General features: G+C 65.9%; 49 protein-coding genes, 2 tRNA genes and 1 riboswitch (1 of these 52 cut by a window edge). Of the genes, 7 read left to right on the plus strand and 44 right to left on the minus strand.

The genetic code is table 11. The annotated features are described in order from the left end of the window. From NIBR502772_RS14990 to NIBR502772_RS15020, 7 genes are all read right to left on the minus strand, one after another. Positions 1-1,240 carry the 5' portion of a 2-oxo acid dehydrogenase subunit E2 gene (locus tag NIBR502772_RS14990; protein WP_141140801.1) on the minus strand. 170 nt of this gene lie to the left of the window's left edge, so the window shows 1,240 of its 1,410 coding nt (coding positions 1-1,240); it begins with the start codon at positions 1,238-1,240; its stop codon lies off the left edge, out of view. Continuing rightward, complete coding sequence (locus tag NIBR502772_RS14995) at positions 1,233-2,213, minus strand: alpha-ketoacid dehydrogenase subunit beta (protein ID WP_141140802.1); 981 nt, start codon at positions 2,211-2,213, stop codon at positions 1,233-1,235. Before NIBR502772_RS14995 ends, NIBR502772_RS14990 begins: the two co-directional genes overlap by 8 nt. Beyond that, positions 2,210-3,259 carry a pyruvate dehydrogenase (acetyl-transferring) E1 component subunit alpha gene (gene pdhA, locus NIBR502772_RS15000; RefSeq protein WP_141140803.1) on the minus strand — a complete coding sequence of 350 codons (1,050 nt, stop codon included), beginning with the start codon at positions 3,257-3,259 and terminating at the stop codon, positions 2,210-2,212. The genes NIBR502772_RS14995 and pdhA overlap by 4 nt, the downstream gene beginning before the upstream one ends. Next, positions 3,256-5,073 (minus strand): acetate--CoA ligase, encoded by a 1,818-nt coding sequence (gene acsA, locus NIBR502772_RS15005; RefSeq protein WP_141140804.1) that lies wholly within the window; start codon positions 5,071-5,073, stop codon positions 3,256-3,258. Before acsA ends, pdhA begins: the two co-directional genes overlap by 4 nt. Before the next feature lie 89 nt (positions 5,074-5,162). Next, on the minus strand, positions 5,163-6,491 hold the full coding sequence (locus NIBR502772_RS15010) for an erythromycin esterase family protein (protein ID WP_210412306.1): 1,329 nt from the start codon (positions 6,489-6,491) through the stop codon (positions 5,163-5,165). Next, positions 6,488-7,831 carry a phosphoribosyltransferase gene (locus NIBR502772_RS15015; RefSeq protein WP_141142098.1) on the minus strand — a complete coding sequence of 448 codons (1,344 nt, stop codon included), beginning with the start codon at positions 7,829-7,831 and terminating at the stop codon, positions 6,488-6,490. The genes NIBR502772_RS15010 and NIBR502772_RS15015 overlap by 4 nt, the downstream gene beginning before the upstream one ends. Positions 7,832-7,995: 164 nt before the next feature. Continuing rightward, the gene (locus NIBR502772_RS15020) at positions 7,996-8,463 is read right to left on the minus strand and encodes a DUF4383 domain-containing protein (RefSeq protein ID WP_141140805.1); all 468 of its coding nucleotides are present in this window, start codon (positions 8,461-8,463) and stop codon (positions 7,996-7,998) included. A gap of 405 nt (positions 8,464-8,868) precedes the next feature. Here NIBR502772_RS15020 and NIBR502772_RS15025 point away from each other — a divergent pair, with 405 nt between their 5' ends. Together NIBR502772_RS15025 and NIBR502772_RS15030 are read left to right on the plus strand one after the other, a co-directional pair. Further along, entirely contained in the window at positions 8,869-9,165 is a 297-nt protein-coding gene (locus NIBR502772_RS15025) for an Hsp20/alpha crystallin family protein (protein WP_371706682.1), read from the plus strand. Positions 9,166-9,508: 343 nt separating this feature from the next. Then, entirely contained in the window at positions 9,509-9,871 is a 363-nt protein-coding gene (locus tag NIBR502772_RS15030; protein WP_168223553.1) for a type II CAAX prenyl endopeptidase Rce1 family protein, read from the plus strand. Between the two features lie 239 nt (positions 9,872-10,110). Here NIBR502772_RS15030 and metE read toward each other — a convergent pair whose 3' ends face one another. The 8 genes from metE to NIBR502772_RS15075 form a co-directional block, all read right to left on the minus strand. Beyond that, positions 10,111-12,444 carry a 5-methyltetrahydropteroyltriglutamate--homocysteine S-methyltransferase gene (gene metE / locus NIBR502772_RS15035; RefSeq protein WP_141140808.1) on the minus strand — a complete coding sequence of 778 codons (2,334 nt, stop codon included), beginning with the start codon at positions 12,442-12,444 and terminating at the stop codon, positions 10,111-10,113. 56 nt (positions 12,445-12,500) lie between these two features. Next, complete coding sequence (locus NIBR502772_RS15040; RefSeq protein ID WP_141140809.1) at positions 12,501-13,466, minus strand: methylenetetrahydrofolate reductase; 966 nt, start codon at positions 13,464-13,466, stop codon at positions 12,501-12,503. 376 nt (positions 13,467-13,842) lie between these two features. Next, positions 13,843-14,700, minus strand: coding sequence for a hypothetical protein (locus tag NIBR502772_RS15045; RefSeq protein ID WP_246848546.1), 858 nt, complete (start codon positions 14,698-14,700; stop codon positions 13,843-13,845). Continuing rightward, positions 14,697-15,728, minus strand: coding sequence for a VWA domain-containing protein (locus NIBR502772_RS15055; protein WP_141140810.1), 1,032 nt, complete (start codon positions 15,726-15,728; stop codon positions 14,697-14,699). Before NIBR502772_RS15055 ends, NIBR502772_RS15045 begins: the two co-directional genes overlap by 4 nt. Next, positions 15,725-16,753 (minus strand): VWA domain-containing protein, encoded by a 1,029-nt coding sequence (locus tag NIBR502772_RS15060; RefSeq protein ID WP_141140811.1) that lies wholly within the window; start codon positions 16,751-16,753, stop codon positions 15,725-15,727. Before NIBR502772_RS15060 ends, NIBR502772_RS15055 begins: the two co-directional genes overlap by 4 nt. Continuing rightward, entirely contained in the window at positions 16,744-17,214 is a 471-nt protein-coding gene (locus NIBR502772_RS15065; RefSeq protein ID WP_141140812.1) for a DUF2207 domain-containing protein, read from the minus strand. The genes NIBR502772_RS15060 and NIBR502772_RS15065 overlap by 10 nt, the downstream gene beginning before the upstream one ends. Further along, the gene (locus tag NIBR502772_RS15070; protein WP_141140813.1) at positions 17,204-18,088 is read right to left on the minus strand and encodes a DUF58 domain-containing protein; all 885 of its coding nucleotides are present in this window, start codon (positions 18,086-18,088) and stop codon (positions 17,204-17,206) included. Before NIBR502772_RS15070 ends, NIBR502772_RS15065 begins: the two co-directional genes overlap by 11 nt. Positions 18,089-18,095: 7 nt before the next feature. After that, a complete protein-coding gene (locus NIBR502772_RS15075) occupies positions 18,096-19,103 on the minus strand; it encodes a MoxR family ATPase (RefSeq protein ID WP_141140814.1) in 1,008 nt (335 codons plus the stop codon). A 155-nt stretch (positions 19,104-19,258) separates the two neighbouring features. Here NIBR502772_RS15075 and NIBR502772_RS15080 point away from each other — a divergent pair, with 155 nt between their 5' ends. Continuing rightward, a complete protein-coding gene (locus NIBR502772_RS15080) occupies positions 19,259-19,462 on the plus strand; it encodes a hypothetical protein (RefSeq protein ID WP_056341538.1) in 204 nt (67 codons plus the stop codon). A 31-nt stretch (positions 19,463-19,493) separates the two neighbouring features. On the opposite strand, the gene NIBR502772_RS15085 is transcribed toward NIBR502772_RS15080, so the two are convergent. The 7 genes from NIBR502772_RS15085 to NIBR502772_RS15115 form a co-directional block, all read right to left on the minus strand. Next, complete coding sequence (locus tag NIBR502772_RS15085; protein ID WP_141140815.1) at positions 19,494-20,378, minus strand: carbohydrate ABC transporter permease; 885 nt, start codon at positions 20,376-20,378, stop codon at positions 19,494-19,496. Beyond that, positions 20,375-21,292 (minus strand): carbohydrate ABC transporter permease, encoded by a 918-nt coding sequence (locus NIBR502772_RS15090; RefSeq protein WP_141140816.1) that lies wholly within the window; start codon positions 21,290-21,292, stop codon positions 20,375-20,377. Before NIBR502772_RS15090 ends, NIBR502772_RS15085 begins: the two co-directional genes overlap by 4 nt. 3 nt (positions 21,293-21,295) lie before the next feature. Beyond that, on the minus strand, positions 21,296-22,645 hold the full coding sequence (locus NIBR502772_RS15095) for an extracellular solute-binding protein (protein ID WP_141140817.1): 1,350 nt from the start codon (positions 22,643-22,645) through the stop codon (positions 21,296-21,298). Positions 22,646-22,765: 120 nt separating this feature from the next. Next, positions 22,766-23,968 carry an ROK family transcriptional regulator gene (locus NIBR502772_RS15100; protein WP_056340516.1) on the minus strand — a complete coding sequence of 401 codons (1,203 nt, stop codon included), beginning with the start codon at positions 23,966-23,968 and terminating at the stop codon, positions 22,766-22,768. A gap of 183 nt (positions 23,969-24,151) precedes the next feature. Next, a complete protein-coding gene (locus NIBR502772_RS15105; protein ID WP_141140818.1) occupies positions 24,152-25,312 on the minus strand; it encodes a methyltransferase in 1,161 nt (386 codons plus the stop codon). A gap of 17 nt (positions 25,313-25,329) precedes the next feature. Next, positions 25,330-26,409 carry an FAD-dependent oxidoreductase gene (locus NIBR502772_RS15110; RefSeq protein WP_141140819.1) on the minus strand — a complete coding sequence of 360 codons (1,080 nt, stop codon included), beginning with the start codon at positions 26,407-26,409 and terminating at the stop codon, positions 25,330-25,332. Between the two features lie 18 nt (positions 26,410-26,427). Next, entirely contained in the window at positions 26,428-26,781 is a 354-nt protein-coding gene (locus NIBR502772_RS15115) for a zinc ribbon domain-containing protein YjdM (protein WP_141140820.1), read from the minus strand. Between the two features lie 84 nt (positions 26,782-26,865). Between NIBR502772_RS15115 and NIBR502772_RS15120 the strand changes: the two genes are divergently transcribed. Next, positions 26,866-28,182 carry a cyclopropane-fatty-acyl-phospholipid synthase family protein gene (locus tag NIBR502772_RS15120; RefSeq protein ID WP_141140821.1) on the plus strand — a complete coding sequence of 439 codons (1,317 nt, stop codon included), beginning with the start codon at positions 26,866-26,868 and terminating at the stop codon, positions 28,180-28,182. 101 nt (positions 28,183-28,283) lie between these two features. Here NIBR502772_RS15120 and NIBR502772_RS15125 read toward each other — a convergent pair. From NIBR502772_RS15125 to NIBR502772_RS15190, 14 genes are all read right to left on the minus strand, one after another. Then, positions 28,284-28,359, minus strand: a tRNA-Ala gene (locus NIBR502772_RS15125). A gap of 143 nt (positions 28,360-28,502) precedes the next feature. Continuing rightward, a tRNA-Ala gene (locus tag NIBR502772_RS15130) sits at positions 28,503-28,575 on the minus strand. Positions 28,576-28,675: 100 nt separating this feature from the next. Continuing rightward, positions 28,676-29,077 carry a ribosome silencing factor gene (gene rsfS, locus NIBR502772_RS15135; RefSeq protein WP_058932218.1) on the minus strand — a complete coding sequence of 134 codons (402 nt, stop codon included), beginning with the start codon at positions 29,075-29,077 and terminating at the stop codon, positions 28,676-28,678. Positions 29,078-29,124: 47 nt separating this feature from the next. Next, a complete protein-coding gene (locus NIBR502772_RS23130) occupies positions 29,125-29,916 on the minus strand; it encodes a hypothetical protein (RefSeq protein WP_141140822.1) in 792 nt (263 codons plus the stop codon). Further along, entirely contained in the window at positions 29,913-30,110 is a 198-nt protein-coding gene (locus NIBR502772_RS23135; RefSeq protein WP_168223554.1) for a pentapeptide repeat-containing protein, read from the minus strand. The genes NIBR502772_RS23130 and NIBR502772_RS23135 overlap by 4 nt, the downstream gene beginning before the upstream one ends. A gap of 335 nt (positions 30,111-30,445) precedes the next feature. Next, positions 30,446-31,060 (minus strand): nicotinate-nucleotide adenylyltransferase, encoded by a 615-nt coding sequence (nadD, locus tag NIBR502772_RS15150; protein WP_246848811.1) that lies wholly within the window; start codon positions 31,058-31,060, stop codon positions 30,446-30,448. A 55-nt stretch (positions 31,061-31,115) separates the two neighbouring features. Continuing rightward, positions 31,116-31,346, minus strand: a complete 231-nt coding sequence (locus tag NIBR502772_RS15155; protein ID WP_056340536.1) for a hypothetical protein — start codon at positions 31,344-31,346, stop codon at positions 31,116-31,118. Between the two features lie 75 nt (positions 31,347-31,421). After that, positions 31,422-32,774, minus strand: a complete 1,353-nt coding sequence (locus NIBR502772_RS15160) for a glutamate-5-semialdehyde dehydrogenase (protein ID WP_141140823.1) — start codon at positions 32,772-32,774, stop codon at positions 31,422-31,424. A gap of 26 nt (positions 32,775-32,800) precedes the next feature. Further along, a complete protein-coding gene (proB, locus tag NIBR502772_RS15165) occupies positions 32,801-33,949 on the minus strand; it encodes a glutamate 5-kinase (protein WP_141140824.1) in 1,149 nt (382 codons plus the stop codon). A gap of 10 nt (positions 33,950-33,959) precedes the next feature. Beyond that, a complete protein-coding gene (gene obgE, locus NIBR502772_RS15170) occupies positions 33,960-35,549 on the minus strand; it encodes a GTPase ObgE (protein WP_141140825.1) in 1,590 nt (529 codons plus the stop codon). Between the two features lie 116 nt (positions 35,550-35,665). Further along, positions 35,666-35,929 carry a 50S ribosomal protein L27 gene (gene rpmA / locus NIBR502772_RS15175; protein WP_056340543.1) on the minus strand — a complete coding sequence of 88 codons (264 nt, stop codon included), beginning with the start codon at positions 35,927-35,929 and terminating at the stop codon, positions 35,666-35,668. A 61-nt stretch (positions 35,930-35,990) separates the two neighbouring features. Beyond that, the gene (rplU, locus tag NIBR502772_RS15180; RefSeq protein WP_018773353.1) at positions 35,991-36,299 is read right to left on the minus strand and encodes a 50S ribosomal protein L21; all 309 of its coding nucleotides are present in this window, start codon (positions 36,297-36,299) and stop codon (positions 35,991-35,993) included. A 272-nt stretch (positions 36,300-36,571) separates the two neighbouring features. Then, a complete protein-coding gene (gene thiD / locus NIBR502772_RS15185) occupies positions 36,572-38,170 on the minus strand; it encodes a bifunctional hydroxymethylpyrimidine kinase/phosphomethylpyrimidine kinase (protein WP_168223555.1) in 1,599 nt (532 codons plus the stop codon). Beyond that, positions 38,153-38,250, minus strand: a riboswitch (TPP riboswitch). Its footprint overlaps the gene before it by 18 nt. Positions 38,251-38,352: 102 nt before the next feature. Then, entirely contained in the window at positions 38,353-41,664 is a 3,312-nt protein-coding gene (locus NIBR502772_RS15190; RefSeq protein ID WP_141140827.1) for an Rne/Rng family ribonuclease, read from the minus strand. 454 nt (positions 41,665-42,118) lie between these two features. Between NIBR502772_RS15190 and NIBR502772_RS15195 the strand changes: the two genes are divergently transcribed. Next, complete coding sequence (locus tag NIBR502772_RS15195) at positions 42,119-42,793, plus strand: vitamin K epoxide reductase family protein (RefSeq protein WP_141140828.1); 675 nt, start codon at positions 42,119-42,121, stop codon at positions 42,791-42,793. Between the two features lie 137 nt (positions 42,794-42,930). On the opposite strand, the gene ndk is transcribed toward NIBR502772_RS15195, so the two are convergent. The 5 genes from ndk to NIBR502772_RS15220 all read right to left on the minus strand — a co-directional run bounded on the left by ndk (position 42,931) and on the right by NIBR502772_RS15220 (position 49,990). Continuing rightward, on the minus strand, positions 42,931-43,350 hold the full coding sequence (gene ndk, locus NIBR502772_RS15200) for a nucleoside-diphosphate kinase (protein ID WP_058932211.1): 420 nt from the start codon (positions 43,348-43,350) through the stop codon (positions 42,931-42,933). Between the two features lie 38 nt (positions 43,351-43,388). After that, entirely contained in the window at positions 43,389-43,835 is a 447-nt protein-coding gene (locus NIBR502772_RS15205) for a DUF4233 domain-containing protein (protein WP_141140829.1), read from the minus strand. Between the two features lie 2 nt (positions 43,836-43,837). Beyond that, positions 43,838-45,196, minus strand: a complete 1,359-nt coding sequence (locus NIBR502772_RS15210; RefSeq protein WP_141140830.1) for a folylpolyglutamate synthase/dihydrofolate synthase family protein — start codon at positions 45,194-45,196, stop codon at positions 43,838-43,840. 3 nt (positions 45,197-45,199) lie between these two features. Then, positions 45,200-48,538 carry an isoleucine--tRNA ligase gene (gene ileS, locus NIBR502772_RS15215; RefSeq protein WP_141140831.1) on the minus strand — a complete coding sequence of 1,113 codons (3,339 nt, stop codon included), beginning with the start codon at positions 48,536-48,538 and terminating at the stop codon, positions 45,200-45,202. Positions 48,539-48,937: 399 nt separating this feature from the next. Further along, the gene (locus NIBR502772_RS15220; RefSeq protein WP_083510487.1) at positions 48,938-49,990 is read right to left on the minus strand and encodes a glycerophosphodiester phosphodiesterase; all 1,053 of its coding nucleotides are present in this window, start codon (positions 49,988-49,990) and stop codon (positions 48,938-48,940) included. Between the two features lie 214 nt (positions 49,991-50,204). Between NIBR502772_RS15220 and NIBR502772_RS15225 the strand changes: the two genes are divergently transcribed. After that, positions 50,205-51,212, plus strand: a complete 1,008-nt coding sequence (locus tag NIBR502772_RS15225) for an endonuclease/exonuclease/phosphatase family protein (protein ID WP_141140832.1) — start codon at positions 50,205-50,207, stop codon at positions 51,210-51,212. Here the strand turns inward: NIBR502772_RS15225 and NIBR502772_RS15230 are convergent. Further along, positions 51,209-51,967, minus strand: a complete 759-nt coding sequence (locus NIBR502772_RS15230; protein WP_141140833.1) for an SDR family oxidoreductase — start codon at positions 51,965-51,967, stop codon at positions 51,209-51,211. The genes NIBR502772_RS15225 and NIBR502772_RS15230 overlap by 4 nt on opposite strands. 82 nt (positions 51,968-52,049) lie before the next feature. On the opposite strand from NIBR502772_RS15230, the gene valS reads away from it, so the two are divergent. Beyond that, entirely contained in the window at positions 52,050-54,668 is a 2,619-nt protein-coding gene (gene valS / locus NIBR502772_RS15235) for a valine--tRNA ligase (protein WP_141140834.1), read from the plus strand. A 314-nt stretch (positions 54,669-54,982) separates the two neighbouring features. On the opposite strand, the gene NIBR502772_RS15240 is transcribed toward valS, so the two are convergent. Beyond that, a complete protein-coding gene (locus NIBR502772_RS15240) occupies positions 54,983-55,597 on the minus strand; it encodes a DsbA family protein (protein WP_141140835.1) in 615 nt (204 codons plus the stop codon). A 68-nt stretch (positions 55,598-55,665) separates the two neighbouring features. Then, positions 55,666-56,946: an ATP-dependent Clp protease ATP-binding subunit ClpX gene (gene clpX, locus NIBR502772_RS15245; protein WP_056340575.1), complete on the minus strand. Its 1,281-nt coding sequence runs from the start codon at positions 56,944-56,946 to the stop codon at positions 55,666-55,668. Positions 56,947-57,065: the final 119 nt, after the last annotated feature.

Genomic DNA, 57,065 nt, shown 5'->3' on the forward strand with positions numbered 1-57,065 from the left:
CCATGGCCACCTGGGGTGGGTAAATGACGCCGTACACACTTTCCACGCCGAGGTCGCCCAGGTTGGTCACGGTGAGCGTGGGATCTGCCATCTCGGCGCGCTGCAGTCGGCCCGCCCGGGCTCGGCTGACTAGGCCGCGCAGCTGGTCCATGAGTTCGTCGAGGGTCAGTGCTTCTGCGTTGTGCAGGGCAGGTGCCACCAGCCCGCCGCGGCGCAGTGCCACTGCGACGCCAAGGTGGACACTGGTGCTGGGCCGGAACTCGCCATGGGTGAAGAAGCCGTTCATGTCCGGCACGTCCTTCGCAGCCAGCGCCGTCGCTTTCAGGAGCAATGCCGAGGGGACTAGGCGGGCCGAGACCGGACGCTGCTGGTTGACCGACTGCATCCATGACATGGCGGCTTCCAGATCAAGGGTAGCGGCCAGGTAATAGTGCGGGATTTCCTTTTTCGAACGGGCCATCAGCGAACCGATTGCCTGCCTGAGCGTGCCGGTTTTGGTCTCCGACGCCTCTTTCCGGCTCCGCCGTGGAGCAGGCCCGGCCGGTGTTTCCGCAGGCTGGGAAGGCGCAGGCGCAGGCACCTCCTGCGCCCCGGCGGCGGAGTGCGAGGCACGGCGTACGTCGGATTCAATGACGGCACCGCCCGGACCTGTTCCCTGCAGGCCCCGCAGATCGATGCCAAGCTGGGCCGCCACCCGGCGGGCCAGCGGCGAGGAGCGCAACCCGCGCCCCTCCGCCGGACCGCGTTGGGCTGCTGGAGCCGTGGACTCACCGCGGACCGCACCGTCGGCGGCGCTTTCGACGTCGGCCCGGGTCACCTCACCGTTCCTGCCGCTCCCGCGGACCGACCCGACGTCGACACCCAGCCTGTGTGCCAGATGCCGTACCGGGGGCGAAACGTGCACGCCATGTTCGGGCGGCTCGAACGGAAAGACCCCGGTGTCCTCAGCCGCGGCCGCCGGTGCGGGAACCAAAATCGGCGGCCCGGCCGGGGCCTTTTCGGCGGGTGTGGCGGTGATCCTGGCGATCGGTGTCCCCACGTCCACCGTGTCACCGATCTCCACCAGGAATTCGGCCACAACACCCTCTTCGAAGGACTCCACGTCCATCACGGTCTTGTCCGTATCCACCGCCGCCACCAGATCGCCCTTGTGGACATAATCGCCGGGTTTGACCAGCCACTCCACCACCTTGCCGTGTTCCATGTCGGCGCCCAGGGACGGCATCCGGAACTCAGCCACCGGACCCCGCCGCCCTCCGCGAGGCGGCCACTACCCGTTCAACCGAGGGCAGCGCTGCCAGTTCCATATGTTTGGCGTACGGCACAGGCACTTCCGCACTGCAGACCCGCTCCACCGGGGCATCCAGGTCGAAAAACGCGTGCTCGCTGATCCTCGCAGCTATCTCCGCCGAGATACTGCCGCTCCGCCAGCCCTCGTCAACCACCACCGCCCGGTGGGTCCTGCCCACGCTGCGAAGGATGGTTCGGTCATCGAGTGGCCGAAGGACCCGCAGATCGATGACCTCCGCGTCAATGCCTTCCCCCGCCAACTGCTCAGCGGCGTCCAGCACAGCGGGAAGCGTGCCCCCGTAGGTGATGAGCGTGATGTCCTCACCCGGGCGCAGGACAGCAGCCTCATCAATGCCGACCGGCCCGGCGTCGTCCGCCAGCTCCCCGGCCACGTTATATAGCGAGCCGTGCTCAAAGATCAGTACCGGGTCCGGGTCCTCCAGCGCGGTCCACAGCATCCCGCGGGCATCGGCAAGGGTGGCAGGAGTCAGGATGCGCAGGCCCGGAATGTGCGCGTACCAGCCTTCCAGGCTGTGCGAATGCTGGGCGCCCAGCTGGCGGCCGGCCCCGGTGGTCATCCGGATAACCAGCGGCACGTTGAACTGCCCGCCGGACATATGCAGCAAGGTGGCGGCATTGTTCACAATCTGGTCCAGCGCGAGCAGGCTGAAGTTGACGGTCATGACTTCCACGATGGGACGCAGCCCGCCCAGGGCGGCCCCGATGCCCGCGCCTACGAAACCGGATTCAGACAGCGGGGTATCGCGGATGCGGTCGGGCCCGAATTCTTCCAGCAACCCAAGACTGACGGCGAAGCTGCCCCCATAGCGGCCCACGTCCTCGCCCATCAGGAAGACCCGGCTGTCGCGCTGGATGGCATCACGGAGGGCAGCGCGCACCGCTTCCCGGTAAGTGGTCTTCATCCTGCCACCCGGCTTTCTCTGGACTTGCTGTCTCGGCCTTGTCCGCTGCCGCCGCTGATGGCCGGCTCGCTGGTCACGAATCTGGTGAGATCCTCCACCGGTTCGAGGGTGCCTGCCTCAGCGAACCCGACGGCGGCCGTTATCTCGGCGTCGACCTCCGCCTGCAGCGCGGCCCACTCCTCCTCCGGCAGCTGGCCTGCGGCCTCCAGCGTGGCCTGGAGCAGGCGAATAGGGTCCCGCTCCATCCATCGGGCCACCTCCGCTTTCTCCCGATACAGCTCAGGGTCGAACATCGAATGTGCCCGGAAGCGGTAGGTGCGCAACTCCAGGAAATGCGGGCCACCCCCGGAGCGGACCGCGTCCACAGCCCGGCGCGAAGCCTCTTCCACGGCGAGCACATCCATGCCGTCAACGCTCCAGGCCGGAATCTCATAGCCTGCGGCCTTCAGGGCCAAGTCCGTCTGGGACTCGGAGCGGACCAGGGCCGTACCCATGGCATAGAGATTGTTCTCGCAGCAGAAGAGCACCGGAAGCTGCCAGAGGGCGGCCAGGTTCAGGCTTTCGTGGAACTCCCCCTCAGCCACCGCACCTTCACCAAAGAAGCATGCGGTGACCCGGCGCCGGCCGGCCAGCCTGTCGGCCAGGGCAAGCCCGACGGCGAGCGGCAGCCCGCCGGCTACGATCGCATTGCCGCCATAGAACCGGGTCGCGGCGTCAAACAGATGCATGGACCCTCCCCTGCCGCGGCAGCATCCTTCGGCATGGCCGTACATCTCGGCCAGAATGGCGCTGGCGGATACACCCCGGAGGAGGGCGTGCCCATGCTCCCGGTACGTGGCCACTACTGCGTCCTCAGCTGTGAGGGTTTCGATCACGCCGGCCGCTACGGCTTCTTCGCCGATGTAGACGTGCAGGAAACCGCGGATTTTGGCAGCGCTGTACAGTTCAACGCACTTTTCCTCCAGCCGGCGCACCCGCAGCATCTGCTGCAGAAGATGCCGTGCATTCCCAGCCTCCGAAACTGACTGGCTTTGTAGGGGACTCATGACCGCTCGCCAACCGCCGGTTCGAGGGTTGAAAGGTCGCCTTCCGGAAGCCCCAGTTCGCGTGACTTCAGGAGACGTCGGAGGATCTTTCCGCTCCGCGTTTTTGGCAGGTTGGTGGTGAAGTCGAGCAGTCGGGGGGCCACCGCCGGCCCAAGCCTCTTCCGGGCGAACCCGATAATGTCGAGCCTGAGCTCCTCGGAGGGTTCCGGGCCCGGCCGGAGCTCAACAAAGGCCTTCACCACTTCCCCGGCCACCGGATCGGGAACGCCAATCACGCCCGCTTCGGCCACTGCAGGGTGCTCCATCAGGCAGCTTTCCACTTCGAAAGGACCGATCAGGTGGCCCGAAGACTTGATCACGTCATCTCCGCGGCCCACGAACCAGAAGTACCCGTCCTCGTCGCGCGTTGCCAGGTCTCCTGTGAGGTACCAGCCGCCGGCGAAACAGCGGCGGTATCGCTCCTCGTCATTGAGGTAGCCGCGGAACATCGAGGGCCAGCCGGGACGCAATGCCAGCTCCCCCACGGCGCCGGGCCCGGTGACGAGCCGGGCCTCGCCGTCCTGGATGACCGGCGTTCCGTTGGCATCCCGGGCCACCAGCGCCGCCTCGATGCCGGGGAGCGGCCGTCCCATGGATCCGGGACGGATTGGCGTGGCAGCATAGTTGGCGATCATGATTCCCCCCGTTTCGGTCTGCCACCAGTTGTCGTGCACGGGCAGGCCCAGCACGTCCCGGCCCCAGAGAACAACTTCGGGATTCAGCGGCTCACCCACGCTGGCCACGAACCGCAGCGCGGACAGGTCATAGCCTGCCGCCTTCTCTGCTCCGGCCTTCATAAGCATGCGCAATGCCGTCGGAGCGGTGTACCAGACTGTGACCCGGTGTTCGGCGAGGATCCTGTACCAGCGGTCCACGTCCAGTTCCTCTTCGTCCACCACGGCCGTGACGCCGTGCACGAGCGGGGCAATGATGCCGTAGGAGGTACCCGTCACCCACCCCGGATCGGCGGTACACCAGTAGATGTCGTCAGGATGCAGGTCCAGGGCGAAGTATCCGGTGGCGTAGTGGGCGGTCACGGCGTCGTGAACGTGGATTGCACCCTTCGGCGTCCCGGTGGTCCCGCTCGTGAAGTGGAGCAGGGCCATGTCCTCGGGCTGCGTGGCTGCAATGGGCTGGTCCGGCGGGGCGGCCTGCAGTAGTCCGGCGAGGTCCAGGGTGCCGGGCTCCGGGTTCCCTTCGGCATCCACCAGCAGGACAAAGCGGAGCTCCGGGAGGGAGTCCCGGATAGGTGCCACCTTCTTGCGGTACAGCGCCCTGGTGGTGATCAACGCTCGTCCGGAGCCCAGGTAGAGCCTTTGCCGCACCGGTTCCGGTCCGAAGGCGGAGAACAGTGGACAGAAGACGCTGGCGTTCTTGAACGTGCCCAGGACAGCGGTGTAGAGTTCCGGGCTGCGGCCCAGAAGCGAGAAGACCCGGTCACCTCGTCCGATACCCAGCGTCCGGAGGACGGAGGCGAACCTGTCGGTGTCCCCGGCAAGCCCGGCATAAGTCAGGGAGCGGATGCTGCCGTCCGCCCGGACGAACCGGAGTGCTTCGGTTCCGGCCAGATGGCCTGCGGCATGGCGGTCAACTGCCTCGTAGGCGATGTTCAGGCCTCCGCTACCCGGGAGTCCGGCCAAAGCCCGCCGCACCCCATCCCAGGTGAAGGCCGCCCGCTCGGCCTCGTAGTCGGCCAGGTTGGGCTTCACCCGCAAGGACCCCGTGTCCTTGGTGATGACAGGCCATCGGGTGGAGCGTTGGGTTCCTGCACTCATGGTTCCATCCGACGCCCGCACCGGGCCTCGGGGGTAGAGTCCAAGGTCCCCCAGCCGGCAGCCCGGTCAGCAGTGGGTTGAGGCACGGTTTAGAAGCCGGTCGGCTCGGTTTCGAGCTCGGGCTCTGTGGGCACGTGTTCGTGGTGCAATGGCCCCAGCGCCGTTGTCCGGGGAAACCACAACAATGCGTCATAGCGCTGGCCCATGGCGGTGGGGACGTAGTTGCCCCTCTCGCGATGGGGGTCGTAGACAACCCCGATGGCCCGGTGTCCGCGCCAGGAGGGGAGCCAGCGGCCCGCCCGGTCCGCGCCGAATATCAGTGTGGACGGGCTCTGGAGGGCTGAGTGAAGGAGGTCTTCGTGGCTGCCGGGCATGGCTTCCGGGACGTTCATGACCTGTTCTGGGGAACCCCAGGAACGTGCGGCAGTGACGGATCCTTGATATGAGGCAAAGCCGACGAGGACCACGGATCCGTGATGCCGCCTACGCATCAGCTGGCCGATGTTGACCATCCCGCCCAAAGCCATATCCGTCGCCCTGGCATCACCTATGTGCGTATTGTGGGCCCAGACCAGGCCCTTTGAGCCGGGACCGTGGTGGCGTGCCAGCCGGTCTATAGTGTCACTCATGTGGTGGTCACGGATGTTCCAGGACTGCTGGTCACCGCGGATCATGGTCCGGTAGTAGCGCTCGGCATTCGCTGCGACGATGGCGTTCTGCACCGCGTCAAAAGCTGCAGGGTCGTCCTCCACCCGGCCCAAGGTCTGCCGGTGCACCTCGGCAAGGAGCGCGACCACGTCCGCCTCGCACGACTGCGGCACCAGCCGTGTGCTCGCGGCATACCGCTGGGGGTCTTCCCGGAACGGCACAAAACATTGCCACGCCTTCAGTGCGGCAGGTACGGCTTCGGGTGTGTTGGCGTCGAGCCAGCCGAAGATCTCCCGCAGGGAATCCCAGAGAGAGTAGACATCCAGCCCGTAGAAACCGGTGCGCTGATTCTCCGCCCGGGCCAGGTTCCAGTCGCGCAGCCAGGTAAGAAACTCCGCCACCACCTGGTTGGCCCACATCCAGGTGGGCCACCGTTCGAAGCCAGCCAGGAGCTGCCGCGCGTCGAGGTCCTGGTCGGTTTGGCCACGGACCCAGCAGTTGATGCGCCAGCAGTCCGGCCAGTCGCCCTCCACCCCGATCCAGCTGAACGTGTGCTCTTCGATGAGCCGGCGGCTCAGGGCCGCCCGCCACTGGTAGTACTCCTGCGTGCCGTGCGACGCCTCGCCAAGGCACACGAAGCGTGCCGGCGAGCATAATTCCACCAGATCGTCGAGGGGGCCGGACACCGTTTCCAGTGGCCGGGCCAGGGCTCGGATCTCCTCCAGTTCCGATGCGTGGGCATAGGGTCGGCGCTCGTTTCCGACGTTCACTGCAATAGCTCCTCAGCGGGTTCTCCCTGCCGGGACGGCAGCAGGTACCGGCTAAACCAGCCAGCCGCCAGGGTGGCCGCGCGGGCCAGCGTGCCGGGTTCTTCAAAGAGGTGGGTGGCCCCCGGAACGATTTCGAGCCGGGTGGGGGCCCGCATCAGCGCCATGGCTTGCCGGTTGAGCGCCAGCACCTGGGTGTCCGCCCCGCCCACGATCAGCAGGGTTGGGGCCCGCACGGCCGCGAGCCGGTCGCCGGCCAGGTCCGGTCGGCCTCCCCGGGACACGACGGCGGCGATGTTGGCATGCGGTTCGGCGGCTGCCCGGAGAGCAGCGCCTGCACCCGTGCTTGCCCCGAAGTAGCCAATCCGCCCATGCCACCCGTCCTGCTGCCCCTCAAGCCACCGGGTGGCAGATCCCAGCCGCTGTGCCAGCAAGGCGATATCGAAGACGTTGGCCCGGTTGACCTCCTCCGCCGGGGTCAGCAGGTCGAGCAGCAGGGTGCCCAGCCCGGCGCCGTGAAGAACGGAGGCCACGAACCTGTTGCGGGGACTGTGCCTGCTGCTGCCGCTGCCATGGGCGAAGATAACGATGCCCTCACACCCTGCCGGCCGGTACATTGTGCCGCTCAGGCGAAGCCGACCGTCGTAAATCTCGACCTCCTCCTCGGCGCCCTCGGCCAGGGCACCCTTCTGCCGAACACGGTGCAGTGCGCGGGCGGCGGCGTCGAGCAGCCGCACCACCTCCTCATCCTCCGTGGGTGAAAAGTCGTGATAGTAGTACCCCACTGCGCGGAAGTCCCGCGGTGAAACCAGGCATACGACCTCATCCGCGTCCTTAAACGAGGCCACCGTCCGGGCGGGCGCCACGGGCACGGCCAGGATCACCCGCGCCGCACCGAGCTGCCTGGCCACCTGGCAGGCCACCCGAGCCGTGGAGCCCGTGGCAATCCCGTCGTCCACCACGATGACGGTGCGCCCGTGCACTTCGGCCCGGTTCCTCCCCTGGCGGTACCTGGCCAGGCGCTGCTCCAGAAGTTTGCGTTCTTTCGTTTCAACCGTGCGGAGGTCCTCCTCCGTAACACCGGCCAAGGCAATTGTTCGCGTGTCCAGGACCCGGGCGCCGCCTTCCCCAATGGCACCCAGGGCAACCTCCGGCTGGAACGGAACCCCCAATTTCCGCACCACAACCACATCCAGCGGCGCATCAAGGGCTCTCGCCACCTCGAAGGCCACCGGCACACCGCCGCGGGGCAGACCCAGCACCACCACGTCCTGACCCCGGAGCCCGGCAAGCCGCTGTCCCAACCGCCGGCCAGCATCGGTCCTGTCCAGAAACTCAAACATCATCTCTCACCGTTCATGGACTGTTTCCTCCCCTTGCAGGGGAGCCGCCCTACGGGCCCAAGACGCGCAGGACAAAATGGGCGTCCGACACACTTTTGGCTACCAACGCGGCCCGAGTCCCCGGCCAGTGCGGCTTCTCCTTGTCCGGTTTCGTATTCTCGCGACTACCGGCCTTGGCCGGTGCGGGCCGTACCGCGGCCAAGCGCAATGCCCAACGCGAGCATGAGGACTCCCAGTATGGCGTGGAGCCAGTTGTCTGCTGTGTTGACGGGGATGAAGTTGGCTGCGGAGGCCTGATCAATCAGAAGCCCGTACAGCCAGATCACAAGGTATAAAGCTCCTCCGCCGATCAGGAAATACTTCGACTGGGCGGGGGTCCTTCCCATGAGCAGGCCGGCTGCCCCGAACGCCAAGTGGACAATGTTATGCAAAATGGACACTTGGAAGATGCCCAGGAGCAGGGCACCTGAGCCGTGGCCTGCGAAGGTCAACTGTGAATAATTTGTCGTGATGCCGGGGATGAAGCCGAGGACTCCCACGAGGGCGAAAACGGCACCGGCGGCAAGGGTTGTGATCTCGACGAACGTTCGGTGGTGGGCACCGATGCCCGGGTGTGCTGATGACGCAGACATCTTGGTCTCCCTCATATGGGTGTTCCTGTGCTGATAAGGGTCCTGGTAGGCAGGCGCTGGCCGAGGATGTGTCAGCCCTGTTCCGGGGGCCCATGATTCATGGTTCAATGCCAGACATGGAGGAAGTCAGAGGCTTTAGTCCTGCTCCCCTGAAGGTTGACGACCTTGTCTTATGTCCAGGCTCTCGCTGCGGGCCAACGTCACGGTCGTGATCATAGTGGTTTTGGCCGTTGGAAGGCCCCACGTCGGTTCGGTCTGGCTCGGACAGGCGTCTGCACGAAGAATCCCAGACATATGGGCCCCCGATCTGCCTGTTGACTTCCGCGGGTCCGGACCTGCGTCTGCCCCGCAAGTGGAGTCTTTCGTCCCTGTTGCCAGCTTCTTCGCGAGTATCTCAAGAACCTGGTGGTACGCGCCGAGATACCCGGCGTTGATCCCGACAAAGACGTCGAGATCACGATGGCCGACGGATTCCTGCACATCCACGCCGAACGCCGTGAAAAAGAAGAACACAAGGACAACGGCAACTTCCGGTCCGAATTCCGCTACGGCTCATTCAGCCGCAACATCCCGCTCCCGGACGGAGTGAAGGAAGCAGACATCAAAGCCAGCTACACCAACGGGGTCCTGGAAGTCCGCGCCCCGCTGCCGGACGGGGCCGAACCCACCACCCCAAAGAAACTCCCCATCACCCGCGGATGACATGACAGGCCCCCAGGACCACCCCGGATCCGGGATCGACATCAAATCGCTCTGTTCGCTCCTGGATCCGGCCACCCGGCAATGGTTCATGGACCTCAGCGGGAGCGGCATTGTGCCTCGCAAAACAGCCGCCGAAGTCTGTGAGGCTCGCGGCACAGCGGGTGCGGAATCATGGCGGGAACAATCGTGAACGGCTCGTCTGGGCGGCGTTCCTCCTCGGAGCGGTACTGCTGCTCAACGTGGGCAACGCCATCGTCTACGGTGTCGGCGACCCGCTCGCCGCCCTGGTCCTCGCGTCGGTCCAGTTCTCATCACGCTGTGGGGGTATCCGCTCCCGCGGCCCGTGGACTGGGTGCCGCTGCTGGCGCTGGCAGTCACCGTGGGCTTCTTCGAAGCGGTCTTCTTCAGGGGATTCATCGAGACCCGGCTGGAGGCCAGCTTCGGCCCCATTGCAGGGGTCGCCGGAGCCGCCGCCCTGTACGCCGCCTACGGCATGGCCTACCACGTCGGCTACGGCATGGGAGGGACCGAAATGCTCCTGCTTTTCGGGCTCGGGATCGTTTATGCGGTTGCCTTTGCCGTCGCCCGGAACCTCGTGGTCCTCTGGCCACTGCTGGTGCCCCTCGGATCCTTCCACCAGCGCCGTACCAGGCCGGCGGGAGCATCCCATGGCCACCGGCTCCCAAGGAACAGGCCAGAAAGATGACCGGGGTGACAATGCTGCCCCGGCCCTGCAGTTCACTATCGCCCATGGCACTGTGACGCATCAGAGTCTTTGGCCCCCGCGGCGGGCAGCGGGACCGGGACTTCAGCCCGAAGAGTCGGCTGAGTGGCTGCCACGATTGACCGCAGACAGGCTCCGGAGGGGGTGCGCAAACCGGTTAGAACGCGACGGCGGCCGGTCACCTTTCGGTGACCGGCCGCCGTCGGCGTTAACGCGGTGGGTTACTTCGCGGACTCCAGCAGGCCGGCGCGGACCGTCTTGGTGGCCTTGACCAGGTTGCGCAGGGACTCTTCGGTCTCGGCGTAGCCGCGGGTCTTCAGGCCGCAGTCCGGGTTGACCCAGAGCTGGCGTGACGGGACGTGCTTGACGGCGGTGGCCAGGAGCTCGGTGACCTCGGCTTCGCCCGGAACACGCGGCGAGTGGATGTCGTAGACGCCCGGGCCAACGCCGCGGCCGAAGCCGTGGGACTCGAGGTCGTGGACAACCTCCATGCGGGACCGTGCCGCTTCGATGGAGGTGACGTCTGCGTCGAGGCCGTCAATGGCGTCGATGATCACGCCGAACTCCGAGTAGCAGAGGTGGGTGTGGATCTGCGTGGCGTCGGCCGCACCGGCGGTGGCCAGGCGGAAGGAATCCACTGACCACTTCAGGTAGGTGGCGTGGTCGGCCTTGCGCAGCGGCAGGAGTTCGCGCAGTGCGGGCTCGTCCACCTGGATGACCTTGATGCCGGCAGCCTCGAGGTCCGCGATTTCGTCGCGGAGGGCCAGGCCAACCTGGTTGGCGGTCTCGCCCAGCGGCTGGTCATCGCGGACGAAGGACCAGGCCAGGATGGTGACCGGACCGGTGAGCATGCCCTTCATGGGCTTGCTGGTCAGCGACTGGGCGTACTCGGCCCAGGCCACCGTGATGGGGGCGCTGCGGGTGACGTCGCCCCAGAGGATGGACGGGCGGGTGCAGCGTGAGCCGTAGGACTGGACCCAGCCGTGGACCGTGACGTCGAAGCCTTCGAGGTTCTCGGCGAAGTACTGGACCATGTCGTTGCGCTCGGGCTCGCCGTGCACCAGGACGTCGTAGCCGAGCTCTTCCTGCAGCTCAACAACGCGCTTGATCTCGTCCTTCATGAGCTGTTCGTACTGCTCGTTGGTGAGGTCGCCCTTGTTGTTACGGGCACGCGCCGAGCGGATCTCGGACGTCTGCGGGAAGGAGCCGATGGTGGTGGTGGGCAGCGGCGGGAGGTGCAGTGCCTCTTCCTGGGCGGCTTCGCGGACTGCGTAGGCGGAGCGGCTGAAGTCCGCTGCGGTCAGGGCCTCGGTGCGGGCCCGGACGTCGTCGCGGCGGACGCCTTCGGCGATGGCGCGGGCTGCGATGACGGCGGATGCCTCGTCGATGGCTGCTTTGGCGGAGGCCGGGTCGGCCAGGTAGGACGCGAGGGTCTTGACTTCCACGGCCTTCTGGTCGGCGAACGCGAGCCAGCTGCGCAGCTCCTCGGAGAGCTGGCCTTCTTCGGTGACGTCGTGCGGGACGTGCTGGGTGGAGGTGGAGGTACTGACGGCGATCCGGCCGGCGGCAGCCTTAAGTTCGTCCAGCTTGGCGGCGGCGACGGCAAGGTCGTTGCGCCAGATGTTGTGGCCGTCAACGACGCCGGCAACCAGGGTCTTGTTGCCAAGGCCGGCCAGGGCCGCTGCGGACGGTACCGCGCCCTTGAAGGCGTCAATGTGCAGGGCGTCGATGTTGGTGGCGGCAAGTGTGCCCAGCTGGCCATCGAGGGCGCCGTACGGGGTGGAGACAAGGATCTGCGGGCGCTTGGCCGCACCGGAGAGGACTTCGTAAGCGCGGGCAACGGCTGCTTCGATTTCGGCGGCCGGGGTGTCCTGGTCAACAACCAGGGCGGGCTCGTCCAGCTGGATCCAGCTGGCGCCTGCGGCGGCGAGCTTCTCGAGCAGCTGCACGTAGACCGGCAGGACGTCTTCGAGGCGGGACAGCGGAGCGAAGCCGGCGGGGGCCTCATCCGAAGCCTTGGAGAGCAGCAGGTAGGTGACCGGGCCAACGATGTACGGGCGGGTCTCGATGCCGTTGGCCAGGGCGAACTCGAATTCCTCAACAATGCGGTTGGAGGCGAGGGTGAACTCGGTCTCCGGGCCGATCTCCGGAACGAGGTAGTGGTAGTTCGTGTCGAACCACTTGGTCATTTCCAGCGGCTGCTGGTCCTTGGTTCCACGGGCCAGGGTGAAGTAGCCGTCGATGTCGAGCTGGCCTGCGGCGTTGAGGAGCTTGCCGAAGCGGGCCGGGACAGCGCCGAGGTGGGCGGTGGCGTCCAGGACCTGGTCGTAGTAGGAGAAGGTGCCCGGAACAGCGGCGGCTTCGGTGAGGCCCAGTTCCTGCAGGCGCTTGGCGATGGTCAGCTGGATGCCCTTGGCGGCTGCGTCCAGGGCAGCAGCGTCGATCTTGCCGGCCCAGTAGGCTTCGATGGCCTTTTTGAGTTCGCGGCGGCGGCCGATGCGCGGGTAGCCGAGGAGTGACGCGGCCGGGAACGGGGTGGTGTTCTGTTCAGTCATGGGAGATTCCTTGAGTATTAGTGGAAGCTGTGAATGGTCTGGCGGATGTTGGAAGGTCAGCTGGCGAGCTGACGCCGGAGGGTGGCGCTGCGGCGGCCAGCTGACCGGGACTGGCGCGGAAGCGCCAGTTTGTCCAGCACCTCCAGCGCGCTCTGGTGTTCGTTGAAGGTGTAGATGTGGATGCCCGGCGCTCCGGCCTCGAGGGCCGCGTTAGCCAGGTCCACCGTGGCCCGGACACCGATCCGGAGTCGTTCGGAATCAGTGTCCGCGGCGGCGAGCCGAGCCAGGAGTTCCGGTGCCGGCTCAACGCCTGTCAGTTCGCCGAGCCGTGTGACCCGGCGCAGGCTGGTGAGCGGCATAACTCCCGGGATGATGGGGATGGTGACCCCTGCCCGGCGTGCGCGGCTAATGAGGTTCGCGTACTGCTCGGTGTGGAAGAAAACCTGGGTGATGGCAAAGTCGGCTCCGGAGCGCTGCTTGGCGAGCAGCACCTCGACGTCGTGGGCTTCAGTGGGTGATTCCGGGTGCCGGGTGGGGTACGCGGCGACGCCCACGGCGATCTTGCCCGCACACAGCAGGGCCGACCGCCGCTGTTCAACCCGCCGGATAAGTTCGATCAGGTCCTGCGCATACCGCAGTGAACCTGCGGCGAGCGGTGCACCGTCCTTGGGCTGGTCGCCCCGGAGGGCCAGGATGCCGCGGACCCCGGTGTCCAGGAGGTCACCGATGATCTCCGCCAGTTCCTCCGGCGTGTTGCCCACGCAGGTGAGGTGGGCGAGGGGCCGGAGCGTGGTTTCCAGGAGGAGCCTGTTGATGAGTTCGACGGCGGTGTCCCGGTTCGAGCCGCTGGCACCGTAAGTGACGGAGACATAGTCCGGCTCGGTGGTTTCCAGTTCCCGGATGGTGGTCCAGAGCGACTCGGCCGCGGCCGGCGAGCGGGGCGGGAAGAGCTCGTAAGAGAGCGCCACGGGGGCAGTCTCGGTGAGGTTCGGATGCGTTTCAATAAGGCTTGGCGGTGACATTTGCGTCCTTGGCTTTGGGCCATTGCCGGCTACCGGTCAAGTAATGTGACGGTGAAGCCGGGAATGAATTTGAGTTTGGGAACACGGAAAACTCCACAGGGACGCAGCCGCGACTGTTACGCCTGTAATGAAGTTGTCCGTGAGCAAATGTCAGGCCCACATGGGGGCACCCACACCCTCCACAATCGGAGGATCGCTGACACGTTACCTCGGTAACTTGTATAGAACTCTAGGAGCCCGCGGGGCACCCTTCAAGTCCGCTGCCGAATTAAGACGCAGCTTTACGGCGTGTTTCGCAGTGGTGCAGAATTTTCTTCGCCATATTGGTCAACGGATTCATCGGGGCATACTGCAAACCCGACGCTGCCCTGGCCTGCTACCAGGGCCGGTCAACACCCGGCCCGGATCCATCGTCCCGGAGGTACTCGTCCCGCTCCTGCCCGGAATTCCGCTCGCTTTGGGCTTCCCTGGCGCTGTCCCTGAGCTGCTCAAGCTGGCTCTGCTGGCCCGGATCCGCCGGAAGCGCGTCCTGCCCGGGCCCTTCCGGCGGTTGCGGGGTGGTGTTGTCCGCAGCCGCCGCATCGGCCTTTTGCTGCAGCCGCTCCGCCGCCTGTTTCAGTTGCTCCCCCGCGCCGGATTCGGCGCTGGCATCAGCGGCGGCTTCCGCGGCGGAGGCAAAGCAGCCCTCCGGAGCAGCCTCCGCCACCGCAACGCCTTCGGCGAACAGCCGGGCCGCCGCCATCGCGTCTTCTGTTTTGGCCTCGGCGTCACCGAGGCGTTCGATGGTGAGGGCCAGGTTGACCCGGACGACGCACTCGTCGGCCGGGCCCGCCAGGTGCAGTGCTTCCTCGAAGCGTTGGCGGGCGGCAGCGAAGTCCCCGACGAGGAACAGGCCGTCACCCTCGGCGAACGGCGCCTTGTGCGGTTCGATGAAATTGGCGGTCCTCATTCCGCCCGCAGCATCCGCCACGCTGCCGGAGTCCCCGGCCGCGAAGGACCGGGCAGCAGTGTCGGCGAGGATGCCCACGCTGAGCATCTTCGCGGCCAGGCACAGGACCAGGAGTGCGGGCAGCGCAGACCACCATAACAGCCGACGACGGCGCTCCCGCCGGTCCCGCGAGGTCACCGGCGGTGCCGGTATCTGCGGTGCCGGTTCCTGGGGTGCCGGTATCTGCGGTGCCGGTATCTGCGGTGCCGGTTCCTGGGGTGCCGGCGTGGGCGTTGGCCGCATCATGCTCGAACTCCCGCTCCGGGCCGGAGCTGCCGCCATTGGCGGAGCACCAGGAAGGCTTCGCGGAGAGCCAGCAGGAACGCTCCGGCGGCGAGGAGCCAGTACAGCTCTGTCCGGCCGGCGACGCCGCCATCCGCCGTTGCCCGTTCAAAGTCCCCGGGATCAGCTGCCTGCATCATCGGCGCCACCGGGTCTCCGGCCGAACGGTGGACATAGGGCACCCCCAGCTGACCGGCAATCCCCTGCAGGCGGCCTTCGTCGATGACCGATAAAGCATCCATGCCGGTTCCGGACGACCGGTCCTGGATGTAGCCTGCGCCGGCGTCCTGCCCCGAACCCTGCCCCGTGTTTTCCTTCATCCGGCCACCGGCAGCCGTGCCGTAGCCGAGCACCGCGCCGCCGTCCACCAGGCCGCCGTCGAGCCTGATCGCCGCCGGCGCCTTGGCGCTGGTCTGTTCCCCGTCGCCCAGGTAGTAGACCAGGCGCGGCCGTTCGGGATGGCTGTCCCGCGCCGCGCGCAGCCGCTCCGCCAGCAAGGTTCCGGCAGCGGTGACGCTGCTGCCCTTCGAAAATGCCGTGACCTGCGGCTGCAGGACGGACACGCTGGTGTCCAGGGCGGTGGCATCGGTAGTGAGGGGCATCCGGACACTGGCGTTACTGTCGAACGTCAGGAGCGAAAAGCGGGCTCCGGCCAGTTCACCCGCGATGGCCATGATGTCCTGCCGCACCCCGTCCAGCCGGGGCGAGCCGTCGCCGTAGTCTTCGGCAGCGATGCTGCTGCTGGTGTCCACCACAAAGAAGACGTTGACATCCGCCGCGGCGGCTTGGGAGCTTCCGCCGGGAACACCCGGCCTGAGCGCCGCGGCCAGGAGCAGCAGCACCAGGGCGCTCTTGAACAGCCATTCCCGAAGCTGGCTGCTGCTGGCAGGGCGCTCCCGTGCTGCCTTGACCAGACGCCAGACCAGAAACAGCACGGCGGCGGCGATGAGCGGGACCATAACCCACCAGGGCAGGATCGGTTGCAGTTTCATGGCCGGAGCCTCCACGATGCGCCCGCCAGTACCAGGCCGGACAGGAGTGCCAGCGTGAGCGGCAGCTCAGGCCGGTCCGAGACAACCGCCCGGGATGCTCCCTTCATGGCCGTGGCTTCGGTTTCCTGCACGGATCGGACGATGTCCACCACGGCATCCGGACTGTCCAGCTGGTGGTACGCCCCACCGCTGGCTTCGGCCGCTGTGCGCAGCCTGGCTCCGGGCTGGCCGGGGCCGGGTCCGTAGTCAACGTCGCCGGGGTTCAGGGCGTAAACGCGCACAGCACGCTCCTTGGCCAGGGCGGCCGCCTGTTCCAAGGTGAAGATGGGATCGCCGGACAGGTAGTTGTCCGTTGCCAGGACGATGGACCGCGAGCGCCGCTGGCCGGCGTCAGGAGTGCCGGTCTCCGCTCTGCGGGCATCCGCGGCGCCGGTGTCCGGGAACCCGTTGACGCAGGATGCCAGGCCGTCGCCGATCAATGACGATCCGCGGCCGTTCCAGGTGCCGTCCAGGAACCCCGCGCTGCCGGGGCTTCCCTCGAACGCGTCTTGGGCCAGCTGGAGTTGTTCCTGGACATACCCGTACTCGTCGGTGAGGGGGAAGACCTGGACGGCGCTGCTGTCGAAGACGGTGAGGCCGATCCGTTCGCCGTCGAACTCCTTCGCCAGTTCGGCAAACACCTGCACCACAGCCGCGTCGGCGCTGCTCATGGAGCCCGACGTGTCCAGGCACAGCATGATGTCCCGGTTGCGTTGCTCCGGCTGGATGGTGGTCAGTTCCACCGGACGCGCCGCCGCGGCCACCGCAGAGACCAGCAGGGTTGCGGCCGCGAGAGCGGCTACGGCCAGCCAGCGGCGGTGCCGGCGGAGGGCCGCCTGGTATTCGGGCAGCGCGGTGAGGCGGTCCGCATTGGCCACCGGCCGCCGTCGAGCGTTTGCGTGGCGGTCCGGGCGGAAGGCGCGCCATCCTGCCAGGGCCGCGATGACCAGCGCCGGAGGGATCAGCCACCAGAACATCAGTTCCATTGCCGCACCGCCTGGCGGGCAGTCGCGGCCGATTGCGTGACCGGCGGCAGCGGTTCCAGGCCGAACTCGCCCGGGTAGATCTTGCGGACGGCCTCGGCCACTGGCGGCAGCGGGTGCCCGTGCAGCTCCGCAAGGGTCATCCTGGGGGCGTCAATGCCGGTGACGTCGCGGGCGAACCGGCGGACCAGCAGGCTCAGTTCCTGGTGCGACTCCCGTGCGGTCAGCAGCCCGGCGGCGGCGTCTGCCGTGACGGCGTCGATCCTTTGCAGGTAGGCCTCCTTGAGGCCCGCAAGGTCCGACGGCGGAGTGAACCGGGGCGCCTGCTCCGTCACCTTTGGTTTGCGCGTGCTCAGGAAAACGAACGCGTACCAGCCCAGGACCGCCGCCAGGAGGGCGAGTCCGGTCCACAGCCACGCCTGGCTGTACTGGAGGGGTCCGTGGATGCCCGGGTCAGCCTGCACGCCGGTGCCTTTCCAGGAGGGCGAAGAGTTCCGTCATGACCGCACTGCTGCCGGTCACGTGGCCTTGGGTGATGCCGGCGCGGCGGAGCATGGCGTGCCGGGCCGCGTCCCGTTCCCCTGTTGCCTTGGCATAGGCCGCCGCGATTGCCGGGGATGCTGCCAGGTGTGCTGGCAGCATCGAGGAGTCTGCCACGCTGAAGGCGTCCTGGCCGGTGTTTCCTTCCCCGGCCAAGTCAGCGTCCCGGATGGTGAGCCAAAGGACCTCGTGCTGGGCACGCAGCCGGCGGAGCAGCTGTTCGGTGTCGGGGCCGGCGGCATGTTCGTCGGACACCACAAACAGCAGGAACCTGCCCTTGACGTTGCGGGCCACGTATTCCAGCTGGTCCTCGATCCTGCTGGGGCCAGAGTCCAGGGAGGTGGATGAGTCAACCTCGCGCAGGAGCCGTTCCAGGTGCGGCTCACCGGCTTTGGCCGGGATGGAGCGTGTCCCGTTGCGGTCGCCGCAGACCAAACCCACAACGTCGCCGTGCCGGTGCGCCAGATAGCCCACCACGCCGAGCACCATCACGGCGATGTCCTTCTTGGTTTCGCCGTCGCGGGACTCGGCAGCCATGCCCCGTCCAGTATCGGCAATGAGCAGGACGGTCTGGCGCCGTACGGCGACATACCGCTTGATGAGCGGCGATCCGAACCGGGCGGAAGCCTTCCAGTCGATGTCGCGGACATCGTCCCCGGGGATGTAGGCGCGCAGGTCATCAAAGTCGAGGCTGCGGCCGCGGAAGACGGAACCGTATTCGCCGTCGAGCATGCCGCGGGCTTTCCGGTGGGCGAAGATGGCCATCTTCGCCTTCACGCGCTGCAGGAGACTGGTCACTGCTGGCTCAGGGAGTCTGGACGGAGGCGACGACCGCGTCGATGATCGTCTCCACCGGCACCTGCTCCGCAACGGCGTCGAACCCCAGGATGAGGCGGTGCCGGAGCACACGGTGGGCGAGGGACTTCACGTCCTCCGGGATCACGTGGTCCCTGCCGTTGAGCAGTGCCACTGCCCGGGCGGCCTGGCTGAAGGCAATGCTGGCGCGCGGGCTGGCGCCGAATTCGATGAAGCCGGCGAGCCGCTGGTCGATGTACTGCCCGGCATTCCGCGTGACGAACACCAGGCCCACGATGTAGTTGATGACGGCCGGGTCGATATAGATCCGCTTCACGAGAGCCTGGACGCCGATGACGGCGTCCAGTGAGGCGGCGGCCGCCGGCTTCTGCTCGGCGCTGAAGACTCCGGCGTCGATCCGCCGGATGATTTCCGTTTCCTCGGCCGGCGTGGGGTAGTCCAGTACGTCCTTGAGCATAAAGCGGTCCATCTGAGCCTCCGGCAGCTGGTACGTGCCTTCCTGTTCGATGGGGTTCTGCGTGGCCAGTACCATAAACGGGGACGGCAGCCGGTACTCCTCTCCCCCGATGGAGGTCTGCCGCTCCTGCATGGCCTCCAGCATGGCGCTTTGGGTCTTGGCGCTGGAACGGTTGATCTCATCAAGCAGGACGATGTTGGCGTGCACCGGCCCCAGTTGCGTGATGAACGTGCCTTTGGCGGCGTCGTAGATCTGCGTGCCCACGATGTCGCTGGGGAGCAGGTCCGGCGTGCACTGGATCCGGCGGAACTCTGCACTGACTGCTTCGGCCACGGTCTGGGCCGCGGTGGTCTTCGCCAGGCCCGGAACGCTTTCCAGCAGGATGTGCCCGCCGGTCATCAGGCCCACCAGCAGGGATTCACGCAGCCGTGCCTGGCCCACCACTTTGGCATCGAAGCTGCGGGAAATGTTCGCCACTACCTGCTGTGCACGGGCCAGTTCCGCCGGTTCGATTCGTGCGGGCGCACTGGTTTGAAGCAATGGATTTCCCCCTGATGGCTGGTGGTCTACGGATGTTGGCCCGGGTGTGCTGCCGTGCGGCTGCACTCCGTCCGCCATCCTATCCAAGACACCTCCCGGTCCGGCCGCAATGGGGACCCCTCCCCATCGCGGCTCTGCAGGTCTATTCTTTTGCCATGAGTGAGCTTCCAGCCAGTTACAAAGAGTTTCTCGCCGACAAGAGCGAGCGGTTCATCCTTGCCGTCAAGCCTGTCCTGCAGCAGTCCGCTGCCGACAAATCCCATGGTGTCCGGGTCACCTACAACGCGGGTCCCACCGGCCACCAGGCCCACCTCGATGACAGCATCCCCTTCGGCGTGGTGGTCGAGGACATCGACTGAGGTTCCGGCCGGCATCGCAAGCCGCGCATCACTAGCCCTTCACTGCACCCGAGAGCGCAAAGGAACTGCCTGCGCCCCTGGCCACAATGACGTACAGGGCCAGCACCGGGACTGAATACAGGATGGAGAAGGCGGCCAGCTGGCCGTACGCCACTGCGCCGTGCTGTCCGAAGAAGCTGAAGATCGACACCGCCGCTGGCTGCCGGGCTTCGGACAGGAGCAGGACGAACGGGACGAAGAAGTTCCCCCAGGCCTGGATGAACACAAAAATGAACACCACGCCCAGCCCCTGCCGCATCAGGGGCAGGACGATGGTCCTCAGCGCCGTTAGTCCTGACGCACCGTCCACCCAGGCCGCTTCCTCCAACGACACCGGGACTGCGTCCATAAAGTTCTTCGTCATCCAGATGGCCATGGGCAACGTGGTGGTGGCCATAAAAAAGATCGTGGCGGGCATCGAATCCAGCAGCTGAAGCTGCACAAACAACCCGTACACCGGCACCATGATGGCCGTGATGGGAAGGCAGGTTCCAAACAGGACGGTGTACATAAATGGCTTGTTGAACCTGGACTGGTAGCGGGACAGCGGGTAGGCAGCCAGGACTGCTGCCACGAGGTTCACGGCCGCTGTGCCGGCGGACAGCACCAGGCTGTTCCAAAGCGGCTGGAACAGCAGCCCCGGCGTCATGATGGCGGCAAAGTTATCCAGGGAGACCCTGCCCGGGAGCCTTACCTCATGTCCGGCGGAGGCATCAAGGGACGCAAACACGAGCCAGAGCAGCGGCAGGACAAAGCAGGCGCCGATCAGGATCAGGGACACGTCCGCCGGTATCCGGGCACGCTGCCGGGCACGGGACACCGCGCCCGTCCCGGACCGCAGCTGCCCCCGTGCGGAGGTCCCCGCCGTCGTCGTCATGGTTTGCCCTCCCGCAGGAGCCGGACGTAGGCGGCACCGAACACCACGCCAATGAGGATCAGCACCGACGCCACCGCCGTGCCGTAGCCGATGTCGCCGAACTTAAAGGCCTCCACGTACGCCAGCACCGGCAGCGTGGTGCTGGCGTTGGCGGGACCGCCCGCCGTCATCACCCAGATGAGGGTGAACACCGCCAGGGTCTGCAGGGTGATGAGCATGAGGTTGGTGGCGATGCTGCCGCGGATCATGGGGATGGTGATGTAGGCCAGCCGCTGCCAGCCGCCGGCACCGTCCATCAGCGCGGCCTCCGTGACCTCACCGGGGATGTCGTTGAGCGCGGCGCGGTAGACGAGCATGGAGAACGCCGTGCCACGCCAGATGTTGGCAAGCAGGATGGCGACCATCGGGAACGAATACAGCCAGTCGGTCTGCCCGAGCCCCAGCCCGCCCAGCAGCTGGTTCAGGGTCCCGTCCCGGCTGAAGTAGGCGTAGGCGGCAAAGGCCGCCACGATCTCGGGGAGCACCCACGCAGCCACCACCGCAGTACCGACGACGGCGGCCACCGTCCGGCGGGCCCGCCGCATCAGCACCGCAAGGGTGAGCCCCAGCAGGTTCTGGCCCAGGATGGCGGAGCCGCCCACGAACAGGACGGTCAGGCCCAGCGAGAGCGGCAGCAAGGGGTCCGACAGGAGCCTGGCGTAGTTGTCGAACCCGATCCAACCGGGACTGCGGGCATTGCGGCCGGTCAGGGCTGCATTGGTGAATGACGCGTGGAAGGCCCACAGCACGGGACCGGCCAAAAACACCAGCAGGAGAACCACGGCCGGGAGTACGGGGAGCAGCCGTGCCTGGCGCCGGAGTCCGGAGTGACGCCGCCGGTGGCCGGACCGGTCGCGCCTGAGGGAAACCGCCACAGGCTACTGGGCGACGGTCTTGGCCTCACCCACGATGCCCTTCACCGCCGTGTCATAGTCGGCGGCTGCCTGCTCCGGGGATTTCGCCCCGGTAATCACGGCTTCCGTGGCCTCCTGCACGGCCGCGGAGATCCGAGGGTAGTCGGCCGTGGCGGGACGGTAATGCGTGACGGCCACAAGCTCGGACACGTCCTTCACAAACGGGTTGGCCGCCTGGTAGCCGGCGTCGGCGGCGACGTCCTTCCGCACGGCGATCTGGGAGCTGGCGATGTTGAAGGCCAGGGAGTTCTTCCGGTTCAGGGCCGTGGCGAGGAACTCAAAGGCGAGGTCGGGGTTTTTGGTCTCCGCCCCTACCGCCAGGGTCCAGCCGCCGGACATGCTGACGCCGCCGGGTGCCTGACCGGTCTGGGTGGGGAACGCCGTAACGCCCATGTCCTGCCCGTACTCGGCCCATTCGTAACTGCCGCCCTTCTGCCAGAAGGACGGCGTATAGGAACCCTCAACAGTGGCGCCCATCTTGCCCTGCGGCAGCCATTCGCCGAAGACCTTCTTCCACACATTCGCGTCGAGGGCCTCCGCCGGGGAGACGGCCAGTTTTTCGTCGTAGAGGGTCTTGAGGAACGCCAACGAGTCGGTGAACCCCGGGGAACCGACTACCCACTTCTTGGCGTCGGCATCGTAGAGTTCGGATTCCGTTCCGTAGAGCAGTTCGTAGAAGCTCTGCATGACGGTGCCTTCGCCGGTGGCCTTGCCGGCGTACATGTTGAACGGCACCACGGAGGCGTCACTGGCCTTGATTTTCCGGGCGGTGTCCAGGATGTCCTGCCAGGTGCGGGGCTCCCACGGGACGCTGACGCCAGCGGCGGTGAGCACCTTTTTGTTGTACCAGATAGCTCGCGTGTCGGTGCCCAGCGGGACCGCGTACGTGCCGCCGTCGTCCCCCAGGCCGGCGGCCTTGGCGCCGGCATCGAAGGTATCCCAGTCCTTCCACCCCTCAAGGTGGCTGTCCAGCTTCAGCAGGTACCCGGCGTCGACGTCGGAACGCACCTTGAAGGTGTCCTCGTAGAAGACGTCCGGGGCGGTGGAGGGCGAACGGAGAGCGAGGGCAAGCTTGGTGCCGTAGTCGTCGTCGTTCGCCTGGATGGGCTCCAGGGCAACCGTGACGCCCTGGTTGGCGGCCTCAAACTCCTGCTTGGCCGACTGGAAGAGCGTGTCCAGGGCAGTGAAGGAATCGGTCTTTTGATAGACCACCTTCAGCGTTTTGGTCTCCGCTTCGGGGGCTGCAGGGGAACATGCCGTCAGCACAAAGCCCGCTGCAGCGATGAGTGAGGTGATTTTGAGGGCCCGGCGCATTGGTGCTCCATTCAGTCAATGGCTGCCGTCCCCTGTACCTGCGGGCCCCAGCCGCGGCGATATCCACATGCTAGACGGGGCTCCGGCCAGTGGCAAGGAGATCCCGTTCAGACGTCCGGTTCAGACTTCCAGGAGAAGCCGCTGCGCCCGGGGCGCCAGTGTATGCTCCAGGACCAGGCAGGCAGCCCCAACGGCGCCGACGTCCTCACCGACTCCCGTGCCGACAACCTCGATGGTGTGGATCAGGCGGGCCGCACTGTTGGCGTCCACGAGCGCCGGGATCTTCTCCAGGTAGCGGTCGGCGATCCGGCTCCAGAAGGGCCCGCCGAACACAACCCGCTCCACATCCAGCGTGTTGGTGACCACGGAGACGGCCCGGGCCACCAGCACGGCTGACTTGTCGATGATCGCCAGGGCCTTGGCGTCGCCGGCATCGGCAAGGTCGCACAGCTGGGAGAAGCTCTGCTGCACTTCGGCTCCGCTGGTGTGCTTTCCGGAGCCGTCCAGGATGCCGGCGGCAACGGCCTCCGCCACGAGCACCTGCGGGATGGCTGAGGACTTAACGCAGCCGCGCAGTCCGCAGTCGCAGACCGGGCCATCGGGGTCCACCACGATGTGGCCGATCTCGCCGGCGTTTCCTGACGTTCCACGGACCACCTCATCGTTGAGGACGATGCCGCAGCCGATACCGGTGCCCATGTACATAAAGATGAAACTGCCCGAGCCGCTGGGCCCGCCGGCCCAGGTCTCGGCGACGGCGGCGCTGGTGACGTCCTTATCCACGAGGACGGAATAGCCGGTGGCTTTGGCCAGGGCGTCCCGAAGTTCCACGCGGTCCCAGCCCGGCAGCAGCGGCGGGTCCACCACGGTGCCGTTGTCCAGGTCGATGGGTCCCGGAGCGGCCAGGCCCAGGCCGGCGATCCGGCTGGTGTCCACGCCGGACTCGGCAACGAGCTGCTCGATCTCGGTGGCCATGGTGGATATAACGGCGGCAGGATCATTCCCGCCGGGTGTCCTAATCCGCGAATGCTGTACTACGGCGCCCACAAGATCGAGGACCACGAACGTGGTGACGGCAGGGTCCAGGTGGACGCCGATGGCATACATTCCGCCCGGGTTGAGGCGAAGCATGGTGCGCGGTTTGCCGGGGCCGCTGCCTTCTTTGCCCGCTTCGACGATCAGGTGCTGGTCCAGCAGGCGGCGGGAGATGTTGGAGATGGTCTGCGGCGAGAGGCCCACAATCTGGGCGAGCTCCACGCGGCTGAGCCCCCCGGATGACCGGCGGATGGCATCCAGGATGACCGTGAGGTTGAAGTCCCCCATGCGCGGAAGATTAGTCCCGCGCCGTGGCGCCGAGGGCTGGCGGATTTCTGGCACGGTCTCCCCTAGGTTTTCGGCCGCGTATTCATGATGATGTCTGAATGGTACGTTACCTCCTGATCAACGCCCAGAGCCGGAGGTGGGGCCGCGCCGCGGCCGGGGCGCCACCTTGCCGTGCTGGCGCGCCTATGGCCGCCGGGTGCTGACCGCCACGGTGAACTTTGGATTGCCGCCCCTCACAGTGGTGGGACCCACCAGCCGCTCCAGCGCAGGGAGGTACTGCAGGTGCCGGTTGAACACCGTCCACAGCTCACCGCCCGGCGCCAGGACCCTGGCCGCCGCCTCGAACAGTTTGATGCCCGCCCCGGCATGCACACTGGCGCCCAGGTGGAAGGGCGGATTCAGCAGGACAAGGTCGGCGCTTCCTGCCGGGAGCGTGCTCATGGCGTCATCCTGGAGGGCGGTAATCCGTTCCTCGAGGCCGTTGGCCTGCGCCGTGGCCCGGGCCGACGCGACGGCGGCGGCGGACCGGTCCGTGGCCGTGACCCTTGATGCCGGGTTCTGGCGGGCGTACATGGCGGCGAGGATGCCGGTGCCACAGCCCAGATCGATGGCGTGCCCGGCTTCAGGCATCTCCGGCAGGAAGGTCAGGAGGAACCTGGTCCCGATGTCCAGTTTTGCTCCAGCAAAGACGGCACCGTGCGCAGCAACGTCCAGGTCCAGCTCGGCAAGGCGTTCGACGGCGGGACTCCACTCGTGCGTCTCAGTTTGCCGGGCGCCGCCGGCCAGGATGATCCGGGACTTCTGCCGCGCCAGCTGCGGCTGGACCGTCTCGAAGTGGCGTTCCAGGACCGCGTTCATTCCCAGGGACATGTGTTTGATCCGCCCGCCGGCGAGCAGCACCACGTCAGGGGCGGCATAACGCGCCACGGCGGCAGCGATTTCTTCAAGCTCCGCCAGCGTCCGCGGCAGTTGAAGCAGCACCAGCTCCGCGCCGGACAGCATCTCCTCCCCCAGCGGCAATTGTTCGAACCCGGTGGCGTCAATGGCTCCGGGATCCGCCGCTGCGAGCCCCACAGCCGCAGCGTTGTTCCGCAGGGCGCGCTCCCCAGTGATGAGATCCTCGTGCACACGGACCCGGCTGACCCCCAGCGTGCCAAGCGCACCGAGGGTGAGAGCACCGTAGCGGTCGCCGATCACGGCCAGCCGGGTACCCGGTTCCGTGCGCGCTGCGGCGGCTTCGAGCAGCAGCCGGTCCGTGGCGTCCCAGGCCTGGAGGTTCGGGGCTTCGACATCCGGGTGGCGCCGGAGCGTGCCGAAGATGTCCTCAAGAGTGTTCTGTGCCACTGGTTCCTGCCGTCTGGTCATGTACTGGTTGTTGATGCGGTTGGTGCAAGCGCGGGCAGTTTGAGGAGGGCGGTGACGGCCGCCCGGCCCGCCCTGTTGGCGCCGATGGTGGACGACGACGGCCCGTACCCCACCAGATGGACGCGCGGCTCGATTGCCACCTGGGTCCCGTCCATGGCGATGCCGCCACCGGGTCCCCGAAGGTGCAGCGGCGCCAGATGTTCGAGCTCGGCACGGAATCCGGTGGCCCACAGAATGACGTCGGCACGGAGCAGGCTCCCGTCGGCGAGCCGGACGCCGTCGGGCTCTATGGCGGTGAACATGGGGCGACGGTCCAGCGCACCCCGTTGTGCTGCCGCCCTCAGCGCCGGGGTCCAGATGAGGCCGGTCACGGCCACCACGCTTTGCGGCGGCAGGCCCTGCCGCACGCGCTCTTCCACGAGTGCGACGGCGTTGTGGCCGGCCTGGGCGTCGAACGCGGCGTCACGCCAGTCTGGTTCCCGGCGGGTGAACCAGCTGGTGCTGGTCACCTGCGAGACCTCGTCCAGCAGCCCGACGGCGGAAATTCCGCCTCCCACCACGATGACGTGCAGGCCGCGGAACTCCTCGGCGGAGACGTAATCGGCCACGTGCAGTTGCCGGCCCCGGAACGTGGCCCGGCCCGGGTAGATGGGCCAGAACGGCCGGGTCCACGTACCGGTTGCGTTGATGACTGCCTTCACTGACCAGTCGCCGCTGTCGGTGCTGATCCGCAGGCGCCCTGCCGGATCGGCGTCTTCCCTGGCGACCGAGGTGACCTTGACCGGGCGCAGGACCTCAATTCCGAGGTCCTGCTCGTAGCCGGCGAAGTACCGGCTCAGGAACTCCGAGCTGGGTTCCGTGGGATCCACGTCAGGCTTCGCGATGCCGGGAAGGTCACTGATGCCGTTGACCGTCGCCATGACCAGGCTTTTCCAGCGGTGGCGCCAGGCGCCGCCCGGGCCTTCCTCGGCGTCGAGGACCTTGTATTCAACCCCTCGGCGCTGCAGGTGGTAGGCGGCGGAGAGGCCCGCCTGGCCCGCGCCGATGACCACAACGTCGGTGCTTCCGTTGTCCATGCTCGTGGCCGGTTTCTGCTAGACCTTCTTCACCACGGAGGATTTGAGCTGCATCGGTCCCACACCGTCCACTTTGCAGTCGATGTCGTGGTCGCCCACACCGTCCATCAGCCGGATCCCGCGGACTTTGGTGCCAACCTTGATGACACCGGAGCTGCCCTTGATTTTCAGGTCCTTGATCACCGTGACCGTGTCGCCGTCGGCGAGGATGTTGCCCACTGCATCCTTGATGACCCTCGGCCCGGCCTCTGCCGTGGCCTCCGCCGCCTCGGCGGACCACTCGTGGCCGCATTCCGGGCAGACCAGGAGCGCACCCATCTCGTACGTATAGGCGCTGGAGCATTCGGGGCACGGTGGCAAGGTCTCATTCACTCCCCCATGATAATCGCGCCACTGCGCTGACAGGCACGCGCCGGCGTCGTACTGTTGGGCCTAGGCGGACGAAAGGCGAGGACCATGAAAACGGAAAAAGGGGCAGCGTCGCTGTTGGCGAACGCACTCGGCATCGTCCTGGGGACGACGGAGATACCGCTGAGGGTGCGGGCGTGGGACGGGTCCGAGGCGGGGCCGCCCGAGGCCCCGGTCCTCGAATTCAGGTCACGCCGCGCCCTGCGCCGGATCCTGTGGTCGCCGGGGCAGCTCGGGCTCAGCCGCGCCTATGTCGCCGGGGACATCGATGCCCCCGGCGACATCTTTGCAGCCTTCGCGGCGCTCAGCTCGGTGGGCAAGTTTTCCGAACCCGGCCCCTTCCGGCCCCTGACTCCGCGTGAACTGGCCACGCTGGTCAGCACGGCGGTCCGGCTGGGCGCGCTGGGCCCCAACCCTGCTCCGCCGCCGGAGGAGGCCAAAGTCACGCGGAAGGGCCGGCTCCACACCCGGAAGCGCGACGCTGCGGCCATCTCGCACCATTACGACGTCGGCAACGACTTTTACGTCCTCGTGCTGGGACCCTCAATGGTCTACTCATGCGCTGTGTGGGCGGATGGACCCGGCGGCGGCACCCCTGCCGAACGGGGCCTTCCGGCAGGACTGGATGACGCGCAGAAGGCCAAGCTGGATCTCGTCTGCCGGAAGCTTGGGCTGAAGCCCGGGATGAGGGTACTGGACGTGGGGTGCGGCTGGGGCAGCTTCGCGTTGCACGCGGCGCAGCATTACGGCGTCTCGGTGGTGGGCGTGACGCTCTCCACCGAACAGGCCGTGCTGGCGCGCAAACGTGCAGCCGACGCCGGCCTGACCGAAAACATCGACATCCGGGTCCAGGATTACCGGGATATCGCCGACGGGCCGTTCGACGCCATCAGCTCCATCGGCATGTCCGAACACGTGGGCCGGGAACAGACACCCCACTATGTCGACGTGCTGCACGGCTTGCTCCGTCCCGGCGGCCGGCTGCTCAACCACGCCATCTCCTGGAACGCCGGCCCCATCAAGCCCGACCCGGATTCGTTCATTCCGCGCTATGTCTTTCCGGACGGCGAGATGGTCAGCCTCGGCGAGATGGTCAGCGCACTGGAGACCGGCGGGTTCGAGGTGTTGGACGTGGAGGCCCTGCGCCAGCACTATGCTCTGACCCTGCGGGCGTGGGTGCGCAGGCTCGAAGAGAACTGGGACGAAGCCGTACGGCTCACCAGCCTGGGCCGGGCGCGGGTGTGGCGGCTCTACATGGCATCAAGTGCCCTGGGCTTTGAAACCGGGATCACGGGCGTCAACCAGGTCCTGGTCCAACGTGCCGGCGGGGACGGGCCGCCGCTGCGCCGGAGTGATTGGATCTAAGCACTCACTACTGGGCGCACACTTCTCCGGGCTCCGTGTCTGGGAGACAAAAATGAGCCACCCGACCGGGTGGCTCATTTTTTTTGGACCTGCGTCCTGTTTGGTGGAGCTGAGGGGACTCGAACCCCTGACCCCCTGCATGCCATGCAGGTGCGCTACCAGCTGCGCCACAGCCCCAAACCTGTGCTCCTCCGCGGTTCAGACCGCCCGAAGCAACCTGATTAGCTTAATAGAAATCTGCGCGCTGCGCCAATCGGGAGGGGCATTTTCCGGCAATAAAAAAATCCGCCGGAATCTTTCGATTCCGGCGGATTATCCGGTGGAGCTGAGGGGACTCGAACCCCTGACCCCCTGCATGCCATGCAGGTGCGCTACCAGCTGCGCCACAGCCCCGGACCTTCGTTACTCCGCGGTCTCCCCGGAGCAACTCAAATATCTTAGACCAGCTTTTCCGAAAATTCCAAATCGGGCATATTCGGGCCGGCAAGGCCTGCTATTCGGAGTCGGAGGCCGCCGTCGCCTTGGCTGAAGTGTCTTCGCCCAGCTGCAGGTCAACTACCGGGCAGTCCTTCCACAGGCGCTCCAGGGCGTAGAAAACGCGGTCCTCTTCATGCTGGACGTGGATGACGATGTCCGAGTAATCCAGCAGTACCCAGCGCCCGCCGGAGCGGCCTTCGCGGCGTACCGGACGGAGGTCCTGCTTGGAAAGTTCTTCTTCGATGCCGTCAACGATGGCGTTGACCTGGCGCTCGCTCGGCGCGGATGCGATGAGGAAGACATCTGCCAGTGCCAGCCGTTCGCTGACATCGAGGGCCACAATGTCGTGGGCAATCTTGTCCGCGGCTGCCTTGGCGGCTTGGCGGGCAATGGCGATGGATGAATCTGTTGCAGTCATGGGACTCCTTGTAGTTTTCTAAAGCTTCGTAAGAGGGCGTTGCCCGGTCAGCTGGAGATGCCGCTGACGATGAGAATAACGCCGGAAATAAGGGCCACGATCCCAAAAGCCAGGACGAGGACCTGCATAAGCCTGAGCCGCTTCGCACGGGCCAGGCCGGCCGTTGCCGCATCCAGCGGCTCCAGCCCGTGGGCTGACCGTGCCGGGATACGCGGCAGGTCATCGAACAGATCGTCCGGCTCCCCCACTGGCGTAGAGGCCACGATGGGCTGGACGGGGACGACGCGCTTCGGTGCCGCGGCGGCCCTGGCAGCAGCTTCCGCACGCGCGATCACCCGGGAACGGCCCGAAGCGGCCGCCTGCGCAGAACCCGCGGCCGGCTCTTTGGACGTAGTGGACGGCCGGCGGCCCTTGCCGCCAGGCCGGACCTTAGGTCCGGCCTGGGTCGCCAGCGGTACGTAGGAGGTCGCCGGGGGTTTCATCACAGGACGGTCGACGCCGGGTACCTGCACGAATTCCAGCGGCGTGACCATGGCCAGGTTATCGGCGGTTGCCGGGCCCGTCTGGGGAACGGATTGCGTGGCCGCGGCCTGCGGATTGGCAGCCTGCGTGGGTGATGATACTGGCTGTGCAGGGGCGGCCTGCTCGGCCAGCTTCCGCTTGGCCATCGCCCGGCGGTTAAGCACCGCCGCGCGTTCGGCCAAGGCGATCTGTTCCGCAAGGATGTCCGGATCCACTGCTTCGGGGTCCAGCGAGGCGATGTGTTCCATCTTGGCTAGCTGGTTCTTGGCCTGCTCGGCAATAAGCGTGCGGGCCGCGAGTGCCTGCTCCACGCTCATGCCAGCCGGAACACCTGCACCGTTCGCCGGCGCGGCGGGCCCGGACATATCGGCGGATACAGCAGTATCGTGACCTGGCTTCGTTGGGGCTGGCTTCGCTTGACCCGGCTGTGCTTGGCCTGGCTTAGGTTGGCCTGGCTTAGGTTGGCTCGCCGCAGGTTGGCTTGGCAGCGGCTGCCCCATCGGAGCGGCAATGATGGGATTGGCCGAGGTGACGGCCTGTTCCTTCAGTTGCTGGAGTCGCAACTGCCTGCGCGTGGGAGGGCCTCCTGCGGAAAGCTGGCCCTCTTTCTCCTCGAGTTCCTTGATGGCACGCAGCGCCGCGCGGTCGCGGGCCCGGATCTGCGAGGACCGCTGCGCGGGGGTCTGCTCGGGGACGGAATCCACCGGGGCGTCAGCCGCGCGCCGTTGTTTTGAGGCAGGCGAAACCTGGCCCGGGCCGTTGGACCCGGGAGCCGTGTTCTCATCTCTGGCCTGCCGCAGTTCGCGGCGGCTGCGGACGGGGGGCTTTTCCTGACTCATTGCGGACTCATTCAGTACTGGCTGGCTCGTCTGTTTCGGTAGTTCGGACGTCCTCGGGATCTGGTCCCTCGGCGTACAGACCATATTTGGCGATGTATTGGACCACTCCGTCCGGCACGAGGTACCAGACGGGGTTGTTCCCGGCTACACGGACACGGCAGTCCGTGGACGAGATGGCCATGGCGGGCACCTCGAGGAGGCTGACGTCCTTGCGGCCCATGCCGTCAAGCACATGTCCCGGCCGCGTCACACCGACAAAATGGGCCAGTGACCACAGCTCGTCGATGTCCTTCCAGGAAAGAATCTGCGCCAGTGCATCCGCACCGGTGATGAAGAACAGATCCGCATCCGGACGTTGGGTCCGGAGATCCCGCAAAGTATCAATGGTATACGTGCGACCGGGCCGGTCAATATCCACCCTGCTGACGGTGAAGCGGGGGTTTGATGCCGTGGCGATCACCGTCATGAGGTAGCGGTGCTCAGGCTCGCTGACCTGCTTGTGCGACTTTTGCCACGGCTGCCCGGTGGGGACAAAGACCACTTCATCCAGGCCGAACTTGGCGGCCACTTCGCTGGCTGCAACAAGGTGGCCGTGGTGGATGGGATCAAACGTCCCGCCCATCACGCCCAGCCGCAGCCGCCTTTGCGCACCGTCACGGTGCAGAACACGGGAAATTTCAGTGGCCTTGGCCGTGGTCGTGCTTGTTGGGGTGCTGGCGGTGCGGATCGGCGTGCTCATCCGTTACGGTGTGCCGGTTGCCCAGGTTCGAGTAGGAGAGCGTAACGAACATCATCACCAGCAGGATGGCGAAAATGGATACGCCGAACACCCACGGCTCAGCCCAGATCGGAGCGGGTGCGTGTTCTCCGCCTTCGGCAACGGTCATGGCGATCTGCTGGAGCAGCATTTTCTCCCCTAAGGTTCAAGGATGTGGCAGCGGATTGTCCCGCCGTTCCGGACTTCTGTCTATATTACCGCGTTGCTACCCGCGGACCTGGCCCTCGCCCTGCACGATCCACTTAGTGGTGGTGAGCTCAGTCAGTCCCATCGGGCCGCGGGCGTGCAGCTTCTGCGTGGAGATGCCAACCTCGGCACCGAGGCCCAGCTCGCCGCCGTCGGTAAACCGCGTGGACGCGTTGACGATGACCGCCGCCGAATCAATCTCGGCGATAAACCGTTCCGCGTTGGCGAGGTTGTTGGTCAGAATGGCCTCAGTGTGGCCGGTGGTCCAGGTCCGGATGTGCTCGACGGCGTCATCCAGGCTGTCCACCATTGCTACGGCGAGGTCCAAGTCCATGTACTCGGTTCCCCAATCCTCATCCGTTGCCGGCACGGACTCAACAGAAGAAGGCAGCGCCGCACGGATGCGCTCGTCGGCGTGGAGGGTGACCCCGGCGCCGCGCAGCGCGGCGGCGACGGCGGGCAGCACGGTGGACCGCGAATGGACCAGCAGGGTCTCCACGGTGTTGCAGACACTGGGCCGCTGGGTCTTGGAGTTCAGCAGGATCTCCACCGCCATGTCCTCGCTGGCGGATTCGTCGATGAAGATATGCACATTGCCCTCGCCGGTCTCGATGACCGGCACGGCGGCGTTCAGCACCACGGACTGAATCAGATCCCGGCCGCCGCGCGGAATCAGGACATCAACACGGCCGCGGGCCCGCATCAGCGCATTCGCACCTTCACGGCCGTACTGGTCCACAGTCTGAACGGCATCCGGAGGCAGCCCGACGGAGTCCAGCGCTTCGCGGAGGATCTGGACCAGTGCCTCGTTGGTGAACGCGGCAGCAGTACCGCCGCGGAGGATAACGGCGTTCCCGCTCTTAAGGCCAAGACCGGCAATGTCTACCGTCACATTGGGACGGGCCTCGTAAATTGCGGCCACGACTCCCATAGGCACGTTGATCTGGCGCAGGCGCAGCCCATTGGGGAGGGTCTGGCCACGGACCACGTTTCCGACCGGATCCGGCAGGCTGGCCAGGTTCTCCAGGGCAGCCACGAGTCCGTCGATCCGGCTTTCGGTCAGGGTGAGGCGGTCCAACAGGGCCGCCGACGTGCCGTTGGCTTTGCCGGCCGCGACATCCTTGGCGTTGGCCGCCAGGATGAAGTCCTTCCGCGTCAGCAATGCGGCACCGATGGCCCGGAGGGCACTGTCTTTCCGGGCGCGGGTGGCCCCGGCCATCTGGCGGGCTGCCTGCCGTGAGCGGTCAGCGATGGCGTGGACGGCTGCCTCAACCTCCGCCGGAGTGGGGGTACTCCCCTGTTCCGGCCCCGAAGGAACCGCATTTGAATCGTTGGAATTGCCAGGGGCTTGGGAAATCAGTGCCTCAGTCATCCTTCAAGTCTAGGCGAGCGGACCGCTCAGACCAGAACCAGGTCGTCGATATGGACAACCTCACGGTCAAATCCGCGGCCCAGGGACTCGCCCAGTTCCTGTGTGGAGCGGCCCAGCATCTGGGGAAGCTCTTCGGAAGAGTAATTAACCAAACCGCGCGCGATGACGGTACCGTCGCCGGCCACCATCTCGACGGCGTCGCCGGCTTCAAAGGTGCCGTCCACCGACGAAATTCCGGCGGGGAGCAGCGAATAGCGATTGTCCCGCACAGCATGCACGGCGCCGTCGTCAAGAAAGAGCCGGCCCTGGACATGCGCCAGGTGGGCGAGCCACATCATCCGCACAGACTTCCGGCCGCTGTTGACGGTGAACCAGGTCCCTACGTCCTCACCGGACAGTGCGGCTGCTGCGTTGGCGGTGGAGGTGACCAGCGCCGGTATGCCGGAATCGGCGGCCATGATGGCAGCCTCGACTTTAGTCTGCATGCCGCCGGTGCCTACGCCTGCCTTGCCCGGCTTCCCGATGGTCACTGCCTCAAGATCTTCGGGGCCGTCCACCTGGGAGATGCGCTTGGCGCCCTTGGCGGGCGGGCCGTCGTATATCGAGTCGACGTCGGACAGCAGCAACAGGGCGTCGGCGCGGACCAGATGGGCCACGAGCGCCGAGAGCCTGTCGTTGTCGCCGAAACGGATCTTGTGCGTAGCGACGGTGTCGTTTTCGTTGACCACCGGCACCACGCCGAGGTTGAGGAGGCGGTTCAATGCACGGAAAGCGTTGGCGTGGTGGCTGCGACGCATGAGGTCATCTGCGGTCAGCAGCACCTGGCTGACGGTGACTCCATGGGCGCCGAACGCGTGCGTGTAGCGCGCCATGAGCAGGCCCTGGCCCACGCTGGCGGCGGCCTGCTGGGTCGCGAGGTCACGCGGGCGCTTCACCAGCCCGAGGGGCGCAAGGCCTGCGGAAATGGCTCCCGAGGAAACCAGGATAATTTCCGTGCCGGCGTTATGTTTGGCGGCCAAGACATCTGAGAGGGCGGTCAGGGACTCTTCCGAGATGCCGCCCTTGATGCTGGTCAGCGACGACGACCCTACTTTGACAACGATCCGGCGGGCCCGGGCGAGCACACTGCGGTCGTCTTTGGGTTCCTCGATAATTACTGCGGAATTTTCGGTCATTTCAGCGGCCTCACTCGTCATCTTCAACGCCCAGTCCACTCTCAGTGACCGGCTTGGCAGCGCGGCGGCCGCTGACCGATTCGGTCCAGATCCCGGCCTTGCGCTCGGCCTCGAGCTCGGCGCGGGCGGCAGCCTTGGCATCCTTGCGTTCCTGCTGCTCGTCACGCTTCTGGCCACGTGTGGGGCGGTCGCCGACGTCCGCGAAACGGATATCCGTGCCACGCGGTGATGCGAGCATTTCGGCTCCGGCGCTCATGGTGGGCTCCCAGTCGAAGACAACGCCGTCATCTTCGCCAATCACGACTGCGTCGCCCGGCTTGGCGCCCTGCTTGAACAGTTCGTTTTCGACGCCGAGCTTGGCCAGGCGGTCAGCGAGGTAGCCGATGGCTTCCTCGTTGGTGAAGTCGGTCTGCTTGACCCAGCGGATAGGCTTATCGCCCAGGACGCGGAAGAGCGGCTCGAGGTTCTTTTCCTCGCGGCGGATCTTGAAGCCGGCTTCGTTGACGGCGCGGGGCCGCAGGATGGGCGGCTGGACCTTGGGCGGGGCGGCCGCGAGGGCGGCACGGGCGGCCTGCACGATTTCCGCCATGGCGAAGCCCAGCTGGCGGAGACCCTCGTGACTGGTGGCCGAGATCTCGAAGACCCGGTAGCCGCGTGATTCGAGTTCCGGGCGTACAAATTCAGCCATGTCCTTGCCGTCCGGAAGGTCCACCTTGTTCAAGGCGACCAGGCGCGGACGGTGGTTCAGCGGAACCACTTCGCCGTCGGCACCCGCGAAGCTCATGTCTACGGAGTACTTTTCCAGCTCGGCCTCGATGATGGCCAGGTCTGCCAACGGGTCACGGTCCGATTCCAGCGTGCCGCAGTCCAGTACATGCACCAGGGCGGCGCAACGCTCCACGTGGCGCAGGAAGTGGTGGCCAAGGCCCTTACCTTCGCTGGCACCCTCGATAAGGCCCGGAACGTCTGCAATGGTGAAGCGGACGTCGCCGGACTGGACAACACCCAGGTTCGGGATCAGCGTGGTGAAGGGGTAGTCGGCGATCTTGGGCCGCGCAGCGGACATGGCCGCGATCAGGCTGGATTTGCCGGCAGAGGGGAAACCCACCAGCGCGATATCCGCGATGGACTTCAGTTCCAGCACAATGTCACGGGCGTCACCCTCGATGCCCAGCAGGGCGAAGCCCGGGGCACGGCGCTTCTGCGAGGACAGCGAAGCGTTACCCAGGCCGCCCTGGCCGCCGGCGGCCGCCACGTATTCTGCTCCTTCGCCGACCAGGTCCGCCAGGACGGTGCCGTCCTTGGATTTGACCACGGTGCCGTCGGGCACGGGCAGGATGAGGGTCTCGCCATTCTTGCCGCCGCGCCAGTCGCCCATCCCGGACCCGCCGTTGGTGGCGTGGCGGTGCGGGGAGTGGTGGTAGTCGAGCAAGGTAGTGGTCTGGTGGTCAACGCGCAGGATGACGTTGCCGCCGTCGCCGCCGTTACCGCCGTCGGGTCCGCCCAGTGGGATGAACTTCTCCCGGTGGACGGAGACACAGCCGTGGCCGCCGGTACCGCCGGATACGTGCAGTACTACCCGGTCTACAAAGCTCGCCACGTGGATCTCCTCAGTGCTGTTTCCTGGACGCCCAAGGGCGCCAAGACGATTGTAATGCGGTTAAAAGAATAGTGGAGCGGACCAAATGGCCCGCTCCACCGTTTCAGAACTATTTGTTACTCTGCAGCTGCAGCAGCAACGATGTTGACTACGCGGCGACCGCGGCGGGTGCCGAACTGGACGGCTCCCGGGGCCAGTGCGAACAGTGTGTCGTCGCCGCCACGTCCAACGCCGGCGCCCGGGTGGAAGTGGGTGCCACGCTGGCGAACGATGATCTCGCCTGCGGAAACTACCTGGCCGCCGAAGCGCTTGACGCCGAGGTACTGGGCGTTGGAGTCACGACCGTTGCGAGTGGAACTCGCGCCTTTTTTATGTGCCATTTGAAATGCCTGCCTTTAAATTCTGGGGAATCTGCTGAAGAACCTGAACAGTAACGAAGAGTTACTTGATACCCGTGATCTTGACCTTGGTCAATTCCTGACGGTGACCCTGGCGCTTCTTGTAACCGGTCTTGTTCTTGAACTTCTGGATGACGATCTTCGGACCACGGAGGTCTTCGAGGATCTCAGCCGTAACCGTTACCTTGGCCAGGTCCGCAGCAGCAGAGGTGACTTTGTCACCGTCTACCAGGAGCAGTGCGGGCAACTCAAAGGTGCTGCCGGCTCCACCGGGGACGCGGTTCAGGGTAACGAAGTCTCCAACGGAAACCTTCTCTTGGCGGCCGCCTGCGCGGACAATCGCGTACACCACTTGGGAACTCACTTCTCTCGACGTTTATTACTAAATTTGCGTGCTGAACCCTGTTCCATAATTGGCTGGGTTCTCGCTGTGCCTCAACGCCGTGGGGTCGTAACCCAAGTGTTGGCGTAAGCACCGAAGATCTAGAATACGCTAATTTTGCCTTCGGCCGCAAATGAGGCTGGTTACGGCAGGTTGTCTGTGATAGGACCCACAAGCAGGTACTGCACTGACAATCCAAAACCGTGCCTGACTATCGTACAGGCCGCACGGGCCCCAGCCGGTCAGGAATGAATTCGCGGCGCGTCGAAGAAATCCACCTCGAACCGGCACGACTGCCTGAAAGCCACCAGCATCGCCGCCCGTTCACCCGTGGAAGCACTCCGGCCGGCGTCGTCAGCCAAGGCGATGGCGTCACGCGTGGCCTGGGCGAAATCCTCGTCAGCATAGGCCCGCAGCCAGTCGGCATAAGGATGTGCTGCCGGTGCACCCGCAGCCAGGAACTCCGCGTGCAGAGTCTGTCCCACTTCGGCATACAGCCAGAAGCACGGCAGTACCGCCGCCACGAGGACCGCGTAGCTGCCGGAGGCAGAGGCCGCCAGCAGGTGGTCCACGTAGGACTTGGTGACAGGTCCGAGGACGGAGTCCACTGTCCTGGTGCTTAGCCACGTGCGGTGCAGTTCGGACTCGACCTCAAGGCATTGCTGGGCCGACTTTGCCCAGAACAACTGGGCGGCTTCCGTGGGCGCCAGCGCACTGGCCCGGGCAAGAACCCGCGAATAGCCGTTGAGGTAGATGGCGTCCTGGGCGAGGTAATAGGCGAACTGTTCCTCAGCCAATGTGCCGGCCGCCAGGTCGCGGATGAAATCCAGCCCGTAGATGGCTGCAAGATCCGGCTCCGACGCCCGCCGCAGCGTCTCTGCGAATTCGCCGGCTGCCGGAACCTGTTGCATGTGGTGGAAGTGGTTGATGGGGCCGTTGCCCGCGCCCACCTCAAGTTGGTCAGCGGCCTGCAGCGCGCCCACCAGCCAGGGCTTCACTTTCCGCAATGAGGCTTCCCAATCCCCCAGCCGCGCCTGAGCCGTGGCCATGGCCGCTGACAGCGAGCAGCCGGTGCCATGGCTGTTGCGCGTGGGGATCCTGTCCCCGCTCACTTCCACCACCTCCCGGGCGAGCAGCCCGGCAGCGTTGACCAGGGCATCCGGGCACGCACCGCCGTCGAGATGGCCGCCCTTGACCAGGACGGTGGCACCGGTCGCGGCGGACAACCGCTGCCCCTGCCCGAGCGCGTCGTGCCATTGCCTCGCCTGCGGCTCCCCCACCAGGATGGCCAGTTCCGCCAGGTTGGGGGTGATCAGGTCCGCGAGCGGGAGCATCTCCCGCAGGGCCGCCTCGGCAGACTCCTGCAGCAGCCGGTCGCCGCTCGTGGCCACCATCACCGGATCAAGAACGACGACGGCGGGACGCACCTTTTCCAGCCAGTCGCGGACCACGCCTATCACCGCAGCGTCGCCCAGCATGCCGATCTTGACCGCGTCGATGGTGATGTCATCGCTGATGGCATCGAGCTGCTGGCCCAGGAAGGACGCCGGCGGGACGTGAACCGCCTGGACCCCCTGGGTGTTTTGGACCGTCAGCGCGGTGATCGCCGCCATGCCGTAGCCGCCAAGGGCTGCAATGCTTTTGAGGTCGGCCTGGACGCCCGCGCCCCCTGAAGGGTCCGATCCGGCAATGGACAGCACCCGCGGGACGTCACGCAGCACCCGGACCGCAGAAGATCGGCCTGGTCCGGGCTGGACCTCAGCCCGGGTTGCTGGGGTCTCCGGCAGGGTCGCCGCGGGTGTTGCAGGAGGAAGGACAGAAGTTGAAGCCAAAGGAGACATCCCTTCGCCGGTGCTAACCGGACAGGTTCAACGGGTGTGGATCTCAGCCGGCTCTCTGCGCGGCACCCCGTGTCAGTCACCAGCCTAGCGTTCCTCGCGACTTAACGCCGGACGCCCGGACGCAGCCTGTGAATCACAGGCTGCGTCCGGGCGCCGTTGTATTGGCTTGCCCTGCTGCTTGGTCAGAGCTCCGAGGCCGGAACCCCTACGCCCAGGATGATGGGCGCGTTGGCGGCAACCGGCTTGTCGGCCACAGGAGCCTTGACGGGCTCCGGTGCCTTGGCGGCGTGGGTGTGTCCGGCGGCAGCCGCCGGAACGGCTTCGTGATGCTCTACGGACGTGGCGTTGGCTGCGCCCTGGGCACGGCTGGCACTCCGGTTCCGCCGGGGACGGCGGGCGCGGGGCTCCTCGGTGTGGTCGGAGTAATCCCTCTCCGCCGCGGCTGGCTGCTGCTGGCGGGCAGGTTCGGCCGCCCGGCTTTCAGTTGCATGAACTGCCGGCAGCGTGCTTTCCGCTACAGGAGCCGGCTCACCAAGGTGGGCGAAGGCCTCCGCGAGGCGGTCAAGTGTCAGGGCAGGTGCGTGCGGCTGGTCATCGTGGTGCGCAACGAACGGAAGCACCACCTGCTCGCCGCCGAATGTCAGCACTGCGGCCGGGCGGCCGCTGGAGTCCGTTTCGGACTGCCCAACCGGAGCCGGCACTGGAGCCGCAGGCTGCCGGCCCGCGGCAGCTGATGCGTGCGCCACCTCGTCGTCATGCAGATGCGCAGCGTGGGCTGCGGCCGCAATGTTCGCAAGCGCCGCCCGCGTGGCCTCCGCCTTCGCATGGCGCTCGGCATCGCTGGCCTCCGGGTGGACCGTGTGGATCTGCACCGGAGCTGCCGGTGCTGTTTCCAGCGGCTGGCCACTCCGTCCGCGGCGGCGCTTCCGGTCAGTGCGGCCACCCGGCTGGCTGTCCGGGCGCTGGCTGTCAGTCCGCACGCTGTCAGTGCGCTGGGCTTCCGGGCGGCTGTCTACCCGCTGCACGTGGTGCTCCGCGGCTACCGTGTTGGCGCGGCGGTGTTCCACGGGGTCGTCGTGGGTGACAATTCCGCGGCCTGCACAGGTTTCACACTGCTCGCCGAAGACTTCCAGGAGCCCGGTGCCCATGCGCTTGCGCGTCATCTGCACGAGGCCCAGCGAGGTCACTTCGGCCACCTGGTGCTTGGTCCGGTCGCGGCCCAGGCATTCCACCATGCGGCGCAGGACAAGGTCGCGGTTGGATTCGAGGACCATATCGATGAAGTCGATGACGATGATGCCGCCGATGTCGCGGAGCCGGAGCTGCCGGACCACTTCTTCAGCTGCCTCGAGGTTGTTCTTGGTGACGGTTTCCTCGAGGTTGCCGCCGCTGCCGGTGAACTTGCCGGTATTGACGTCCACCACGGTCATGGCTTCGGTGCGGTCAATGACCAGCGAGCCGCCCGAAGGCAGGAAGACCTTGCGTTCCAGGGCCTTGTGGATCTGCTCATCGATCCGCCACGCAGCGAAGATGTCCTGGTCCTTGGTCCACTTTTCCAAGCGGCCCACGAGGTCCGGGGCCACATAGGTGACGTAAGCCTCGATGGTGTCCCAGGCCTCTTCACCGGAGACGATCAGCTTGGAGAAGTCCTCGTTGAAGACATCACGGACCACCTTGATGGTGAGGTCAGGTTCGCCGTAGAGCAGCTCCGGCGCGAGGATCTTGGTGGACGTGGACTGGCTTTCGATGCCCTCCCACTGCGCGCGCAGCCGGTTGATGTCGTGTGTGAGCTCCTCTTCCGAGGCGCCTTCGGCAGCGGTGCGGACGATGACGCCGGCGTGCTCCGGGAGGCGGTCCTTGAGGATGCGCTTGAGGCGGTTTCGCTCGACGTCGGGCAGTTTGCGGGAGATTCCGGTCATGGAGCCGCCAGGCACATAGACCAGGTAGCGGCCGGGCAGCGAGATCTGGCTGGTCAGGCGTGCACCCTTGTGGCCCACGGGATCCTTGGTGACCTGGACCAGGACGGTGTCGCCGGACTTGAGCGCGTTTTCGATCCGGCGCTGCTTGCCTTCGAGGTTAACTGCCTCCCAGTTCACTTCACCGGCGTACAGGACGGCGTTGCGGCCGCGTCCGATGTCAACAAACGCCGCTTCCATGGACGGCAGGACGTTCTGCACCTTGCCGAGGTAGACGTTGCCGATCAGGGAGTCCTGCTGGGTCTTGGAAACAAAGTGCTCGGCCAGGACGCCGTCTTCGAGGACGCCGATCTGGATTCTGTCGTCGCGCTGGCGGACGATCATCTGCCGGTCAACTGATTCGCGGCGGGCCAGGAACTCGGCCTCGGTGATGACCGTGCGGCGGCGGCCCGTGTCGCGGGATTCGCGGCGGCGCTGCTTCTTGGCTTCGAGGCGCGTGGAACCCTTGACTGAGGTGACGCGGTTGTTGACCGGCGCTTCGGTCGCGGCGCGCGGCGCGCGGACACGGGTCACCGTGTTGGGCGGGTCGTCGCCTTCGCCGCCGGTCAGTTCCAGATCCTGGTCGCCACGGCGGCGGCGGCGGCGACGGCGGGACGTCACGCCCTCATCGGCCTGCCCGGCGGACTCCTCATCGGTTTCTTCGGCTGCGCCTTCGTCGCCTTCGGTTTCCCCGTCAGCATCGCTTTCGCCTGTGCGGCTGCGGCCACGGCGGCCACGGCTGCGGCGCCTGCGGCGGCCGTTGGCGTCGTCCGCTTCGCCGTCTTCGGCGTCGTCCTCTTCCGGCTCTTCAACCGCGGCAGCAACCGGCGCGGGGCGGACCACGGTGCTGAGGTCGGGGGCCTGGAAAAGCACCGACGTGGTGGACGCCGGCTCAAGGAAGAGTGAACTGAACGGGCTGGCAGTCTCAGCAGCAGCCGGCTCTTCAAGCGGCGCGGCGGCAGCATTGACCGGGGCAACGGCGGCAGCATTGACGGGGGCGACGGCGGCTGCTGCGGGCTCGGCGGCCTCCGCAGCGGCGACTTCCTCTGCTTCGGGGGCCAGCGTTGCTGCAGTTGCAGGGGCTGCCTGCTCTGGAGCGGCCTGTTCCACGGCCGCGGGTGCGATGTCGGGGGCAGAGGTTTTGCGCGTGGCCACGCGGCGGCGGCGGACAGGCTTGGTCTCCGCTGCAGCCTCGGGGGCTGCGGCTCCGGCCTCAGGTTCGACGGCGGGCTCTACGACGGTCTCGGTAACAACGGCGGCAGGTGCCTCCAGAACCTCAGCAGCGAAGGCCGGCAACGGTTCGGCGGTCTCGACCTTCTTACGTGCGCGGGTGCGGCGGACCGGCGCCTTAGGCTCCGGTGCGGCGTCCGTCGCAGGCTCAGCCTCGGCCGCCTCCTTTACCGGTGCGGAATCTGCTACCGGTGCGGAATCTGCGGCCTTCGGCACTGCCTTCCGGCGTGTCCGGGTGGCCTTCTTGGGCGCTTCCGTGGCCTCGGCGACGGCTTCATCATTAACGGCTGGTGTTTGTTCGTTTTCCATATGTGGCAACACTCCTGCCCCTGGCGTACCGCCACATCCGGCACCCATTGGGGCACATATTGTCAAAACCCGCAGGCGTTGACAGAAGTCAAGTGGATACTCCCAGGTTCGCACCGGCAGAGGGGTGCGGCAGCCCGTGGGAGCCGTCGGCTGTGTCCTGAAACCCGTTGTTCTACACGCCACAACCAGGTGCCGACCAATGGAATTGCGGGAAGCCGGATCAGAGAATCCGAAGCCTGCCCTGCTCATCATTGGCGGTCTTGAAACAAGCCACCGGACCGGAGTCCGAATGTGGGTCGGCCTCCAGCCATGTTCATTCTCTCACACCCGGGCTGAAAGGCGGCGGAACCACGGGCAACGGATCGGTACATGAGTGCGCTGACTGAATGCTGCTTGCAGCCACCGGCGTTACAATCGGGGCAAGGAGCACCCGAAGCAAAGGACGCCACACACCATGCCCAGCATTTCCTCCCACGGCACCGACACGCCGGCTGCCTCCCCTCCTGCGGAGCCGTTAGCCGCCACGCCCGGGAGCGTGCCGCCGATGGCACGCAACCGGCCCTTCGGGTGGCTATTGGTCATCACCGGCGCCATCGGCTGGCTGGCCTCCGGAGCGCTGGTCCTGGAAAAGCTCGCTGTCCTCGAGGATCCGAATCACGTAACGGCCTGCGACGTTAATCCGTGGATCTCCTGCGGCCAGGTTATGCAGACGTGGCAGAGCTCGGCGTTCGGGTTCCCTAACATGTTCATTGGCATCGTGGCGTTCGCCGTCATCATCACAGTGGGCATGGCCCTGCTCTCCGGCGCCACGTTCGCACGCTGGTACTGGGCAGGACTCCAGGCCGGCGTCACGCTCGGCTTCGCGTTTGTGGTGTGGCTCTGGTCCCAGGCCCTCTACGACATCCACATCCTGTGCCCGTTCTGCATGATTGTCTGGGCCGCGATGATCCCGCTCTTCGTCTGGGTAACCATCCGAAACGTCGTCCACGGCATCATCCCCGTCCCCTCAGGTGCAGCACGCGTGCTGGGCGAATCAGGCTGGATCATCACGGCGTTGCTGTACGTGGCAGTCATCGCCAGCATCTTCTTCGCGTTCATCCAGGTGTTTGCCGGAACCTCAGGCTTCTAACGCGGACCCCGCACAAACGCACAAAGGCGCCAACGGACAAGCGCGAACGGACACTTGAGGCCCCGGTTTCCCGGGGCCTCAAGTGTCCGTTCGCGCTGTGGACTCAAATGTCCGTTCGCGCAGTTCGCGGGTGGACTTTAGTCCTGGAACCAGATCTTGATTTCGCGCTCGGCCGAGTCCACGGAGTCAGAGCCGTGGACCAGGTTCTGCTGGACCTTCAGGCCCCAGTCGCGGCCGAAGTCGCCACGGATGGTGCCGGGAGCCGCAGTGGTGGGATCCGTAGTGCCGGCCAGGGACCGGAAGCCTTCAATGACGCGGTGGCCTTCGAAGATCGCGGCCACCACCGGTCCGCTGAGCATGAATTCAACGAGGGGCTCGTAGAACGGCTTGCCCACGTGTTCTTCGTAGTGCTGCTCCAGCAGTTCCCGGCTGGCGTCAACCTTCTTCAGTTCGGCGAGGGTGTAGCCTTTGGCCTCAATGCGGCCCAGGATGGCGCCGCTGAGGTTGCGGGCAACGCCGTCGGGCTTGATCAGTACCAGGGTGCGCTCAATGGTCATAGCTGCTCCAATGCGTAATGGGTGGTTTCGGGACAATTCTACGAGGCTTCCGGGGTGTCCCCGTGCGACGCGTTCCACTCGGCCTGGTCGCGTTCGCGCTTTGCGGCTTCGGAGTCGATCCGGATGCCGGTGCGGATCCCATACCACCAGGCCAGGCCGAACAGCCCGCCCACAAGGAACATCATGGGCTCAACGATGCCCGTCAGGATCAGCACAATCTGCAGGATCCAGCCCAGTCCCACGCCCCAGGGCTTGGATAGCACCGCGCAGGCCAGGATCATCACCACGCTCAGTGCGATGCCGATGCCCAGGATCAGCGCCGGCGGAAACTCGCCGCGCCTAAGTCCAAAGACGGCCAGCGTTGCGAAAAAGACCACAAACGCTTCAAGCAGCAGGACGGTGGAGGCAAACATCACCTTGGTGGACCGGCGCTTCTTGGGCATTCCCGGGCGCCACTCGCGCTGCGCTTTGGTCAGCTTCGCCACGGCTAGGCCTCCGTCTTTCCGAGCAGGATCCGGGCTTCCGCCACCAGGGTGATGGACCCCGTCACCAGCACGCCGCCGGAGAGGTCGTCGCTGGCTTCGGCGCGTTCCACGGCCCATTCGAGGGCGTCGTCGAGCTTCTCAGCAATGTGGATGTTGTCTTCGCCGAAGCCCATTTCCACCGCCAGTTCAGCAAGTTCGGCCGCGGGCACTGCCCGCGGCGAGTTGGACTGGGTAAAGCAGTATTCCTGGGCGATCCCGCCCAGGGACTCCTTGAGCTGGCGCAGGATCTCTTCGGCGTCCTTCTCCTTCAGGACTCCCACTACCGGCACCAGCCGGGTGAAGGTGAAGGCCTCCTGGATGGCCTCGGCCGAGACCCGGATGCCGTCCGGGTTGTGGGCCGCGTCAACAATGATGGTGGGCGCCGTCCGGACAACCTCAAGGCGGCCGGGGGACGTGACGGATGCGAAGGCCTCCTGGAGCACCTCGGCGTCAAGTTCCTTCTCGCCGCCGAAGAAGGCCTCAAGGGCTGCCACGGCCACTGCCGCGTTCTGGGCCTGGTGCGCGCCGTGCAGCGGCAGCAGCAGTTCCGGGTACCGGCCGGCGATGCCCTGGATGCTCACCACCTGGCCGCCCACGGCGACCGTCCGGGATTCAACGCCGAACTCCACACCTTCAAACCGGAAAGGGACTGCCACTTCCTTGGCCTTTTCGAGCAGCACCTGCGCAGCATCAACGGGCTGCGAGGCACTGATGAGGTAACCGCCGGGCTTGATGATGCCGGCCTTCTCATAGGCAATGTCCTCGGTGGTGTCGCCCAGCAGGTCGGTGTGGTCCAGCGAGATGGGGGTAACCACCGAAACCAGGCCGTCGCCCACGTTGGTGGCATCGGTGATGCCGCCCAGGCCCACCTCGATCACGGCCACGTTGACGGGCTGGTCCGCGAAGATCGCGAAGCCCAGGATGGTCAGGCACTCGAAGTACGTGAGCCGGGGCTCCCCCGCTGCTGTGAGTTCGTCGTCGACGATCTGCAGGTACGGGCGGATCTCGTCCCAGATCCGGACGAACGTTTCGTCAGAAACGGGGTGGCCGTCGATGCTGATCCGCTCGGTGACCTTGGACAGGTGCGGGCTGGTGTAGCGGCCGGTACTCAGGCCGTGCGCGCGCAGCCCGGCCTCGATCATCCGTGCCGTGGAGGTCTTGCCGTTGGTGCCGGTCACATGGATGATCGGGAATGCCTTGTTGGGCTCCCCCAGCACGTCCATCGCCCGGAACAGCGGCGCGAGACGCGGCTCCATCTTGTTTTCCGGCGCACGCCCCAGCAGCTCGGCGTAGACACTTTCCACGGAGAATTCGTCAGTCATGGCTCAGGCCTCTGCTTTTTCGACGGTGATGCGTGGTTCGCCTGACTCGGCCGGAACTGTGGCCAGCTCCAGGGTCAGCGTTTCGGTCTTGACTAGCTCGGCGTTGGCCAGTAGGGCATCGAGCACTGCGGGAACGGCCGTAACGGTGGTCCGGATCCGGTCGCTCACGTTCAGTCCGGCGTCCTTGCGTGCCTGCTGGATGGCGCGGACCATGTCGCGTGCAGTGCCTTCGGCCTCAAGTTCGGGCGTGACCTCGGTGTTCAGGACCACAAAGCCGCCGCCCGGCAGCACAGCTACTGAAGCGGATCCGCCGTCGGATTCTGCCACCACCGTCTCCAGCGTGTACTCCTGGGATTCCAGCTCCAAGCCTCCGGCGATGACCGCTCCGGCGTCGGAAACCGACCAGTCGCCGGACTTGGCGCCCTTGATGGCCTGCTGGACGTTCTTGCCCAGGCGCGGTCCCGCGGCGCGTGCGTTGACCACAAGCTTCTGCTCGATGCCGAACTCCTCCGGGGAGGCGCTCTCGGCGTCCAGCAGGCGCACGGAGCGCAGGTTCAGTTCATCGGCGACGACGGCGGCGAAGCCTCCCAGCGCATCCGCGCCGGGTGCCACAACGGTCAGTTCCTGCAGCGGCAGCCGCACGCGCAGGTTGGCGGCCTTCCGCAGCGAGGATCCGGTGGAGCAGATCTGCTGCACGCGGTCCATCGCTTCCACCAGCGACGCGTCGGACGGGAACAGGTCCGCGTCCGGCCAGTCGGCCAGGTGCACGGAGCGTCCGCCGGTGAGGCCGCGCCAGATCTCCTCGGAGACCAACGGCAGCAGCGACGCGGCCACGCGGGACACGGTCTCCAGCGCGGTGTACAGCGCGTCGAACGCGTCAGCGCTCTCGTCAAAGAAGCGCTGGCGGCTGCGGCGGACGTACCAGTTCGTGAGCATGTCCAGGTAGCTGCGCAGTTCATCGCACGCACCGGAGATGTCGTAGCTGTCCAGCTGGGCGGTCATGTTGCGGACCAGGTCACCGGTGTTCGCCAGCAGGTACTGGTCCAGGGTGTCGGCGTACCCGTCGTAGCGGAGCTTCGCGTCGTAACCCTTCGCTTGCCCTCCAACTACGTTGGAAGCGTTCGTGTACAGCGTGAAGAAGCTGTACACGTTCCACAGCGGCAGGATGACCTGGCGGACGCCGTCGCGGATTCCCTGTTCGGTGACCACCAGGTTGCCGCCGCGCAGGATGGGGCTGGACATCAGGAACCAGCGCATGGCGTCGGATCCGTCACGGTCCAGGACCTCGGAGACGTCCGGGTAGTTGCGCAGGCTCTTGGACATCTTCTGCCCGTCCGAGCCCAGCACAATGCCGTGGCTGATGACGTTCCGGAACGCCGGACGGTCAAACAGCGCAGTGGACAGGATGTGCAGCATGTAGAACCAGCCACGGGTCTGGCCGATGTACTCCACGATGAAGTCCGCGGGGTTGTGCGTGTCGAACCAGGCTTCGTTCTGGAACGGGTAATGCACCTGGCCGTAGGGCATGGAACCGGAGTCGAACCAGACGTCCAGGACGTCCTCGACGCGGCGCATCACCGATTGGCCCTCTGCGGGGGTCCGGGGATCGTCCGGGTTGGGTCGGGTCAGTTCATCGATGAACGGGCGGTGCAGGTCAACCTCGCCGGCCTTGTTCAGCGGCAGGCGGCCGAAATCGGCCTCGATCTCGGCCAGGGAGCCGTAGACGTCGGTGCGCGGGAATTCCGGGTCGCTGGACTGCCACACCGGGATGGGGCTGCCCCAGTAGCGGTTGCGGCTGATGGACCAGTCGCGGGCGTTGGCGAGCCACTTGCCGAACTGGCCGTCCTTGACGTTGCCGGGGATCCAGTTGATGTCCTGGTTCAGTTCGGACATGCGGTCCTTGAACTTGGTGACCTCGACGTACCAGGAGGACACCGCGCGGTAGATCAGGGGGTTGCGGCAGCGCCAGCAGTGCGGGTAGCTGTGCTCGTAGCTGGCCTGGCGGACCAGCCGGCCCTGGGCGCGCAGCACCTGGGTGATGGGCTTGTTCGCCTCGAAGACCTGGAGGCCCGCGATGTCATGCAGGTCGCCGTGCTTGAACAGGGGAAGGAATTTGGCACCTTCGTCCACGGACAGGACCACCGGGATGCCGGCCTCTTCACAGACCTTCTGGTCGTCTTCACCATAAGCGGGCGCCTGGTGGACGATGCCAGTGCCGTCGGTGGTGGTGACGTAGTCGGCCACGAGGAAGCGCCAGGCGTTCTGCGTCCCGTACTTTTCGTCGTCGCTGAAGTCGTTCCACAGCGGCTGGTACGCCAGGCCCTCAAGGTCGGCGCCGGTGTGGGTTGACGTCACCGCAGCCTCGGCGGAGTCCGCGTCCTCATAGCCCAGGTCCTTGGCGTACGCGGCCAGCAGGTCCGCGGCCAGGAGGAAACTGCCGGAGACGGGCGCGTCCGGCGAAGCGGCCTTGACGCCGTTAGGTCCGGCGGGGAGCACGGCGTAGGTGATGGAAGGCCCGACGGCGAGCGCCAGGTTGGTGGGCAGCGTCCAGGGCGTGGTGGTCCAGGCGAGCGCCTGGACGCCGGCGAGCTGCTTCGACAGCGCCGACTCCCCTGCCGTGACCGGGAACGTCACCGTGACAGTCTGGTCCTGGCGGTTCTTGTAGACGTCGTCGTCCATGCGGAGCTCATGGTTGGACAGCGGCGTCTCGTCCTTCCAGCAATACGGCAGCACACGGTAGCCGTTGTACGTCAGGCCTTTTTCGTGCAGCTGCTTGAACGCCCACAGGACCGATTCCATGTATTCGACGTTGAGCGTCTTGTAATCGTTGTCGAAGTCCACCCAGCGGGCCTGGCGGGTGACGTAGCTCTTCCACTCATCGGCGTACTTCATCACGGAGGCACGGCAGGCGTCGTTGAACTTATCGATGCCCATGGCCTCGATCTGGGTCTTGTCCGTCATGCCCAGTTGCTTCATGGCTTCCAGTTCAGCCGGCAGTCCGTGGGTGTCCCAGCCGAAGCGGCGTTCAACGCGGCGGCCGCGCTGTGTCTGGTAGCGGCCCACGAGGTCCTTGGCGTACCCGGTCAGGAGGTGGCCGTAGTGCGGCAGGCCGTTGGCGAAGGGAGGGCCGTCGTAGAAGACGAATTCGTTGCTGCCGGGCTGCCCGCCGGGGGCGTCGGCGCTTCGCTGGTCGATGCTGGCCTGGAAAGTGCCGTCCTGGTCCCAGTACTTCAGGATGCGCTCTTCGATCTCCGGGAACTTCACGGAGGCGGAGACACCGGCGGCAGCGCCGCTCGAAACTGCAGCCGAAGGGGAAGCTGAGGCTTTGGGGTAATACGTCATTCTCGACATCCTGGGTTGAGCTGGTGAACCACTCAGCCGTTGCTGGATGGTTCCGTTCAGGATGCGAGGACGGCTCGTATGCTGTCCTGGGACTGCACGCTTACCGCGGTACCACCTCACTTACCGGCACTCCACCATGCTCCGGGGGAAGCTTGTTGGTGCGCCGGCCGCTCATTACTGCTGTGACGGGCTTACCCGTCCGGTTCTACCGGCCCTGGCGCGTGCTGATCCTTGCGCCGGGGCGTTCTTCCGGAAGCTCACCGGTGATGGCCGGGTCAAAGCTGATACGACGATGTTACCGGAGAAGTCACTGCGTTTCACTGCACGCTGCCTTGAAAGCACAGCGCGGTCCGCCGTGCAGCGAAACGCAGTGACGGCGGCTGGGCGCCCGGGCCGGTACTAGAAGCCGCGGGGCAGTTTCATCCCGGCAGCGGCCATGACATCGCGGAGCCGGTCCGGGTAGTCGGTAATGATCCCGTCAACGCCGGTGTCGATCAGCGCCCGCATGGTGGGCTGGTCATCGACGGTCCAAGGGATGACCTGCATCCCGGCAGCGTGCGCACGTTCCACCATGTCCGCGGTGACGTAGGGGACGTAGCCCGGATCGGTCACTTTGCCGTTCTGCGGGGTGCCGTGCACGGGAGAGACGGCGTCAAAGCCGAGGGAGGACGCTGCAGCGATGAGGTCGCCGCCAAAGTCGTCGGCGTCAATCCCGCCAAGCCACGGCGAGCTGCCCGGCTGCCCGGCCTGGAGGAAGTCCTTGTTGGTCAGGGCCACGGTGCGGATCTGCGGGTCGCGCTGCTGGACGAGGCGCAGGGAGCCCCAGTCGAAGCTCTGGATGGAGACGCGGCTCTGCATCTGGGCGGCGTTGATTTCCCGGAGGGCGACGTCGATGAACTGCTCGCGGGGGGCGGTTTCCGCAGGAGCGCCGGCCTCGACCTTCGTTTCAATGTTGAACTTCACCTGGCTGGCGCGGTGGGCGTCGGCGAGCTCAAAAACCTCGGCCAGAGTCGGCATCTTGGCGCCGGGAGACGCAGTCTGGCCCGGGAACTGCGGCTGGGTGAGCGAACCGCAGTCCAGGCTTCGGACCTGTTCGAAGGTCAGGTCCTTGACGTACTTGCCCACATAGGGGAACTGCGGATCGTTCGGCGTGACCGGCGCGGTATCCAGGCACTTCTTGTTGCTGATCTTGCGGTCGTGCGTGATGACTTCGCGGCCGTCCTTGGTGATCTGGAGGTCAAGTTCCAGGGTGGACACGCCGGTCTCGAGGCCCTTGGCGAAAGACGCCAGGGTGGATTCGACGGTCAGGCCGAGTCCGCCGCGGTGGGCCTGTAGATCAAAATGGTTGTCCGTGCCGTTGGGGTTCGTGTCAGCGGCTTGGGCCTGGACCGAAGTCGTGAGGAGCAGGGCTGCGCTGAGTACGGCAGCGCCAAGCTTCATCGGGGTGCGCATAGGAAGGAATCTCCACTCTGGTGGTGTGCAGTTTGCGCCTGCTACAGTGCCGTCCTGCGGCCAACGCCAGGCCACAGCGGGCCGGCCGGAGTGAGACTGGACGGTAAACGTTGGGCTCCATTGCAAAGCCGATCCAATCAACGGGCGACGCCAGGGCGGCGACTCTTTAGACTCGTGCCATGACAGTCTCCCGGGCGATTTGTTCCGGTCCCTGATGGGCCATCGTGCACACCACGGCTGGCTGTGGTCTGCTGGCCTGGTTGCGGCACCTGTTGTGGTGGTGTCCTGGTTCCGCGCCGTCCCGGCGCCGTGGCCGCCGCTTGTGGTACAGGTAGTGGCTTTTACGCCGTGGCTGGCATTCATCGCCGCGGCCGCGGTGTTGCTGGCACTGCCCAGCCGGCGTGCCTGGGCTATCCTGCCAGCGGCAATCCTGCTGATCGCACAGCTTATCTGGTTGTTCCCGCCGGAAGTGTTCCTGGCCCGGCAGGGAGGGCACCCCCAGGTCCGGGGGCCGGATGCTCCGGCCCCGGCGAAGCTGACTGTCATGAACCTCAATGCCCGGCTCGGAGGTGCTGATAGCGCCGCCATCGTCCGGCTGGTCCGGGACCACCATGTTGACCTGCTGACCGTCCAGGAGCACAGCCTGGAGTTGGAGAAGCGGCTGGCGCGGGCGGACCTGGGCAGCGTGCTTCCCCACAGCGTGTCCCATCCCCGGAATGGAGCGGCCGGCAGCGCCGTCTACTCGTCATTCCGGCTCAAGGAGGTGGGACGGGTCCCTGACACAGCGTTCAGCATGCCCGTTGTCCGGCTTGAGACCAGTGACCCGGGCGCCGGCGCCGGCCTGACGGTCATCAATGTGCACACGCACTCGCCCGTGGACATTGCCGTTCATCAATGGCGAAGCGACCTTACTGCTGTGGCCCGGGCAGCCAGCGGAGCCGGTCCTACGCTTCTGGCGGGCGATTTCAACGCGACATATGACCACTGGGAATTCCGCGCGATGCTGGAGGGGGCCGGCGGCCGGAAACTGGTGGATGTTGCAACCGCGTTGGGCAGCCGGCTCATCCCTACCTGGCCGATGCGGGATTACAGCCTTCCCGGCGTGACTCTGGACCATTTGGTGACCAGCCCGGACGTTTCAAGTTCGGGTTACTCGGTCCACCCGGTCAAAGGTACCGACCACGCTGCAGTGATCGCCACCCTGGAGATCCAGCTTCCCTAACGCTTGCGGATCAGCTTGTGGGTGGCCGCCTGCGCAACGGGCCGGATCACGATCTGGTCCAGGTTGACATGGTGCGGCGCGCTGACGGCGTAGCGCACCACGTCGGCGACGTCGGCCGCGGTCAGGGGCTTCTCCACGCCCTCGTAAACCTTCTCCGCGGCGTCCTGGTCACCAAAGCGGTTGAGCGCGAACTCTTCGGTGCGGACAAGGCCCGGGGCTACCTCGATGACTCGGATGTTGTGTTCCGCCTCTTCCAGCCGGAGGGCACCGGTCAGTGCGTGCTGGGCAAACTTGGCGGCGTTGTAGCCGCCGCCGCCCTCGTAGGCCACCAGTCCGGCGGTCGACGTCAGGTTCAGGACAGTTCCTTCGCCGGTGGCACGGAGCATCGGCAGGAACGCCCGGGTGAGCTTCACGGTGCCGAGGACGTTGACCCGGAACATCCACTCCCAGTCCTCGGTGTTGGCCTCGCCCACCAGGTCAGCACCCCGGGCCCCGCCGGCGATGTTGATGAGCGTCCCCACGCCGCCGGCTTCGGTGACGCGGGCAAGGAGCCGGGCGACGTCGTCGTCCTCGGTGATGTCAGCAGGAATTCCGACGGCGCCTGTTTCAGCTTCCAGCGCGGCCAGCCGTTCGGCGCGGCGCGCCACAGCGAATACCGTCCAGCCTTCCGCCCGCAATGCCCGCACGGTTGCCTCGCCGATGCCGGTGCTGGCGCCGGTTACTACTGCTGCCTTGTTCAGTGAATCTTCAGTCATGGCACCACCCTAACGGCCCCGGCCGGTGGCATGCTTGGAGCGATGTCGCCGGATGAAGTCCTGGCCATGAAACAATTGCCAGATGGCTGAAGACACTCAGGGTACAGACACGCCCTCCACCGCCCCTATCAACGTTCCGGACAAGCCCGCCCTTGAGGGGCTCGAAGCTGCCCTCACACAGCGCTGGCTTGCCGAAGGGACCTACAAGTTCAACCCGGACACCACCCGGGAACAGGTCTACTCGATCGACACTCCCCCACCCACGGCGTCCGGCTCCCTGCACGTGGGGCACATGTTCTCCTTCACGCAGACGGACGTGCTGGCCCGCTACCAGCGCATGATCGGCAAGAACGTGTTCTACCCGATGGGTTGGGATGACAACGGCCTGCCCACCGAGCGCCGCGTCCAGAACTACTACGGCGTGCGCTGCGATCCGGCCATCCCGTACGACGCCGGCTACCGCGCTCCGGCCGAGCCCGCCAAGAACCAGCGCGATTTCGACGTCGTCTCGCGCCGGAACTTCATCGAGCTGTGTGAAGAACTTGCCGTGGAGGATGAGAAGGTCTTCGAAAGCCTGTTCCAGCAGCTCGGTCTTTCCGTGGACTGGCAACTGACGTACCGGACCATCGATGACGCCTCGCGCGAAGTCTCCCAGCGCGCCTTCCTGGCCAACCTGGCAGCCGGCGACGCGTACATGGCCGAAGCGCCAACCCTCTGGGACATCACCTTCCGCACGGCCGTGGCCCAGGCGGAACTCGAAGACCGCGAAGTTGCCGGCGCGTACTACCGCTACCCGTTCTTCACCGAAGACGGCGAAAAGATCTATGTTGAGACCACCCGTCCCGAACTGCTGGCAGCCTGCGCCGCCCTCGTTGCAAACCCCGACGACGAGCGGTACCAGCCGCTGTTCGGCAAGATGGTCACGTCCCCGGTCTTCGGTGTTGAGGTTGAGGTCAAGGCCCACGCGCTGGCCAAGGCGGACAAGGGCTCCGGCATCGCCATGGTGTGCACGTTCGGTGACCTCACCGACGTCACCTGGTGGCGGGAACTCCAGCTGCCCACCCGTGCCATCGTTGGCCGGGACGGCCGCATCGTCGGCGAAACCCCGGACTGGATCACCACCGATGCAGGGCGCACCGCGTACGAAGCCATTGCCGGCAAGACCGTCTTCAGCGCCAAGGAAACAGTGGTGGAGTTCCTGGCCGCCGAAGATCTGATCGACGGCGAACCGAAGAAGATCATGCACCCGGTGAACTTCTACGAAAAGGGCGACAAGCCCCTCGAGGTTGTCACCTCACGCCAGTGGTACTACCGCAACGGCGGCCGCGACGAAGAGCGCCGCGCCCGCCTGATCGCTCGCGGCCACGAGATCGACTTCCACCCGGCCTTTATGCGGTCCCGCTTCGAGAACTGGATCTCCGGGCTGAACGGCGACTGGCTCGTGTCCCGCCAGCGCTTCTTCGGTGTGCCCATTCCCGTCTGGTACCCGCTGGACGCCGAGGGCAACCCGCAGTACGACGCCCCGATCGTGCCCCTGGACGGGCAGCTGCCGGTCGACCCCGCGGCCGATGCCGCACCCGGTTACGACGAAGCCCAGCGCGGCGTTCCCGGTGGCTTCGCCGGCGACGCCGACATCCTGGATACGTGGGCCACGTCTTCCCTGACGCCGCAGATTGTGGGCGGCTGGAGCCGGGACGAGGACCTCTTCGCCAAGGTCTTCCCGTTTGACCTGCGCCCCCAGGGCCACGACATCATCCGCACCTGGCTGTTCTCCTCGGTTGTCCAGGCGGATGCGCTGCAGCACGCCGCGCCGTGGAAGCATGCCGCCATCTCCGGCTGGATCCTGGACCCGGACCGGAAGAAGATGTCCAAGTCCAAGGGCAACGTGGTGGTTCCCACCGATGTGCTGGACGAATTCGGCTCCGACGCCGTCCGCTACTGGGCCACCTCCGCCAAGCTCGGCGCGGATACGGCGTACGAGATCGCGCAGATGAAGATCGGCCGCCGCCTTGCCATCAAGCTGCTGAACGCCTCAAAGTTCGTCCTGAACCTGGGGGCGACGGAGAATTCCGTGGTCTCCACCGATCTCTCGGTGCTGACCAACCCGTTGGACCGCGCGGTGCTTGCCCAGCTGGCCGATGTGGTGCGCCAGTCCACCAAGGCGTTCGAGAACTACGATTACGCCCGGGCCCTGCAGATCACCGAGAGCTTCTTCTGGCAGTTCACGGACGATTACGTGGAGCTCATCAAGGACCGCGCCTACGGTGCGGCCGGCGACGCTGAGCAGGCCTCCGTGCTGGCAGCTCTCGCCACCAGCCTGGACACGCTGCTGCGCCTGTTCGCCCCGTTCCTGCCCTTCGCCACCGAAGAGGTCTGGGGCTGGTGGCGCAACGGCTCCGTACACCGTGCACAGTGGCCCACCGCAGTGGACGTGGACGGCGACACCACCCTGCTTGCCACCGTTGGCACGGCCCTGAGCGGTGTCCGCAAGGCAAAGTCCGAGGCCAAGGTCAAGCAGCGCACCGAGGTCCTCTCCGCCACCATCACGGCGTCGGAATCCCTGACCACGCAGCTGAAGGCCGGACTGGGCGACCTGAAGGCAGCCTCGAACGCCCGCGAACTGACCCTCGTGGCAGGCGACGGCGAACTGACCGTCAGCGATGTCGTGCTGGCCGCTCCGGAGGATCAGCCCAAGGCCTGACCTGTTTTTTGGGCAAAGGGGAAGCCCCATCAGCGTTTTGCCGTTGGTGGGGCTTCGACTTTTCGGCCATCCTGGTGACGTCTTTGATGGTCTGGCAGGATCCTTGGATCTTCAGGTCTTCCTACCTCGTCACTGGTAGCTTGTATCTGACTTTGCCGATGGCTGCGTCGGATACATATCACTGAATCTTTGGTTCCTGCGTCCCGCTTCTTTCGAAGTGGGTAAGAACTATTGTTGTCCCGACGGTTTGGATGCGCAAGAGCCCCGGACGAACTACATCAGAGTAGTTTGTCCGGGGCTCTCTGCTGTTTGCGTCAGTTGAATTCGGGACGTTCGCTGCGGCTGCGCTTAATCTCGAAGAAGTGCGGGTACGAGGCGAGTGTGACGGTGGCATCCCACAGCTGGCCCGCCTGCTCGCCGCGCGGGATGCGGGTCAGCACGGGGCCGAAGAAAGCAGTTCCGTTGAAGGCAACAACCGGCGTGCCGACGTCCTGGCCCACCAGCGAGATGCCCTCCTCGTGGCTGGCCCTCAGCTGGGTGTCAAAGGCGTCCGTGGCGGCAACGTCTGCCAGGCCGGCCGGGAGTCCGCACTCCGCCAGTGCCTTGCTGATGACAACGCCGTAGTCCTTCTCCCCGCCAAGGTGGATCAGTGTGCCCATGGCGTCGTAGAGCGGCTTCACCACGTGGTCGCCGTGCTGCTCCTGGGCCGCGATGATGACCCGGACCGGGCCCCACGCCTTGTCCATGAGCTCCCGGTAGCCGGCGTCGAGTTCGCGCCCCTCGTTGAGGACGGCCAGGCTCATCACATGCCACACGGTTTTGATGTCGCGGACAGCCTCAACCTCGCCGATCCAGCGTGAGGTGATCCAGGCGAAAGGGCACAGCGGATCAAACCAGAAGTCGGCCTGGTTGATGGTTGTTTCAGTCATGCGTGAGTCCTCTGTTCCTGGGCATGCGGGGGTGGAAGGCCGAAGTGTCAGGCGGGGTGGCGGACGTGTCAGGCGGACTTGCGTCGCTTGGTCACGTGCGGAATGAGGGTTGGCTCGGCCTTGCTGAGGACAACGTCGGCGGTGATGACCACGCTGGCCACGTCTTCGCGGCTGGGGAGGTCGAACATGACCGGGAGCAGCACTTCCTCCATGATGGCGCGCAGGCCACGGGCACCGGTGCCACGCTCCAGGGCCTGGTCGGCGATGGCATTGAGGGCGTCGTCATCGAAGACGAGTTCCACGCCGTCGATCTGGAACATCTTCTGGTACTGCTTGACCAGCGCGTTCTTCGGCGTGGAGAGGATCTGGATGAGGGCGTCGCGGTCCAGGCTGGAGACCGTGGTGATGACGGGGAGGCGGCCGATGAATTCCGGGATCAGACCGAACTTCAGGAGGTCCTCCGGCATAACTTCACCGTAGGAGTCCACCTTGTTGCTGGCATCGTTGAGTGGGGCGCCGAAGCCAATGCCTTTGCGTCCGGAACGCGAACCGATGATCTCTTCCAGCCCGGCAAAGGCGCCCGCCACGATAAACAGCACATTGGTGGTGTCGATCTGGATGAATTCCTGGTGGGGGTGTTTGCGTCCGCCCTGGGGCGGAACGGAGGCTACGGTTCCTTCGAGGATCTTCAGGAGGGCCTGCTGCACGCCCTCGCCGGAGACGTCCCGGGTGATAGAGGGATTCTCGCTCTTGCGCGAAATCTTGTCGATTTCGTCGATGTAGATGATGCCCTGTTCGGCCTTTTTGACGTCGTAATCCGCTGACTGGATGAGCTTGAGGAGGATGTTCTCCACGTCCTCACCCACATAGCCGGCTTCCGTGAGTGCCGTGGCGTCGGCAACAGCAAACGGAACATTCAACCGCCGCGCCAGTGTCTGGGCCAGGTAGGTTTTGCCGCAGCCGGTGGGGCCGATCAGGAGGATGTTCGACTTGGCGATTTCGACGTCGTCGTGGTGGCCACCCTCGGCGAGGCTGCCGCTCTTGGGGGCGTGGCCGGCCTGGATCCGCTTGTAGTGGTTGTAAACGGCGACGGCGAGGGAACGCTTGGCAGGTTCCTGGCCGATGACGTATTCCTGCAGGAAGTCGAAGATCTCGCGGGGCTTGGGCAGCTCGAAGCTTCCCAGATCGGCGACTTCCGCGAGCTCTTCCTCAATGATCTCGTTGCAGAGCTCAATGCATTCGTCGCAGATGTAGACACCGGGCCCGGCAATGAGCTTGCGTACCTGCTTCTGGCTCTTTCCGCAGAAAGAACACTTCAGCAGATCCGTGCTCTCGCCAATCCGAGCCATATGTGAACCCCTTTAGTATCTTGCTGCCAGGCAGCTGTGCACCGTTGCTGGAATCGTGGCGGGCCTGGGAGGACCGGCCGTGACATCTTCCACTCTAGGTCACAATTGCGTCCAAGGGT

The sequence above is a fragment of the Pseudarthrobacter sp. NIBRBAC000502772 genome, from assembly GCF_006517235.1.
GTDB lineage: Bacteria > Actinomycetota > Actinomycetes > Actinomycetales > Micrococcaceae > Arthrobacter.

Bases quoted from the DNA above. Each gene is read 5' to 3' on its own strand.
- NIBR502772_RS14995 (WP_141140802.1), bottom strand. From the start codon at position 2,213: ATGAAGACCACTTACCGGGAAGCGGTGCGCGCTGCCCTCCGTGATGCC.
- pdhA (WP_141140803.1), bottom strand. From the start codon at position 3,259: ATGAGTCCCCTACAAAGCCAGTCAGTTTCGGAGGCTGGGAATGCACGG.
- acsA (WP_141140804.1), bottom strand. From the start codon at position 5,073: ATGAGTGCAGGAACCCAACGCTCCACCCGATGGCCTGTCATCACCAAG.
- NIBR502772_RS15015 (WP_141142098.1), bottom strand. From the start codon at position 7,831: ATGTTTGAGTTTCTGGACAGGACCGATGCTGGCCGGCGGTTGGGACAG.
- NIBR502772_RS15020 (WP_141140805.1), bottom strand. From the start codon at position 8,463: ATGTCTGCGTCATCAGCACACCCGGGCATCGGTGCCCACCACCGAACG.
- metE (WP_141140808.1), bottom strand. From the start codon at position 12,444: ATGACTGAACAGAACACCACCCCGTTCCCGGCCGCGTCACTCCTCGGC.
- NIBR502772_RS15040 (WP_141140809.1), bottom strand. From the start codon at position 13,466: ATGTCACCGCCAAGCCTTATTGAAACGCATCCGAACCTCACCGAGACT.
- NIBR502772_RS15045 (WP_246848546.1), bottom strand. From the start codon at position 14,700: ATGATGCGGCCAACGCCCACGCCGGCACCCCAGGAACCGGCACCGCAG.
- NIBR502772_RS15055 (WP_141140810.1), bottom strand. From the start codon at position 15,728: ATGAAACTGCAACCGATCCTGCCCTGGTGGGTTATGGTCCCGCTCATC.
- NIBR502772_RS15060 (WP_141140811.1), bottom strand. From the start codon at position 16,753: ATGGAACTGATGTTCTGGTGGCTGATCCCTCCGGCGCTGGTCATCGCG.
- NIBR502772_RS15080 (WP_056341538.1), top strand. From the start codon at position 19,259: ATGAGTGAGCTTCCAGCCAGTTACAAAGAGTTTCTCGCCGACAAGAGC.
- NIBR502772_RS15085 (WP_141140815.1), bottom strand. From the start codon at position 20,378: ATGACGACGACGGCGGGGACCTCCGCACGGGGGCAGCTGCGGTCCGGG.
- NIBR502772_RS15095 (WP_141140817.1), bottom strand. From the start codon at position 22,645: ATGCGCCGGGCCCTCAAAATCACCTCACTCATCGCTGCAGCGGGCTTT.
- NIBR502772_RS15100 (WP_056340516.1), bottom strand. From the start codon at position 23,968: ATGGGGGACTTCAACCTCACGGTCATCCTGGATGCCATCCGCCGGTCA.
- NIBR502772_RS15110 (WP_141140819.1), bottom strand. From the start codon at position 26,409: ATGGACAACGGAAGCACCGACGTTGTGGTCATCGGCGCGGGCCAGGCG.
- NIBR502772_RS15120 (WP_141140821.1), top strand. From the start codon at position 26,866: ATGAAAACGGAAAAAGGGGCAGCGTCGCTGTTGGCGAACGCACTCGGC.
- rsfS (WP_058932218.1), bottom strand. From the start codon at position 29,077: ATGACTGCAACAGATTCATCCATCGCCATTGCCCGCCAAGCCGCCAAG.
- NIBR502772_RS23130 (WP_141140822.1), bottom strand. From the start codon at position 29,916: ATGAGCGTGGAGCAGGCACTCGCGGCCCGCACGCTTATTGCCGAGCAG.
- nadD (WP_246848811.1), bottom strand. From the start codon at position 31,060: ATGGGCGGGACGTTTGATCCCATCCACCACGGCCACCTTGTTGCAGCC.
- NIBR502772_RS15155 (WP_056340536.1), bottom strand. From the start codon at position 31,346: ATGCTGCTCCAGCAGATCGCCATGACCGTTGCCGAAGGCGGAGAACAC.
- NIBR502772_RS15160 (WP_141140823.1), bottom strand. From the start codon at position 32,774: ATGACTGAGGCACTGATTTCCCAAGCCCCTGGCAATTCCAACGATTCA.
- proB (WP_141140824.1), bottom strand. From the start codon at position 33,949: ATGACCGAAAATTCCGCAGTAATTATCGAGGAACCCAAAGACGACCGC.
- rpmA (WP_056340543.1), bottom strand. From the start codon at position 35,929: ATGGCACATAAAAAAGGCGCGAGTTCCACTCGCAACGGTCGTGACTCC.
- thiD (WP_168223555.1), bottom strand. From the start codon at position 38,170: ATGTCTCCTTTGGCTTCAACTTCTGTCCTTCCTCCTGCAACACCCGCG.
- NIBR502772_RS15190 (WP_141140827.1), bottom strand. From the start codon at position 41,664: ATGGAAAACGAACAAACACCAGCCGTTAATGATGAAGCCGTCGCCGAG.
- NIBR502772_RS15195 (WP_141140828.1), top strand. From the start codon at position 42,119: ATGCCCAGCATTTCCTCCCACGGCACCGACACGCCGGCTGCCTCCCCT.
- ndk (WP_058932211.1), bottom strand. From the start codon at position 43,350: ATGACCATTGAGCGCACCCTGGTACTGATCAAGCCCGACGGCGTTGCC.
- NIBR502772_RS15210 (WP_141140830.1), bottom strand. From the start codon at position 45,196: ATGACTGACGAATTCTCCGTGGAAAGTGTCTACGCCGAGCTGCTGGGG.
- ileS (WP_141140831.1), bottom strand. From the start codon at position 48,538: ATGACGTATTACCCCAAAGCCTCAGCTTCCCCTTCGGCTGCAGTTTCG.
- NIBR502772_RS15220 (WP_083510487.1), bottom strand. From the start codon at position 49,990: ATGCGCACCCCGATGAAGCTTGGCGCTGCCGTACTCAGCGCAGCCCTG.
- NIBR502772_RS15225 (WP_141140832.1), top strand. From the start codon at position 50,205: ATGGGCCATCGTGCACACCACGGCTGGCTGTGGTCTGCTGGCCTGGTT.
- NIBR502772_RS15230 (WP_141140833.1), bottom strand. From the start codon at position 51,967: ATGACTGAAGATTCACTGAACAAGGCAGCAGTAGTAACCGGCGCCAGC.
- valS (WP_141140834.1), top strand. From the start codon at position 52,050: ATGGCTGAAGACACTCAGGGTACAGACACGCCCTCCACCGCCCCTATC.
- NIBR502772_RS15240 (WP_141140835.1), bottom strand. From the start codon at position 55,597: ATGACTGAAACAACCATCAACCAGGCCGACTTCTGGTTTGATCCGCTG.
- clpX (WP_056340575.1), bottom strand. From the start codon at position 56,946: ATGGCTCGGATTGGCGAGAGCACGGATCTGCTGAAGTGTTCTTTCTGC.